This window comes from Geobacillus sp. FSL W8-1251, from assembly GCF_038005945.1.
GTDB classification, from domain to species: domain Bacteria; phylum Bacillota; class Bacilli; order Bacillales; family Anoxybacillaceae; genus Geobacillus; species Geobacillus stearothermophilus.
In genome coordinates, this window is record NZ_JBBOUF010000001.1 from 1,573,636 (window position 1) to 1,631,306 (window position 57,671).

Consider the following 57,671-nt stretch of genomic DNA (forward strand, 5'->3'; position numbering starts at 1 on the left):
TCGATCCCCATGATTTCCGCAATTTCTTTCGCTAGCCTCATGTTCGAGTTAAGGGCGAACAACTTTAGTTGGTGCTGGCATTCAGACATGATAAACCTCCATTAAGATTTTTTCTTGCCTGGCAGGCGATCAACATAATGTTCTTTATTGACTTGCCGGGCGCGGGCGATGGCGAGGGCGCGGCCGGGAACGTCGTCGGTGATCGTCGATCCGGCGGCGACGTAAGCGCCCCGGCCGACCGTAACCGGGGCAATCAAGTTGACGTTGCAGCCGATGAACGCCCCGTCTTCAATTTTGGTCATATACTTATGCACGCCATCATAGTTGACGGTAATCGACCCGCAACCAAGGTTGACATCGGCGCCGACTTGCGCGTCGCCGATATAGCTTAAATGCGAGGCTTTGCTTCCTTTGCCGAACGTCGATTTTTTCACCTCGACAAAATTGCCGATCCGCACCTCGTCATCAATTTTCGACAGCGGGCGGATATGGGCGAACGGGCCGATCGTGACATCGTTGCCGATCTCGCTGTCATGGGCGACCGAATGGCGGATGGACGTGCGGTGGCCGATATGACAGTTTTTAATTTCCGCATGCGGTCCAATCGTGCAATCCTCGCCGATCACTGTTTCGCCTTCGATGACTGTGCCGGGATAAATGACCGTATCGCGGCCAATCGTCGCGTCGGCGGAAATATACGTGCAGCCCGGGTCGATGATCGTAACCCCGTTTTCCATATGCCGGCGGCAAATGCGCTCGCGCATGATCCGCTCCGCCTCGGCAAGGGCGATGCGGTCATTGACCCCGATCGTTTCCTCAAATGACGGCGCCTGATAAGCGGATACTGTGCCGCCGCCCGCTTTGATAATTTCAATCACGTCGGTTAAATAATATTCCCCTTGGGCGTTGTTGTTTGTCACGTTTGTAAGCGCTTGAAACAATGTTTGGTTGTCAAAGCAATACGTTCCAGTGTTAATCTCGCGAATAGCCCGTTCCTCTTCATTCGCATCTTTATGTTCAACAATTTTTTCAACGCCGCCGGCACTGTTGCGGACGATGCGGCCATATCCAGCCGGGTCGTCAGCGATGGCTGTCAATACCGTCGCCTTCGCTTTGGCGGCCAAATGGTGCTCGACGAGCGCCTTCATCGTCTCAGCTGTGATGAGCGGCGTGTCTCCGCAGACGACGATCGTCACCCCTTCGAGGCCTTGCAAATATGGGGCTGCCTGCATCACCGCATGCGCCGTCCCAAGCTGTTCCTCTTGCAATGCGTACTCGCATTGGGCGCCAAGCTGCTCTTTCACCTGCTCCGCCCCAAATCCAACGACCGTGACGGTTTTTTCCACCCCAAGTTTGGATACTTGGTCCATGACGTGCTGAACCATTGGCTTGCCGCAAACGGGATGAAGCACCTTATACTGCTTCGACTTCATCCGCGTTCCTTGTCCGGCCGCCAAAACGACCGCATATCGCTTCATGTGAAAAGCCTCCAATTATCCTTTTAATCATAGTCCCAAGAGAAGATCCCCCCGCTTCAAGCGCGTGAAAGACGAAGCCCCACGACCAGCGGGGGAATGCCGGTGGCATCAGCCAAAACACATAATCAAATCAATGTATATCATGTTCTTTGTAAACTTAGATATAGCGAGTTGCATGGAGAACATTCAATGCGAAAACAAGCGAAGCCTTCCATGCGTACCATATTCAAAGGCGCGAAAAAAACCCCAAATCGTCGAACCAGGGTTGGGACGACCCGAAGTGACGCTCAGGGAGACGAAAAAATGCCTTTCGTCATGGAACTGAGAAGCTCCCTCTTCAAGCAAAGCGAAGTGGGAGTAGTTCGCCCATAATTGAATATATATGAATCAACAGCACTTTTCAAGGAAACAATGCGGATGGCAAAAAATAAGGAGCTTGGTGAATTTCACCTAAGCCCCCTTTCATATGTTTACGAAGCGCCCGCTTCTTCAAGTTCTTCTTCCAGCTTCCCGAGGCGGTGGTACTCAGCTAAGATCGCCTCTTGAATTTTTCCGCGCGTAGCGGAGTTGATCGGATGCGCGATATCGCGGAACTCCCCGTCCGGTGTACGCTTGCTTGGCATCGCGACAAACAAGCCGTTATTCCCGTCAATGACGCGGATGTCATGGACAACGAACTCATTGTCCAACGTAATGGAGGCGATCGCTTTCATCCGTCCTTCGGTGTTGACGCGGCGTAATCTTACGTCTGTCACTTCCATTATGTTCACCACCTTTTCCCCTATATAAGACTCGATGTAATTAATTCCACGCCTTTCGGCAATTTCCTTCCTTTTTCAAAAAATTTTTTCTAAATTTCAGCAAGGGAAAAGATGGATGCGCCCCTCTTTATCGCACGAGGGCAACGACTTCGATTTCAACTAGGGCGTCTTTCGGCAGCCGAGCCACCTCAACGCATGAGCGCGCTGGTTTATGGTTCGGGAAATATTGACTGTACACTTCGTTCATGGCCGCAAAATCATCCATGCTTTTTAAAAAAACGGTTGTTTTCACGACTGTGTCGAGTGAGGCACCGGCGGCTTCCAGCACTGTTTTCAAATTTTGAAACACTTGATGCGTCTGCGCCTGAATGTCGCCTTTTACCATTTCCCCCTCTGGAGTGAGCGGAATTTGCCCAGAGCTGTAAACCATATTGTTGACGATGATCGCTTGCGAATACGGGCCGATCGCTTGCGGCGCATTGGTCGTTTCCACTTTTTTCATTGAAAGAAATCCCCTTTCTAAAGTTTTATAATCAGGCAGCAGGCTGCCTAAAAAAACGCTTTGTAATTGCCTTCCTTGACGGCGATCCGCTTTTCTTTCACGTCCACCGCCAACAGTTTGACGAGCGAGATGTACTCGTCGACAAGCCGCTCTTTTGCTTCCTCAGACTCAACGAGCACACCGATGCCGGAGACGTTACCGTTAAACTCTTGCAATAAGCTGACCATACCGTTGATCGTGCCGCCCGCTTTCATGAAGTCATCGACAATCAGCACGTTGGCTCCCTCCGCCAGGCTGCGCTTCGACAAAACCATTGTTTGGATGCGTTTGGACGAGCCGGATACGTAGTTGATGCTCACCATCGGCCCTTCCGTCACTTTATTGTCATGGCGGACAATCACAACCGGCACATACAAAAAATTGGCGATCGCATATGCGAGCGGAATTCCATTGGTGGCAATGGTCATAACGACATCCACCGGACGGTCGGCAAACATCGAGGCATAAAGGCGGCCGATTTTGTTCATAATACGGGGGTCGCCAAGAATGTCGGTCATATACAAATATCCGCCGGGAAGAAGCCGGTCCGGGCGCGACAATTGCTCGCACAAATAGGCGATCACTTCCTCCGCCTCCCCGGCAGCCATTTTCGGAATGTATTGCACGCCGCCGGCCGCGCCGGGCAGCGTCCGAACCGTCCCGATTCCTTGCCGCTCAAACGTTTGTTTAATAATCGTCAAGTCTTCGCTGATCGATGATTTGGCCGATTCGTACCGATCGGCAAAAAACGTCAGCGGAATGAGCTGATGTGGCCGTTCGAGAAGATAATGCGTCATATCGACTAAACGGCCGCTTCGCCTAAGCTTCATAGCCGACCTCCTAAAACCGAATATTATAAATTTATTTTAACAAAAATGTACGTGTTTAATCAAGCGAATGCCGCTCCCCCAACAGCCTGACCGCAAACACTTGATCGCAAAAGCCCCGCAGTCCGTTATACACCCGCTGCATTCTCGAATCATGCTCGATCAGCCCAAACACTGTCGGCCCGCTTCCGCTCATCAGCACCGCATCAGCTCCGAACCGTTTCATTTGCTCTTTAATATGCGCAACTTCCGGATATTTTTTTAAGGTCACTTCCTCCAACACGTTGCCGACCAACCGGCAAATGCCCTCATAATCTTGCCGTTCGATCGCTTTCACCATTGCATCGACATCCGGATGGCAGACATGCTCAAGCTGCAAATTTCGGTACACATCGGCCGTCGACACGCCAATTGGGGGCTTGGCCAACACCACCCAGCATGGCGGCGGCGACGGGATGGGGGTGATGATTTCGCCACGCCCGGTCGCCACAGCTGTTCCGCCGTAGACGCAAAACGCAACATCCGAGCCGATTTGCGCACCAAGCTCAGCCAATTCCCGGACGGTCAATCCGAGCTGCCAAAGCTTGTTGAGCCCGCGCAACGTTGCGGCCGCGTCGCTGCTTCCCCCTGCCAGGCCGGCCGCCACCGGAATATGCTTCGTAATCGAAATGGCCACCCCTTGGCGGATCGAAAACGTCTCCTTCATCAGTTTCGCCGCCTGGTACGCCAAATTGCGGCAATCATCCGGCACAAAGCGGTTTTGCGACACAATGCGGATCACATCCTCCTCAGGAAGCGGAATAAGCTCAATGCGGTCCGCCAAATCGATCGTCGTCATCACCATTTTCACTTCATGGTAACCATCGGGGCGTTTATAAAGAACATCAAGTGATAAATTAATTTTTGCCGGCGCTTTGATCGACAGCCTCACTCATCTTCACCTACTTCCACGCACATTGATGATAAACGGCTTCTGGCCAGCCGCCTATCCGCCCGTTGTTTCCTATTTTCAGCGTTTTCCCGCGTGACATTCGTGCTTTTTTCATCAATCCATTTTACCATATTAACATGTCCTGGTGCCGTCGCCAAACGATATATGTAAAAAGGGCGCCCCTGCTAGGGCACCCTTGCCGCAGCGCGCCATCGCCGCCGGCGCTATTCCGTTTTTCCGGCCAGCTGCCGTTCCGCCCGTTCAATCGCCAATCTTACCATGTTTCCTGCGTCTTTCGCGCGGATGGCTCCCCACCCTTCACGCTGCACGACATCGTAAAAGCCCAGCTCTTTTGCCAGCTCTTCTTTTAAGCGTTGCGACATAACCCCGCGGCGTCGACCCAATGTCAGCAACCCCTTTCCATGTTCGTTGGCGTTAAGGCGCGAAACGTTGTGCAACCCGCCGGCGCAACAGCCGGCTGACCCGCCTGGTCATGGGGCAGATGAAAGGCGGCTGCGGCAGTTTTAGTATGAAGTGGGGAAGGCGGCTTTATGTCCGCCTATTTATGACAAAACAAAAAGCAGCAAACAAATTTGTCTACTGCCCCCCTGCTTGCTCATCGTCCCAAAACGTCAGCTTTACGGTCTCTGTCAACACGTCGGCGTAGCTGAACGATACACGTTCAAACGAGTTTTCTTTTTGATCCAGTTCAATGACAAATACCGATGGGTAAGTCTCCGCCAAAATGCCGCAACGCTCGATCATTTTTCTGCGTCCGCCGTTGGCCCGCAACGTTAAACGTCTCCCGATATTAGAGTCCAGCGCTTTTTTAATATCGGATAAAGTTTTTGGCATTCGTCATCCACCTCACTATTTGCAATTATAACAAAGATGGTCTTCAAAGTCAAAAAAAATAAAAATTATATCAGCGTGTTTTTATTGCTGTCAATGAATATTTTTCTACAATATCCTTCTTTTTATGTACCTTGTGGAACTTTTTTGTAAAAAATATGGCGAAAGACATAAAAAAACCGCCCGTCAATTGCGGCGGTTTTCCCCCCGTTCTTCGATCAGGCGAAACGGCATCCCGGTGCGGAGCACACCTTTCGTCTCGACTCCACCCAGCCCTTTTTCCCCGGTCAGCGTGTTGCGAAGCACATCCCACACATCGACCGTTTCCGTAAACGGGGTAAAACTGAGACGAGAAACGATATAAACCGGATCTAAGGCGTGAATGTTGACCCGCGCCGGCGAACTGGCAAAATTCGCCCCCGCGCGGATGAGCGATTCAAAATGCGATTGGCAGGCGCCGGCGAAAATGATGAGCTGATCGAGATGCGGCACTTTTTTGCGCGCTTCTTTCACTGTTTGAACAAAATGGCGTGAATGGCGGTACGCTTTCAAATCATGAAGCTTCCCTTTTGACTTTGAATACGAGTCATGACCGGTAATGACTAAAATATCCGGACGAAACTGCTCAATCAAGGAGCCGACTTTTTCCGGCATCTCGCTTTCCTCACAGTAAACGCCGTGCACCGGCACCCCAATCCGTTCATACAAATCCATGCATTTGCGCAAATATAACGGGTCGCCGTCCAAATGAAGGACGCATCCCGGAATTTGAAAAAAATCTTTCTCCACCCGGTACCCGCCGGTTGCCCGATACTCGACTTTTTGCTTGATCATCTGATAATCTTGGCGAAACAGCCAGTATGACTGTTCAATCAGTTCGATTTCCCGCCTTTTTCGTTCTTGTTGCCCCCGCTCATCGATAATGACCAAGTCGCTGCACGGGGCGTCGGCCACAAGCCGCACGTCCTCGCCATATAAAATGGCTTCCCATTCCCCGTTCTTTTCTTTAAGGTCAATGACGCGGAACAATACGTCGCATTGGTAAGACTTGCGGGCGACAATATCGCCGATTTTGACGTCCATCACCGCTCACTCCATTGCATAATCGTTGTCATCCATACGATATGCAGACGCGGACAATAGGTGATAGACGCCTGTTTTCAACTGCTGCGGCCTCAACGGCGAAAAAGCGGCGCCAATGCGTTGCTTAACGAGGCAAACTCGGTTATATGAAGCGTTTCCCCGCGGCGGCGCGGATCGATGCCCACCGCAGCAAGCGCCTGTTCGATTTGTTCTTTGTTCTCTTTTCCGCCTGGCAAGCTGCTCACTAAATTATTGAGCAGCGTTTTGCGGCGCTGAGCAAAGCTCGCCCGCACCACTTGGAAAAACACATCCTCATCCTCAACAGCGACAGGCGGATGGGCCCGTTTCGTCAGCCGGATGACGGCGGAATCGACGTTTGGCTGCGGCATAAACACGGTGCGCGGCACCGCCATCACGACTTCCGCCTCTGTGTAATACTGCACAGCAATCGTCAGCGAGCCGTAATCTTTCGTTCCCGGCCTGGCAGCGAGGCGGTCGGCCACCTCTTTTTGCAGCATGACGACGATGCCGCGGATTGGGAGCCGGTCGGTAAGCAGCTTCATAATGATCGGTGTGGTCACATAATACGGCAAGTTAGCGACCACCATCCGGTCGTTCACATCGGCCAGCTCTTCCGCAATGACCGCATGCAAATCCGCCTTCAACACATCTTGGTGAATAATGCGCACATTGTCGTAGGGGGACAATGTATCCGCCAAAATCGGCAGCAGCCGGCCATCGATTTCAAAGGCGACGACCTTTTTTGCCCGCCGTGCGAGCTGTTCGGTCAACGCCCCGATGCCGGGTCCGATTTCAATCGCCCCCGTATCGCTGGAGACGCCGGCAGCATCAACAATTTTCCGCAAAATGTTCGCGTCAATCAAAAAGTTTTGTCCGAGGCTTTTTTTAAACGAAAAACCATACCGCTCCAAAATTTCTTTCGTCCGCCCCGGTGTTGCAATGTCTTTATGCATCGCCCGCCTCCTCCCGCATCACTTGCGCCAGCGCGGCGTAAAAGGCGTCTCGGGAAATGCGGAACACTTTCAGCCGCTTATGAAACTGTCGGCCGTTGGCATAACCGATTTTCAGCTCCTCCCCGAGCCGCTGCCGGCGCCGGCGCGCCATCTCCCCGCCAACCAGTCCGGCTTCAATCAATTCTGCAAACGTAATTTCTTCTTCCCAATCGGCTGTCTCTTCATACACGTTCGCAAGCGCCTGGCGAATGTCGTCGGGGGAAGCGTGCTCGACCCCAATGCCCTTCCCACTTCTCGCTTTCGCGGCTTCGCGCGGCAAAAAGGCGTGTTTGCATCCCGGCACTTGCTCGGCAATCGTGCGGCGGATTTTCTCGCCGGGGAAGTCGGGATCGGTGAAGATGATCACCCCGCGCCGCTCTTTCGCCAGCTTGATCCGTTCGATGACTTCCGCCCCCACCGCCGCCCCGTTTGTTTCGATCGTATCGGCATCAACGGCGCGCCGGATCGCCGCTGTATCATCTTTCCCTTCCACGACAATCACTTCTTTAATCTTCATCCCATCATTGCAGAAACAGCGGAATGAGCGATTTTTCCTATTTCTGCAATGCCTCCTTTCCGGTAAAATAAAGGGTAGAGCGAACCGCCGCCGCTCCATGCCCCTATTTTATTTTTTCAACTTTGTTGAAACTTTTTTCTGCATCAGAAGTCTAATTAGACAGATGGAGCAATACGCGCATTGTTGCGGCCCAATGCCATTATAGCGAAAAAAAGCAGAGGGGAAAAACCCCTCCGCTTGCATTCTCCAATCGCCTTTCTATGGCAGCACCCGTATTTTGACACGCTTTCTGCCCCAACCAAACGCATCCGACCGTTCCGGGAAAAACACGTCGATTTTATATCCGCGAATGCTTGAGCCGGTGTCAGCGGCAATAGCATATCCGTATCCTTCCACATACACCTTCGACCCGAGGGGGATGATGGACGGGTCGACGGCAATCACTTTGACGGAAGGATTTTGGCGCAAATTGATGCCTGTTCTCGTTATGCCTGAGCAACCCTCACAATAGGCGGTATAGGCGGTGGCGGTGACGTAAAACTCCTTCGCGGCTTGATCGGCGCCGCGCGAGGACGGCCGGCCGGATGATGCAACCGGGTGCACCGTTTTAGTGCCAATGGCGACAATGCGCGGTTTGCTCTCTTTTATCGTTCTTGTCGCCAGCAATTTGCGCGCCACTTCTTTGCCGTTTTCCAATGTCACTTCATACGTTTTTTCGATTTTTCCCTTTTCCCCGGGTGCAATGACGCGCCGCTCTCCTTTTGGCAGCGAATCGTCCCGCTTCGTCACCACGGCAAAGTCGACGGGCTCTTCCACTACATCGGTGACTTTTTTAATCCGAACGATGTAAACCGTCATCCCAGCTTTGACTGTTTCTTGCAAGGAAGGTTCAATTCGGTCCCATTGGCCCAACGGGATCCCTTGCTGTTTCAAAAAGTCAGCGACCGTAGTCGAAGTGGTCCATACCTGTTGCTGTTTGCCGCCGACATTTAGACGAACCGGAAACGCCCTTTCAATGCCGATGTTCATGCCTTTTTGAACTTTGGCGGAAAGCGACGGCGCCACTTTGTCATGCGGCCCGACTGCCACGTGTTGCGAACGGAGCAATTCCCCGACCGTATCGGCCGTCGTCCATATTTTTTTCTTTTTTCCATCGATCGTCAATGTCACTTCTTTGCTTGCTTCCCAAATGATGTGAAGATCGTCGGTGATCGGTGTATTTAGAGACGGATAGACGTAATCTTCCTTGCGAGGCTGAATGCCTTGTTCCTCAAGCAGTTCCTCCACATCCTTCGCATAAGTGCAGATTTCCTGCTTTTTTCCGTTGATCGTGAGTGTTACATCATCTTTGGCCATCTCGTAGCCGGCCACCCCTGTGGTTGCCGAGATGGCGAGAAATCCGCTCGCCGTAACGGTCGCATTTTTCCTCCATAAGTCCAGCCACTTTCTCCTGTTTGGCAACATCGGAAACGCCTCCTTTTCCTCTGAAATCCCCTCTCCCTCTAACATGTACGCGCGAGCATACTCTATTATGCGGAAAATTCAGTGAAAAAGGAAGGAAGACTTGTCGACACGCGGTTGGTTCATATCGGCTGAATTTGTAGAATTTTATCGTCTTCGCCGCACCTTCGACAAGCCTCCCCGCTATTCGACGCCTAATTTTAGCGGTCGATGGCGAACAATTTTTTGGCATTTTCCGCCGTTGTTTCCGCTACTTCGGCAAAAGAAACGTTTTTAATTTCCGCGATGGCCTCGGCAACGTATTTGACATAGCTCGGCTCATTTCGTTTTCCACGGAAAGGGTGAGGCGTTAAATACGGGCAATCCGTCTCGATTAACAAATGGCGGAGCGGAATTTCTTTCGCCACTTCTTTCGGCTTTTTCGCATTTTTAAACGTGACCGGGCCGCCAAGGGAAATGAAAAAGTTCATGTCAATGCATTGTTTGGCCACCTCAACGCTGCCGCTGAAACAATGCATAATCCCACCGACTTCAGCAGCGTTTTCCTCTTGCAAAATTTTTAAAATATCGGCTGTTGCCTCACGGTTATGGATGATGATCGGCAGCTTCACTTTTTTCGCCAGCGCGATTTGCCGGCGGAAAACGTCTTGCTGCACGTCTTTCGGCGATTTGTCCCAATGGTAATCGAGTCCCATCTCGCCGAGGGCCACCACTTTCGGATGGGCGGCGAGCTGTTCAATCATCTCCAAGTCGTCATCGGTCATATCAATCGCATCGACCGGATGCCAGCCGACCGCTGCATAAATAAACGGATATCGCTCAGCGAGCTCGATCGCCCGGTCAATCGTCGGCCGGTCAAACCCGACAACCACGATGTGCGAAACTCCTTCAGCGCGGGCGCGCTCGATCACTTGCTCCAAGTCTTCCTCATATTGGACGGCGTTCAAATGAGCATGAGTGTCAAAAAGCATACGAAGTCCCTCTTTTCCACCTTGATGTTAAGTGTAGCATAGAAATTAGTTACGTATGTCACAATTTAGTAACATTTCCATTACAAAATAGCAACAAGGAGGTGTCAACGACGACACCCCCTCATCCGTTCGTTGCATTATTTGATTTTTGTGCCGTTTGGCACGTGCTGGTCGACGGTTGCCAACGAAAAGCCGCCGCCGCTGCCTCCGGCCAAAATCATTCCTTCCGACCATTCGCCGCGCAGCTTGGCCGGTTTTAAGTTGGCGACGCAAATGACCTTTTTGCCGATGAGTTCCTCCGGCTTGTAAAACTCGGCGATGCCGGAAATCACTTGCCGCTTCTCGCCGCCGAGATCAAGCTGGAGCTTCAACAGCTTGTCGGCGTTTTTCATTCGCTCGGCGTGCACGACTTCGGCGACGCGCAAGTCGACTTTCGCAAAGTCGTCGATGGAGATTTCCTCCGCCCGAGCCGCTTGTTTTTCCTCTTTGGCCGCTTCCGCCGGTTTGCCGCCTTGCATATGCGCCTTAATGTACTCGACTTCAACGCCGATATCCAAGCGTGGGAAGAGCGGCTCCCCTTTCTGCACGTTCGTCCCTTCCGGAATAAGGCCGAAATCGTACAGGCTGTCCCACTCTTTCAATGAACGGTCGCTGATGCCGAGCTGGGTGAAGATGCGCTCCGGCGTGCGCGTCAAAAACGGCTGCAGCAACACCGCCGTATAGCGGAGCGATTCGGCTAGATGGGCCATGACAGAGGCAAGTTCCTCCCGTTTGCTTTCCTCTTTCGCCAACACCCATGGCTGCGTTTCGTCGATATATTTGTTCGTTCGGCCAATCAGCTGCCAAACGGCGGAGAGGGCAACGGAAAACTCCATCCGCTCCATTGCCTCTTCATATTGACGGACAACCTCGCGCGCCGTTTCGGAAAGATCTCGGTCAAACGGCGTTTTCGGGCCGCGGTACGGCGGAATCGCGCCGCCAAAATATTTCTCAATCATCGCGACGGTCCGGTGCAACAAATTGCCTAAATCGTTGGCCAAATCGTAATTGATGCGCTCGATAAACCCTTCCGGCGTAAACACCCCGTCAGAGCCAAACGGCACTTCCCGCAGCAAATAGTAGCGGAGTGCATCAAGCCCGTAACGATCAATGATCATCACCGGATCCACGACATTGCCTTTCGATTTCGACATTTTCCCATCTTTCATCAGCAGCCAGCCATGTCCGAACACTTTTTTCGGCAGCGGCAGGCCGAGCGCCATCAGCATGATCGGCCAGTAAATCGTATGGAAGCGGACGATCTCCTTGCCGACGAGATGGACATCCGCCGGCCAATATTTGCGAAACTTTTCATCGTTGTCCGTACCGTAGCCGAGCGCTGTGATGTAGTTGGCCAGCGCATCGATCCAGACGTAAATGACGTGCTTCGGGTCACCTGGCACTTTAATGCCCCAGTCAAACGTCGTCCGCGATACAGCCAAGTCCTCGAGCCCCGGCTTGATGAAGTTGTTGATCATCTCGTTTTTCCGCGATTCCGGCTGGATGAAATCTGGATTTTCTTCGTAATATTGCAGCAGGCGGTCGACGTATTTGCTCATCCGGAAAAAGTACGACTCTTCTTTCACTTTTTCAACAGGCCGGCCGCAGTCTGGGCAGTTGCCGTCAACAAGCTGCCGTTCGGTGTAAAACGATTCGCACGGCGTGCAGTACCAGCCTTCATACTCGCCTAAATAAATATCACCTTGTTCGACAAGACGGGCGAAAATCTTTTCGACAATTTTTTTATGCCGCTCCTGTGTCGTCCGGATAAAATCGTCGTATGAAATGTCCAATTTTCTCCACAACTCTTGGATGCCGGCGACAATGTCGTCGACATATTGCTGCGGCGTGACCCCTTTTTCTTGCGCCTTGCGCTGAATTTTTTGCCCATGTTCGTCCGTTCCGGTCAAATACATGACATCATAGCCGCGCAGCCGCTTATAGCGAGCCATCGCATCCCCCGCCACGGTCGTATAAGCATGGCCAATGTGCAATTTGTCGCTTGGGTAATAAATCGGCGTCGTCAAATAAAACGTCTTTTTCTCCATCGGTTAGGCCCTCCCTCGTACTGTTGCGCACAAAAGCCCCTGTCCTGAGGACGAGAGCGGCGTTACTTCTATTTTACATAATTTTTTCATTGTACAAAAACATCTATTTCTCCATGACGAAAAAAATATACGCAAATGGGCAAAAATACCTCCTTATTTTGGGCAATCGCCGCGAATTTATTATAGAGGGATAGAGTTTTGGCAAATAAAATGGTTCATGTTCCTTTATACCCAACCACAAACTTTTTTCCACAATAACAATATACATTTTTTTAAAATTTTACATATTAAAGGATTGACGCATAATGGAAACACTGATATGATTAGGGTGTAGGAAATTTGTCGAATATTGACGAATAAACGATAAAAATCATTGCGGAGAGGAGAGCAGACGATGAAATCGACGGGGATCGTACGTAAAGTCGATGAGTTGGGCCGTGTCGTCATCCCGATTGAGTTGCGCCGTACACTGGACATTAACGAAAAGGATGCATTGGAAATTTACGTCGATGACGATCGCATCATTTTGAAAAAATATAAGCCGAATATGACATGCGTCGTCACGGGGGAAGTATCGGACGACAACTTTAAATTAGCGGGCGGCAAAATCATTTTAAGCCGCGAAGGCGCGGAAATTTTGCTGCAGGAAATCCGCCAGCATTTGCAAGAAGCGGCGGACAACGAGTAAAAAAAGAGTTTCTCTGGTTTCAGAGAAACTCTTTTTTTTCTTGCTGCTGATGGTACTGTTGATAGACGTCGCGTTTGGACATATGCCGATCAGCCGCTGCCTGCTTTGCGGCTTCTTTTACGGAAAGGCCCTGCTCTTGAACATAATAGTCGACATGTTCGACAATCGACAGCGGCTGCCACCATGCCCCCTCCTCTTGCATGGCTTCATGTCCACCGCCGCGCGCCCCTTCGACAATGAGGCAAAATTCGCCGCGGATGTCCGCCGTCTCGGCCCAAGCAACCGCCTCGCTCAAATCGCCGCGGATGAATTCCTCAAACCGTTTCGTCAGCTCACGGCAAAGAGCAATGCGCCGTTCACCGAACACGTCGTACATGACAGAAAGCGTTTCTTTCAAGCGATGGGGCGCCTCATAAAAAATCAACGTTTCCCGCGCTGTTTTCAACGACAGCAGCTGCTCTCGTTTTTCTTTTTTCGACCGGTCCAAAAAACCGACGAACAAAAAACGCTCCGTTGGCAGCCCGGAGGCGACGAGCGCCGTCACTGCCGCGTTGGCTCCGGGAAGCGGCACGACGCGGCACCGTTCATCCAGTGCAGCAGCAACAAGCTCATAGCCAGGGTCGGAAATGCCGGGCATGCCGGCGTCGCTCACCAGCGCCACCGTTTTCCCTTCTTTCAGCCATTCGACAAGCTGCCGGCCGCTCGCATATTTATTGTGTTCATGGTAGCTGACGAGCGGCGTATGAATGTCGAAATGCGACAACAGCTTTTTCGTCTGCCTTGTGTCTTCCGCAGCGATCACGTCCGCCTCCCGCAGGATCCGCACAGCGCGAAACGTCATATCGTCCAAATTGCCGATCGGCGTCGGCACGATGTACAGCGTTCCTTGTTTATCTCGGTCAGCAAAGCTTTTTTGGTGCCAAAGCATCCGTCTCCCGCCCCTTTACGATGAAATGATGCCGTATAGAATGCGCTTCGTTTCTTCGGTATATTCATCATCCTCGCCATACACGATGAGCGGGGGCAACACTTTTAAGTCCGGGTTCGCATCTTTCATCCCCTCGATTAAAATCATGTTCGCTTCTTTGCCCGCTTTTGGATATACAAACCGAATCCGTTTCGGCTCGAGCCGGTATCGGCGCATAAACGTCACAAGGTCGGACAGCCGTCCAGGCCGATGGACGAACGCCGCCTTTCCGCCTTGTTTCAGCAGCTGGCTGCTGACACGAACGACATCCTCCAGCGTGCAGTAAATTTCATGGCGGGCGATGGCAAAATGTTCATTTTTGCTTAGCTCCTCTCGGCCAACAGTCGGAAAATACGGAGGGTTGCATGTGACAACATCATACTGGCTGTAGCCGATGCGCTGCGGCGCCTCTTTAATGTCACCGTGTATGATTTCAATTTGTCCTTCAAGTCCGTTGTATGCGACGCTCCGCCTCGCCATGTCGCAAAGCCGCTCCTGAATTTCGATGCCGATAATCTTCCCCTTTGTCCGCCGGCTTAACAGCAGCGGGATGACCCCATTGCCTGTGCATAAATCGACAATCTTCCCCTTTTGAATCGGCATGTAGGCAAAATGGGCAAGCAGCACGGCATCAAGGGAAAAGGAAAACACAGACGGACTTTGGATAATGCGAAGCTCCTCATTGAGCAAATAATCGAGTCGTTCATCTGCGTACAATTCCACCATTTTGCGCACAATCCTCCATAGAAAAAAATAACCTTTCCGAAATGGAAAGGGGAGCACTGCCTTTATTTTTTGTTCAAAAACGACAAGCAAAACAAACAATCGCCTTCCGTGCGAACGCTTCCGTAGTGGACGTGGCAAATATGGAATCCTTCTTGGTAAAGGCGTGCCAAATTGTCATACCCTTCGCCAATGTCAAGCAGCTTTTTGCCCTGTTTCGTTTCTTTTTTCTTCTCCTCATCCCATGCTTCCGACATCTGCTCGAGCCGCCGGCGCAAATGGGCGTTTTCAATCTGCAGCTGATGGTTCTCCTCGAGAAGTTCTGATACGCGTTGCTTCAGCTGCACAAGCTCACGGTAAAAATGGCTCAGCTGCTCCTCCATATTGGCCACCAATTGAAACACTTCTTTTTTGTCTACCTTTTCCACATGGCCCCACCCCAAATTAATCTGCGACACGAATGGACAGCGTCCCGTTCTTCATCAGCTCATCGAGCGTATATTCAACGACCCGCCCGTGCTCCGGCAATTCGATCTGCAACACCCGCTCCAAAATGTTTAACCCGACGACTTTGCCAAAGCCATACGGCGTTTCGACATATTCCCCTAAATCAGGAAGTTGTTCTTTCGCTGTTTCGTACTCCTCGCTCTCATATTTTAAGCAGCACATGAGACGTCCGCACAACCCGGAAATTTTCGTCGGGTTGAGCGATAAGTTTTGATCCTTCGCCATCTTGATCGACACCGGCTCAAAATCGCCAAGAAAGGTCGAACAGCAAAGCATGCGGCCGCACGGTCCAATGCCGCCAAGCATTTTCGCCTCATCGCGCACCCCGATTTGCCGCAGCTCGATGCGCGTCCGGAAAATCGAGGCCAAGTCTTTGACAAGCTCACGGAAATCGACGCGGCCATCGGCGGTGAAATAAAAGATGACTTTGTTGCGGTCAAACGTATATTCAACATCAACAAGCTTCATTTCCAGCCCGTGCTCTTCCACTTTGCGCAAACAAATGTCGTACGCCTCGCGCGCCGCTTTTTTATTTTCTTCAACGACCCATTTGTCTTTTTCGTTCGCGACGCGGATCACTTTTTTCAGCGGCAGCACCACATCGTTTTCATCGACTTGTTTATTGGCGATGACGACTTTTCCGTATTCAATGCCGCGTGCCGTTTCGACGATGACAAATTCGCCGACGGGAATGATGAAATCACCTGGATCAAAATAATAAATTTTCCCCGCTTTTTTAAAGCGGACACCGACGACAGTATACAACGCTCTCCCTCCTTTACCGCTTTAATTGAAGAACGAGCTGCTCCATCAACAGCGCCTGGCTCATGTTCGTTGTATTTAAACGCGCTTTCGCTTGCAAAATCGCTTCCATGCTGTCCAAAATCCGCCGCTGCGGGCAAGAAAGCGCCCACTGCTGCAGGCGGTCAAGATGGTCGCGATAGAGGGCGCCCTCGCTCCGTCCCACCTGAATATGCAATAAATCGCGGTATATATATAAAAGCAAATCGAGGCCAAGGTCAAGCTGGTGTTTTTCCGAAAAGTGCGGAACCACACGATCGTGGATGAAAAACAGCAACTGCAGCTCCGGTTTGCCGAGCATCTCATACAATTGTAGCACTAACGTTCGCGCATCAGCAAACCAACGGTCTTGACTGATCGCCAACGCCTCATCGTAGCTGTTCGTCACGTGGGCCGCCAGCAACGCCAACGAAGGCGGCACGCGCTCCTCCATGAGCCGGGCCGCGAGTTCCGCCGGCGGCAGCGGTCGGAAAGAAAGAACTTGACAGCGGGAAATAATCGTTCCTAACATTCGGTGATATTGCTCGGTCAACAGCACGGCCACCGTTCCCGGATGCGGCTCCTCCAGAAACTTCAGCAGGCTGTTGGCTGCGCTGGCTGTCATTTGATCGGCGTGCTCGACGATATACATCTTCTTATCCGACTCAACGGCTGTTTTTGTAAACTCTTGTTGCAGCCATTCGATTTGCTCTTTCTTGATCGACCCTCCATCCGGGCTGATCATCCGAACGTCCGGATGGTTGCCGGAATCGATGCGCCGGCAGTTGCGGCATTCCAAACACGGGGCGATTCCTGACGGGGACAAGCAAAACAAGCTTTTTGCCAACAACAAGCTAGCGGCTTTTTTTCCCGTCCCCCTCTGCCCTTCAAACAAGTACGCATGGGAAATCCGCCCTTTTTCAAGGCCGCTTTGCAGCATTTTCGCCGCCACCGGCTGATGCTTGGCCAGCTGCTCCCATCGCATCGCCATCACTCTCTCTCATTTCTTACCTTCTATTCTATCATGTTTATGGCAAATCATCACGGCCGGATTCATGGAAATCGCGCTTTGATCTTCCTTCCAGGCAGGCGAGCACTGCCGCGGCCGTCTCGTCAAACACGACATCGAGCGGCCGGCTCGCATCGATCACCACGATTCGGTCGGCAAACCGCTTGGCGAGCTTCCAGTACCCCTCCCTGACTTTCGTATGGAAAGACAACGCCTCGAGATCGAGCCGGTTGACCTCCCGCCCCGTATGTTTCCGAATCCGTTCGAGCCCGATTTTTGGGTCAAGATCGAAATAAATGGTGAGCGATGGCATATATCCATCAATGGCAAACTCGTTAATTTTCCATACCTCCTCAATGCCAAGCCCACGGGCAAACCCTTGGTAAGCCAACGAACTGTCCACAAACCGGTCGCAAAGAACAATGCGCCCCGCCTCAAGCGCCGGCACGATCTTCTCGAGCAAGTGTTGGCGCCGGGCCGCCGCGTACAGCAATGCTTCCGTCCGTCCATCCATTTCCGTATAATCGCGATTCAAAATAATGGCGCGAATCGCCTCGGCGATGCGCACCCCGCCCGGCTCCCTCGTCGCCATCACGTCAAATCCACGCTTGCGCAACAACGATTCGAGCTTGCCGACCATCGTCGTTTTTCCAGCCCCCTCCGGCCCTTCAAACGAAAAAAAATACCCGTTCATCGTTCACGGCATCCTTTCTCTCATTCGAGTTCATAGACGACCAGCTGCCCGTGCCTAAGCCGGCTCCCTCCTTGTATATGCGCCCGATGGCCGAGAAGACGGCGAATCTGCTCAATATGGCGCCCGTCAATCCGCTCCCCAACCCAAACGAGCGGCACCCCGGGTGGATACGGAATAACCGTTTCCGCCGCTATGCACCCTTCCGCCTCCTCGATCGCGACGGCTTTTGTCCGCACATGGCGCAACTCATCGTATGGAACCACTGTCGACATCGGAGGATGTACGCAAGGGATGAAGTCAAACGGCGGCGTTTCCTCAACCGGCAGATCGCGCCACGCCCATTTGATTTTCTCCGCCGCCTCCATCAACCGTCCAGTGGCAGCAAGCGGGCAAATGAGCAAAACATTGGAAGGATCAGCCAGTTCGGCAAACACTCCTTCTTCCTCAAGACGCCGCTGCAGTTCATAGCCCGTCAGCGAGCTGCGCGTCTGCACCGTCACCTTCAGCGGATCGGTTTGAACACCGGGCTGACGGGAGGAAACGACCGCCACCCCGCTAATACGATCAAGCGCTGTCTTAAATCCGTCAATTTCAGCGACAATCGCCGCGACATCGTCCACCGTCAGCTGAGCGACGTAGCGCCGCGCCAAATCGAGCGAGGCCATAATCGGGTAAGACGGGCTGCTTGACTGAAACAACTGCAAAAAATATTTCAACCGTTCAAGATCAACCCGCTCGCTGTTTACATGCAAAAACGCTCCCATCGTCATCGCCGGCAGCGTTTTATGCGCCGACTGGATAACGACATCGGCGCCGCAGGCAAGCGCTGACTGAGGAAACGGCGGGCCAGCCGCAAAATGGGCGCCATGCGCTTCATCAACTAGAACGGGAACGCCGCGTTCATGGGCAAAGCGGACGATGTCCGTTACATCAATAGACATCCCGTAATAGTTTGGATTGGTCAACACAACAGCCGCCGCATCGCGATGAAGCTCAAGCGCTTCCTTGACAGCTTCGGCACGAACATGCGAGGCGACGCGTACATCGCTGTCAAATTCGGGGGAAAGGAGAATCGGAGCCGCCCCCGCGATTTGCAGCGCATGCATCACTGACTTATGGCAGTTGCGCTGTACGATGACTTTCTGTTTATTTTTATCGCATACAGCGGCAATCATCGCTAAATTGCCCGCTGTTGACCCGTTGACAAGGAAAAATGTCTTAGCAGCCCCATACAGTTCAGCCGCCAATGACTGTGCCTCAGCGATAACCGATTCCGGATGATGCAAATCGTCAAGCCCCCCGATCTCCGTCGCATCAAGAGCCAGCAACGGCGCAAAAAATTCCGTTGCCTGCGGCGGAAACAACGCCCCATACTTATGCCCCGGCACATGGAAAGACACGGGGCGGCGGGCCCAATGCCGTGCCAATGCATCATATAAAGGAGTTTTCGCTTGATCCATCATGATCCTCTTTCCTAATCATCATTTACGAAGTGCAACGGCCACATGCACCAAAAGTACACAGACACCCGATATGTATGAAGGCTGATGATTGGTTGAACCATCGGCCCCAAACGTGCTTTTTCCAAGATGAGAAACCTTTTCAAAACAGCTCTTCCCTTGCAGCCCAAAACACGGGTCGGCCGAAATCATTGTGTTTCGCCAGCCTGATGGGAAATGCTAAAAATAATATTAACATGAACCAGCCGGAAAGAAAATGAACAGACAACGGCCGCCATTTTTCCCGAAGAAAAATAAAAACAGGCCCTGTACAGGCCTTCATGAGTAAATTTTCGACGCAACCATTTTCCGAAGCTTCTGCACATAAAATGCGTAATTTGGGTCATCCGTATTCGTTTGTACAATCGCTTGGTTACAGTCAATACAAAGAAAACGGCCAAAAAGGAAAATGCCCTTCTCTTTTTCTTGCTCACAAACGAGACAAACTTTTTCACGTCGATTTTTCCCAATCACCGGCGCCCCCACGCTTTTCACCTCCCATTCTCTATGTTTCCCACACTGATAACATTCTATACTAGTAGACGATAAAGGGTAAAAAAAAGCACCCCATTGCGCGTTATGCACAATGGGGTGCTCTGTTTTCCGCCTAGCAGCGACCTACTCTTGCAGGGGCGCTGGCCCCAACTACCATCGGCGCTGGAGGGCTTAACTTCCGTGTTCGGGATGGGAACGGGTGTTTCCCCTCCGCTATCACCACTAGGCCATATGAGGTTGTCAGGAATTCGTTCCCTGAAAACTAGATAACCGTTTCAGGAAGAAGCCGCGGCGCCTCCACTTTTCTTGTTAGGTTAAGCCCTCGATCGATTAGTATCCGTCAGCTCCACGTGTCGCCACGCTTCCACCTCGGACCTATCGACCTCGTCATCTTCGAGGGATCTTACCCGCCTGACGCGGTGGGAAATCTCATCTTGAGGGGGGCTTCACGCTTAGATGCTTTCAGCGCTTATCCCGTCCGCACATAGCTACCCAGCGGTGCCCCTGGCGGGACAACTGGTACACCAGCGGTGCGTCCATCCCGGTCCTCTCGTACTAAGGACAGCTCCTCTCAAATTTCCTGCGCCCGCGACGGATAGGGACCGAACTGTCTCACGACGTTCTGAACCCAGCTCGCGTACCGCTTTAATGGGCGAACAGCCCAACCCTTGGGACCGACTACAGCCCCAGGATGCGATGAGCCGACATCGAGGTGCCAAACCTCCCCGTCGATGTGGACTCTTGGGGGAGATCAGCCTGTTATCCCCGGGGTAGCTTTTATCCGTTGAGCGATGGCCCTTCCATGCGGAACCACCGGATCACTAAGCCCGACTTTCGTCCCTGCTCGACCTGTCCGTCTCGCAGTCAAGCTCCCTTGTGCCTTTGCACTCTCCGAATGATTTCCAACCATTCTGAGGGAACCTTTGGGCGCCTCCGTTACCTTTTGGGAGGCGACCGCCCCAGTCAAACTGCCCGCCTGACACTGTCTCCCACCCCGCTAAGGGGTGCGGGTTAGAATTTCAATATCGCCAGGGTGGTATCCCACCGCCGCCTCCACCGAAGCTGGCGCTCCGGCTTCCCAGGCTCCCACCTATCCTGTACAAGCGATACCAAAATTCCATATCAGGCTGCAGTAAAGCTCCACGGGGTCTTTCCGTCCTGTCGCGGGTAACCTGCATCTTCACAGGTAGTATAATTTCACCGGGTCTCTCGTTGAGACAGCGCCCAAGTCGTTACACCTTTCGTGCGGGTCGGAACTTACCCGACAAGGAATTTCGCTACCTTAGGACCGTTATAGTTACGGCCGCCGTTTACTGGGGCTTCGGTTCGCACCTTCGCTTCCGCTAAGCGCTCCCCTTAACCTTCCAGCACCGGGCAGGTGTCAGCCCCTATACGTCGCCTTTCGGCTTCGCAGAGACCTGTGTTTTTGATAAACAGTCGCTTGGGCCTTTTCACTGCGGCTCGTTCGGGCTCTTCACCCAAACGAGCACCCCTTCTCCCGAAGTTACGGGGTCATTTTGCCGAGTTCCTTAACGAGAGTTCTCCCGCGCGCCTTAGGATTCTCTCCTCGCCTACCTGTGTCGGTTTGCGGTACGGGCACCTCTTCCCTCGCTAGAGGCTTTTCTTGGCAGTGTGAAATCGGGGACTTCCGGATGACTCCGTCGCCATCACCGCTTGGCCTTACAATCCGCGGATTTGCCTACGGATCAGCCTTGCGGCTTGGACAGGCTCTTCCAGCCGCCTGCTCGCCCTATCCTCCTGCGTCCCCCCATCGCTCAAACGGGAAGGAGGTGGTACAGGAATCTCAACCTGTTGTCCATCACCTACGCCTTTCGGCCTCGGCTTAGGTCCCGACTAACCCTGAGCGGACGAACCTTCCTCAGGAACCCTTAGGCTTTCGGCGCAGAGGATTCTCACCTCTGTTTTCGCTACTCATACCGGCATTCTCACTTCTAAGCGCTCCACCAGTCCTTCCGGTCTGGCTTCAACGCCCTTAGAACGCTCCCCTACCGATGACCAACGGTCATCCCGCAGCTTCGGCGGCACGTTTAGCCCCGGTACATTTTCGGCGCAGAGTCACTCGACCAGTGAGCTATTACGCACTCTTTAAATGGTGGCTGCTTCTAAGCCAACATCCTGGTTGTCTTTGCAACTCCACATCCTTTTCCACTGAACGTGCACTTTGGGGCCTTAGCTGGCGATCTGGGCTGTTTCCCTCTCGACCACGGATCTTATCACTCGCAGTCTGACTCCCGGGCATAAGTCGTTGGCATTCGGAGTTTGACTGGGTTCGGTAACCCGATGAGGGCCCCTAGCCCAATCAGTGCTCTACCTCCAACACTCTCCATCCCGAGGCTAGCCCTAAAGCTATTTCGGGGAGAACCAGCTATCTCCAAGTTCGATTGGCATTTCACCCCTACCCACACCTCATCCCCGCACTTTTCAACGTGCGTGGGTTCGGGCCTCCAGCCGGTGTTACCCGGCCTTCACCCTGGACATGGGTAGATCACCTGGTTTCGGGTCGACGACGACGTACTTTTCGCCCTGTTCAGACTCGCTTTCGCTGCGGCTCCGCCTCTTCGGCTTAACCTCGCACGCCATCGTCACTCGCCGGTTCATTCTACAAAAGGCACGCCATCACGCATGAACGCGCTCTGACTACTTGTAGGCACACGGTTTCAGGTTCTCTTTCACTCCCCTTCCGGGGTGCTTTTCACCTTTCCCTCACGGTACTGGTGCACTATCGGTCACTAGGGAGTATTTAGCCTTGGGAGATGGTCCTCCCTGCTTCCGACGGGATTTCCCGTGTCCCGCCGTACTCAGGATCCGCTCGGGAGGGAACGAAGTTTCGACTACAGGGCTGTCACCTTCTCTGGCCGGCCGTTCCAGACCGGTTCGTCTACCCCGTTCCTTTCTCACTCCCACAATGAGCGGTCCTACAACCCCAAGAGGCACGCCTCTTGGTTTGGGCTGTTCCCGTTTCGCTCGCCGCTACTCAGGGAATCGCGTTTGCTTTCTTCTCCTCCGGGTACTAAGATGTTTCAGTTCCCCGGGTGTGCCCTCCATGCCCTATGGATTCAGGCATGGATACTGCCCCATTACGGACAGTGGGTTCCCCCATTCGGACATCTCCGGATCAACGCTTGCTTACAGCTCCCCGGAGCGTTTCGGCGTTTGCCCCGTCCTTCATCGGCTCCTAGTGCCAAGGCATCCACCGTGCGCCCTTTCTAGCTTAACCTACAGCGCTCTCGGCTTCTTCCTTATTGTCTAGCATCGGCTCGCCGCCGCTCGGGGTCAAATAACCTTCCCCCTCGGGGTGCCAGCACCCCTGCGGGCGAAGAACATTTGCCCATCGCGGCGAAACACTCGCCTCCGCTTTTCCGGTTATCTAGTTTTCAAGGAACGAATCAAGAAAAGTGGTGGAGCCTATCGGGATCGAACCGATGACCTCCTGCGTGCAAAGCAGGCGCTCTCCCAGCTGAGCTAAGGCCCCGCAACCGATGGGCCTAAGTGGACTTGAACCACCGACCTCACGCTTATCAGGCGTGCGCTCTGACCAGCTGAGCTATAGGCCCATGGAGGGAAAGTTCCCTCAAAACTAAACAAAACGACAAGCGTCATTATAATCAAACCGGAAAAGTTTGTCAATACATCCTTAGAAAGGAGGTGATCCAGCCGCACCTTCCGGTACGGCTACCTTGTTACGACTTCACCCCAATCACTTGCCCCACCTTCGGCGGCTGGCTCCCTTGCGGGTTACCTCACCGACTTCGGGTGTTGCAAGCTCTCGTGGTGTGACGGGCGGTGTGTACAAGGCCCGGGAACGTATTCACCGCGGCATGCTGATCCGCGATTACTAGCGATTCCGGCTTCATGCAGGCGAGTTGCAGCCTGCAATCCGAACTGAGAGCGGCTTTTTGGGATTCGCTCCCCCTCGCGGGTTCGCAGCCCTTTGTACCGCCCATTGTAGCACGTGTGTAGCCCAGGTCATAAGGGGCATGATGATTTGACGTCATCCCCACCTTCCTCCGACTTGTCGCCGGCAGTCCCTCTAGAGTGCCCAACCGAATGCTGGCAACTAGAGGCGAGGGTTGCGCTCGTTGCGGGACTTAACCCAACATCTCACGACACGAGCTGACGACAACCATGCACCACCTGTCACCCTGTCCCCCCGAAGGGGGAACGCCCAATCTCTTGGGTTGTCAGGGGATGTCAAGACCTGGTAAGGTTCTTCGCGTTGCTTCGAATTAAACCACATGCTCCACCGCTTGTGCGGGCCCCCGTCAATTCCTTTGAGTTTCAGCCTTGCGGCCGTACTCCCCAGGCGGAGTGCTTATCGCGTTAGCTGCAGCACTAAAGGGTGTGACCCCTCTAACACTTAGCACTCATCGTTTACGGCGTGGACTACCAGGGTATCTAATCCTGTTTGCTCCCCACGCTTTCGCGCCTCAGCGTCAGGTGCAGGCCAGAGAGCCGCCTTCGCCACTGGTGTTCCTCCACATCTCTACGCATTTCACCGCTACACGTGGAATTCCGCTCTCCTCTCCTGCCCTCAAGTCCCCCAGTTTCCAATGACCCTCCACGGTTGAGCCGTGGGCTTTCACATCAGACTTAAGAGACCGCCTGCGCGCGCTTTACGCCCAATAATTCCGGACAACGCTCGCCCCCTACGTATTACCGCGGCTGCTGGCACGTAGTTAGCCGGGGCTTTCTCGTGAGGTACCGTCACCGCGCCGCCCTCTTCGAACGGCGCTCCTTCGTCCCTCACAACAGAGCTTTACGACCCGAAGGCCTTCTTCGCTCACGCGGCGTCGCTCCGTCAGGCTTTCGCCCATTGCGGAAGATTCCCTACTGCTGCCTCCCGTAGGAGTCTGGGCCGTGTCTCAGTCCCAGTGTGGCCGGTCACCCTCTCAGGCCGGCTACGCATCGTCGCCTTGGTGAGCCGTTACCTCACCAACTAGCTAATGCGCCGCGGGCCCATCCGCAAGTGACAGCCCAAAGGCCGCCTTTCAACCGAAGACCATGCGGTCTTCGGTGTTATCCGGTATTAGCTCCGGTTTCCCGGAGTTATCCCGGTCTTGCGGGCAGGTTGCCCACGTGTTACTCACCCGTCCGCCGCTGACCGAATCAAGGCAAGCCCCAATCCGGTCCGCTCGACTTGCATGTATTAGGCACGCCGCCAGCGTTCGTCCTGAGCCAGGATCAAACTCTCCAAAGAAAGTTGATTGGCTTTTGCTTCGGCCAATGCGGCCGAAGTTTTTTTCATGACGCTTGCGTTTTGTTTAGTTTTCAAGGAGCTTTCGATTTAGTGTTGCGCACTTTTATTATTATAATTACTGTTCAATTCGCTGTCAACATGTTTTTTATGAACAGCGACGTTTATTAATATACTTTATATCTATACAAAAGTCAATAGTTTTTCATAAAAAAATGAAAAGGCATTTTGACTAGACGATGCCTTTTCATTATGAATCATGACAGAATATATTGGTCAATCACAATTAATGCCGCAGCCCCTGGAAGGCCAAGAAATCCGCAAACGAGCGAGGTGATAAGGTTAATCGGAATATGAATGCTGAACTGCCCGCCGATCGCGTTAATGGCAAACAGCGCCAGCGCCCCGACGATCAGGCGGATAGCGGCATGGCCGATAAAGCGAAGCGCCTTAAGGCGGGCGCCAACAACGAGCAACACGGCAATGAGCGCCGACAATACGGTAATCACCACTTTCGGCTCCAACGTTTCATGCCCCCTTCTATGCTTGTACTACAAGCATATGCGCCTTTGGGGAAAAAAGAACAAAAAAGGAAGTCAACGCACTTCCTTCAGTGTAACACGACGGTGCTTCGCTTCGCGGAGAAGAAAAAAATACTTGGCCTCCGCCAGTTGGAGCGCGCTCAGCACCTCTCGAGACGGGTCAACGCTTTTTTCAATGAGCTGTTTTTGTTCAAACCACTCCGCTCTTGCTTGTTGCAGTTCGGCCATCAACTTTTCGTCAAATTGTCTTTTTAATTTCCCCTTCCGCCGCCATAACAAACCGATCCCCACCTTCTTTCTCTCTACAGTTCGCGGCGTCCTTCCAACGCTTTTGACAACGTCACTTCGTCCGCATATTCCAAATCGCCGCCTACCGGCAAGCCGTGGGCGATGCGGGTTACCTTGATTCCTGTTGGTTTGAGCAGGCGTGAGATATACATCGCTGTCGCTTCCCCTTCAATGTTCGGGTCAGTCGCTAAAATCACTTCTTGGATCGTCTCATCCTGCAGCCGCGCCAGCAGCTCGGCGATCTTAATGTCCTCCGGACCGATGCCTTCCATCGGAGAAATGGCTCCATGCAGCACATGGTACAAGCCATTGTATTCTTTCATTCTCTCCATAGCGATGACATCTTTCGGGTCTTGGACGACACAAATGGTCGTCCGGTCGCGCCGTTCGTCTTTGCAAATGTAGCACGGGTCCGCATCTGTAATATGCCCGCAAATCGTGCAATAATGAATATGCCGCTTTACGTCGACGAGCGCTTTGGCGAATTCAAGCACAACGTCTTCTTTCATCGCCAGCACGTGAAACGCGAGGCGGGCGGCCGTTTTTGGACCGATTCCGGGCAATTTCATAAAACTGTCAATCAGTTTGGATAACGGTTCTGGATAATGCATAGCTTCCCCCTAGAACAGCCCTGGAATGTTGAGTCCTTTCGTAAACTGCCCCATCATATCGTTGGCCAGCTCATCAGCTTTTTTGAGTGCATCGTTTGTCGCTGCCAAAACTAAATCCTGGAGCATTTCAATATCGTCCGGGTCAACGACTTCTTCTTTAATTTTCACTTCTAAAATTTGTTTATGGCCGTTGGCGATGACCGTCACCATGCCGCCGCCTGCCGTGCCCTCCACTGTTTTTTCTGCCAGCTCTTCCTGTGCTTTTTGCATTTCTTTTTGCATCTTCTGCATTTGCTTCAGCATTTTTTGCATATTTCCCATTCCGCCACGCATCATGGTTGGCATCCTCCTTCAATTCGTTTATTCTTTGATTTCAATCAATTCCTCGCCAAACAGCCGTTTCGCTTCGGCGATCAACGGGTCTTCCTGGCTTTTTTCCGCTTTCGCTTCTTTGCTGCGGATAAATTCTTCCCTTATTTTCCCCCATTCCTCTTCCGGAATGGCGATCATTTCAAAACGGCGGTTCGTCAGGTCAAATAAAATTGCTTCGACATTTTCCTTGACCGAACTCGCCGGGTCGGTCGCCATCTTGCAGTGAATTTCATACTTAAACTTTAACACAAATGCTGAAGCGCTTGCTGCGACCGGTTCACTCTCCTGCAAGAGAGCGGCGTGCGACACTTTATGCTGCCGCTTCAGCGCATCAAGTACGTCGGCCCAGCGGCCTTTCACCAAGGCTAAGTCTTCATGCGTCGCCTGCTTCAACAATTCGTAAATGCGGCCGACCGGTGCTTTATATCCCCCGGTTTTCACCGCTTTCGCCGTTTTTTTCGCAGAAGGCGCCTCCGGCGGGACGGCAGGCGCCTGCTCTTTTAGGCGGCGCAGCTCGATTTCCAGCGTTTCAATCCTCTTGATCAATGGCCCAAGTTCAGAAGCGTTCGGCGATGGAGCAGCAGCCGCTGGCTGATGGCAAAGCTTGACGAGCGCCACTTCGAGGAGAAGACGCGGGTGGTTCGTCCACTTCATCTCCTGCTGGCTTTTGTTCAACAGCTCAATCGCTCCGTACAAATCGGAAAGAGGAATCGCTTCCGAAAGCGAGGTGAACGCTTCGTCAACGACCGCAATTTGGATGGCTCCTTCCACATGAGGGGCCGTTTTGTACAGCAACAAGTCGCGATAATACAAAATCAAATCTTCAACCAAACGATTCGGATCTTTTCCTTGCGCCATCATTGCTTCAAACTGTTGCAAAACAGCCGCTGTATCTTTCCGATGAATGGCGGCAATGAAATCAGCCAACGCGGCAAATGATGCCGCTCCGGTCATCGCCAACACGTCATCAAGCCGAAGCTTCCCATCGCTGAATGAAATCGCCTGGTCAAGCAAACTGAGCGCGTCGCGCATCCCTCCATCGGCAGCGCGGGCGATAGCCGACAGCGCCTCGTCGGATGCTTCTACGCCCTGGGCGTTCGCCACATATTTCAACCGCGAAACGATGGAGGCCAGCGGGATGCGGCGAAAATCGAACCGTTGGCAGCGGGAAATGATCGTCGCCGGGATTTTATGCGGCTCGGTGGTGGCCAAAATGAAAATGACGTGTTTGGGCGGTTCCTCAAGCGTCTTCAACAACGCGTTAAACGCGCCGATTGACAGCATGTGCACTTCGTCGATAATGTACACTTTATAACGAACCGAGGTCGGCGCAAATTTCACTTTTTCACGGATGTCGCGGATTTCGTCGACGCGGTTGTTGGAAGCAGCGTCAATTTCCAACACATCGGGAATCGTTCCGTTTGTAATGCCGAGGCAAGCGGGACATTCATTGCACGGCTCGGCCGCCGGGGCCTGTTCACAGTTGACCGCCTTGGCGAACACTTTCGCCGCGCTCGTTTTGCCTGTCCCACGCGGTCCGGAAAATAAGTAGGCATGCGATATTTTATGTTGAAGCAGGGCGCTTTGCAACGTTTTCGTCACGTGTTCTTGGCCGACCATGTCCGCGAAACGCTGCGGCCGAAAAACACGGTATAACGCTTGGTATGCCACGGAAAACGGCCCTCCTCTTCCTCTCATCTCCACTATTATATAACGTTCTGCCCTATTTTAAAATAAAAAGAGGCTGTCCCAAAAGATCGTCTCTCTATGTAAAAGAGATACAATATGATCGTGTTGCCGAAGCAAATTGCCTCTGCATCTTGTCAATGAAGAAAGGGTGTCCCATTGCTTTTGGGACACCCTCTTGCTGCTTATGTAAGGCCGTGCACCTTCTGTCGATTAGCTGCCCCGAGCGTTGCTCAAGCAGTTGGCTCAGCCCAGGCGCCCCCGCGGCACATGGGAGCATCCGCTTACTGCTGCTTCCTTCCGGACCTGACAGGGTTCACGGAATCCCATTGCGCGGGACCCAGACGTCAACACCACTTACTTGAGACAGGCCTCACAACAGACTAACCTCGAGAAGGGATTCAGCCTCGCTAGAGCGGATTGCGAGTACAGGGCACCGCTACCTCCCCGCTTAGCACGGCACTATCAGTATAGCGCGTTTATAGGGAAAATGCAATGTACACAGGCCGAATTTTAGTTGGAACTTCCGCCAACATTTCTCTTTTGTTCGCGCAATCGGCGGAAAAAGCCGCTCAGCAGCGCCCCACACTCCTCCGCCAACACGCCGCTTGCAACCTCAGCCTGGTGGTTGAACCGGTTTTCCTGCAATAAGTTCATTAACGTCCCGGCGCATCCCCCTTTTGGGTCGCTAGCTCCAAATACGACCCGCTCAATGCGGGAAAGAACGATGGCCCCCGCGCACATGGCGCACGGTTCAAGCGTCACGTATAACACCGCCCGTTCAAGCCTCCATGAGCCGGTCACCCGGCACGCTTCGTCAATGGCCAAAACCTCCGCATGGGCGATCGCGCGCTGTTCCGTTTCCCGTAAATTATGGGCGCGGGCGATGACGCGGCCGTCTTGAACGATGATGGCCCCGATCGGCACTTCGCCGATCCGTTCAGCTTTTTTTGCTTCTTCAATCGCCAACTTCATGTAATACTCATCGTTGCTCATCATATACCCCTTTGCACAAACGGTCATTTCTCTTTCTTTTCCATCATAAAATATGGAGAATGAAGACGCAACTAGGAGGTCAAGCGATGCAGATCCATGTCGTACAGAGAGGACAAACGTTAAGCGGGATCGCTAAAGCATATGAAACGACGGTCGAGGACATTGTTCGGGCGAACAAGCTGCCAAATCCCGACCGTCTTGTCGTCGGTCAGGCGCTCGTGATTCCGATCGTCGGTCGTTTTTATTGGGTGCAACCCGGAGACAGTTTATGGTCGATTGCCCGCCGGTTTTCCATTCCGATGCAGCGTCTCGCGGAAGTGAACCGCCTCTCGTTAAATGCGCCATTGCGGGTCGGCCAGCGTCTTTACATTCCGCCCGGAGCCAAGCGGAGAGCGGAGTTTAACGCCTATATTGAACCGCGCGGTGCGACCGTCAGTCCGGCGTTGGAAGCAAGCGCCCGCGAAGCCGCTCCACATTTAACGTATTTAAGTCCCTTTTATTTTGCCATTCGGCGCGACGCGACATTGCAAGAGCCGCCGCTTGACGACTTTCCGGATATCGCCCGCGCCAACCGCGTCACGCTCGTGATGGTTGTCGCCAACATTGAAAACGGGCAGTTCAGCGACGAGCTGGGCGCGCTTATTTTGACGAATGAAACGCTGCAAAATCGTCTACTCGACAACATTGTCGCCACCGCCAGACGGTATGGCTTCCGCGACATCCATTTTGATTTTGAATATTTGCGCCCGGAAGACCGTGAGGCGTATAATGCGTTTTTGCGCAAAGCGAAACGGCGATTTGAACGGGAAGGATGGATGATGTCGACCGCCCTGGCGCCAAAAACGAGCGCCACCCAGCGCGGACGTTGGTACGAAGCCCATGACTACCGCGCCCATGGACAAATTGCCGACTTTGTCGTCATAATGACGTATGAGTGGGGCTACAGCGGCGGTCCGCCGATGCCGGTCTCCCCCATCGGCCCTGTCCGCCGTGTCCTCAAGTACGCCGTCTCGGAAATGCCTCCCGGAAAGATTTTAATGGGGCAAAATTTGTATGGTTATGATTGGACACTGCCGTACGTACCGGGCGGACCGTACGCCCGCGCCATCAGCCCGCAGCAGGCCATCGCCCTCGCCGCGAGGTATAACGTCGCGATTGAATACGACACCGAGGCGCAGGCGCCGCATTTTCGCTACCGCGATGAAAACGGGCGCGAGCACGAAGTATGGTTTGAGGACGCCCGCTCCATTCAGGCAAAATTCAATCTCGTGAAAGAACTTGGCCTGCGCGGAGTCAGCTATTGGAAACTGGGCTTCGATTTCCCGCAAAACTGGCTGCTCCTTTCCGACCAGTTTGCAGTCGTCAAAAGATAAGGCCGCCCGCGCCAAAGAGATAAAAAAACCCGCCTTTCTCCCGGCGGGTTTTTTTATGGCTGGAAACGGCGATTCCGATCAGCCGTTCCAGATGACAATCTCCTCTTATGCGCGTCAGTACTGTTCTTTATCGCTTTGGCAGAGAAGCATTCGAGGCCGGCGTCCGCCGCCTCTTTTTCTCCGTCGCCAACGTCATTCACTATAACACGGCTGCCGGGAAAAGTCAACCAACGATTTTAACGGATGACGTCCCGGTTTCCCATGTATGGGCGGAGCGCCTCTGGGATGATGACCGATCCATCTTCTTGCTGGTAGTTTTCCAAAATGGCGGCGACCGTCCGCCCAATGGCTAGCCCCGAACCGTTTAATGTATGCACGTACTCCGGTTTCGCTTTTGGATCGCGACGGAAGCGGATGTTGGCACGGCGCGCTTGAAACGCCTCAAAGTTGCTGCACGACGAAATTTCCCGGTACGTTCCGTAACTTGGCAGCCAAACTTCAATATCGTACGTTTTCGCCGCCGAGAATCCAAGGTCTCCGGTGCACAAGGCGACAACGCGGTACGGAAGCCCGAGCCGCTGCAAAATCGTTTCCGCCTGCCGTGTCAATTTTTCCAGTTCCTCGTATGAATCTTCCGGTTTGACAAACTTAACAAGCTCCACTTTGTTGAACTGATGCTGACGGATGAGCCCTCTTGTGTCGCGGCCGGCCGAACCAGCTTCAGCGCGGAAACAGGCGCTGTACGCTGCATAGTAAAGCGGCAAATCATCTGCAGATAAAATTTCATCGCGATGCAAGTTCGTCACCGGCACTTCCGCTGTCGGAATGAGAAAATAGTCTTCGCTGTCCAAATGAAACGCATCCTCGGCAAATTTCGGCAATTGCCCGGTTCCAATCATGCTTGCCCGGTTCACCAAATAGGGGGGCAGCACTTCTTCATAGCCGAATTCATCGAGATGGATGTCAAGCATAAAGTTGATTAACGCCCGCTCAAGCCGGGCGCCCAACCCTTTATAAAACACAAACCGGCTTCCTGTCACTTTAGCCGCCCGCTCAAAATCAAGCAGACCAAGCTGGTCGGCGATATCCCAATGCGGTTTCGGTTCAAACGAAAACGAACGCGGCTCCCCCCATCTCCGCACTTCGACATTGTCCTCTTCCGACTGGCCGACCGGTACGGATTCATGCGGAATATTTGGAATCGATAACAACAGGGCGTTGAGTTCCTCTTCCAGTTGGCGAATGTGCTCATCCATTTGCTTAATGCGGTCGCCGACTTCGCGCATTTGGACGATCAGCGGCTCCGCATCCTTTTTCTCGCGCTTAAGGGCGGCAATTTGCTGCGACACATCATTGCGTTTGCTTTTTAGCTCTTCCACCTCAGCAATCAAACGGCGGCGTTCTTTGTCCAACTGTTCAAACCGGTCGATGTTCGCCAAATCTCCGCCGCGCTGCATTAGTTTTTCTTTCACTTCTTCAAACTGGGCGCGCAATATTTTCACATCCAGCATGGCTTTTACCTCCTTTTCCATTCAATATTATACATAAAAAAGCCCCCGTCCCCAAAAGGGACGGGAGCGACCCCGCGGTGCCACCCTTATTGAAGGCTTGCGATGCCTTCCCTTTTTGCCGTTCACGGCGGCTACCGAAAACGCCTACTGACCCGCTTTGGCGTTCAACGTTTTGCTCGAGGATGGATTCACAGGCGCTTCCTGCCGGTTTGCACCACCCACCGGCTCTCTGAAAGAAAGGGGGTCTGCTGCTTGTTCCTCTCATCGCTTTCGCTTGATCACTTTACTTAAGGCTTGACGTCATTTTCGCTTCTTTGACCATGTTGAGAAAGTATTGCATCAATCGATGATCGTCGGTCAACTCTGGATGGAACGAGCAACCAAGAAACTGGCCTTGCCGGGCCGCGACAATGCGGTCATTGTATGTCGCGAGGACATCGACCCCGTCGCCGACCTCGACAATGTGCGGAGCACGGATGAAGACGCCGACAAACCCGTCGCCAACCCCCTTGATCGACAGCTCCGCCTCAAAGCTTTCCCGCTGCCGCCCAAACGAGTTCCGCTCGACTGTAATATCCATCAGGCCTAAGTGAGGCTCATCATACCCGACGATTCGTTTCGCCAGCAAAATGAGCCCAGCGCATGTCCCAAACATCGGCTTGCCATCAGCGGCAAATTGCTTCAATGGCTCCATCAATCCGTACCGGTCCATGAGGCGCCGCATTGTTGTGCTTTCGCCGCCCGGGAGCACGAGTCCGTCGAGTCCCGAAAGCTGCTCCGGTTTCTTCACGACGACCGCCTCGGCGCCGCACGCCTCGATGGCGCGGACATGTTCCTGCACAGCTCCTTGCAGTCCAAGTACACCTATTTTCATTGTGATCTTGCTCCTTTGTCCGGCTTACCAGCCTCGTTCTTGCATCCGATGCTCCGGCAGCAGTGTCGCGACATCGATGCCGCGCATTGCGCCGCCCAGCCCTTTCGATAGATGAGCGATCAGCTCATAGTCTTCATAATGAGTCGTCGCTTCAACGATCGCACGAGCGTATTTTTCCGGATTTTCCGATTTAAAAATGCCCGAACCGACGAAGACACCGTCGGCGCCTAAGTGCATCATGAGCGCGGCGTCAGCTGGTGTCGCGACACCGCCAGCGGCGAAGTTGACGACCGGGAGGCGGCCAAGCCGTTTGATTTCACGCAGCACTTCAACCGGAGCCCCAAGCTGTTTCGCCTCGGCGACAAGTTCGTCTTCGCTCATGCTGACAACTTTGCGGATTTGCGCGTTGACTTTGCGCATATGGCGAACGGCCTCGACGATGTTTCCTGTCCCTGGCTCCCCTTTTGTCCGCAACATCGATGCCCCTTCAGCAATGCGGCGGGCGGCCTCTCCTAAGTCGCGGCAACCGCATACAAATGGGACCGTAAACTGCCGTTTGTCAATATGGAACTCTTCATCAGCCGGCGTCAATACTTCACTTTCGTCAATATAGTCGACGCCGAGCGCCTCAAGGACGCGCGCTTCCACATAGTGCCCGATGCGCACTTTTGCCATGACTGGGATTGATACAGCGTTCATCACTTCTTCAATGATCGTCGGATCAGCCATGCGCGCGACACCGCCAGCGGCGCGAATGTCTGCCGGGACGCGCTCGAGCGCCATGACTGCGACAGCCCCTGCCGCCTCAGCAATCTTCGCTTGCTCCGCATTGACGACGTCCATAATGACGCCGCCTTTTTGCATTTCCGCCATGCCGCGTTTGACGCGGTCTGTACCTGTCAATGCCAACGTTGATTCCCCCTGTTCCTATCCTTATGCTTTGCTATATACGCAAAAGGATGATTCCACCGTTTCATTTTACCTCAATTTTTACAAAAATCACAATGGAAAAAAGGGGCTGACCCAAAAGTCCGCCAAAAAGCGGACTTTTGGAGTCAGCCCTCTCTGGTTTTTGTATATTTTACCAAACGGAACAAAATTCCGACTCTGTTCTCCCCCTCATTTACGCCACCAAGGACAATTGCTTGTCCCTAGCGGCTTTTTTGAGAAGATTGTGGGCAGCACAAACCAGCCCCCATTCGATGGAAACTTTTTGGAGGCCTCGCAGGACAAAGCGACGAAACCCGCGATTTTGTTTGATTTGCCCAAATACACTCTCAATGTCGGTTTGGCGTTGGCGGTATCGGGCTTGCCCTTCTTCACTCTCCAACCGTTCGCGGGCTTTCTGTTTTTGTTCATGATAGACGGGGTTCCATTGCGTGGTTCGTCCATACTTGGAAGTCGTGCAGGCCGAACGGAACGGACATCCTTCGCATTCATGGCATTGGTAGTGTCGGGTGACCGAGGTGTATCCTGATTCCGTGGTCTGTTTCGAAGTTCCGGTGCGAACCAGCTTTTTCCCATTGGCGCAAATCCAAACGTCTTCTTCTTCCACATAGGTCCAATTCTGCTGATGATGCGGATTTTTCTTGACCTTGCGCGTGTTCTCCTTCTCATACGTATGGTACTTGATCAAGGCCGATATGTGCTTCTCTTCCAGCTTCACGTAGTTCTCTTCCGAGCCATAAGCCGCGTCAGCGATCAAACGTTCGGGTTCCACGCCGTACTTCTCTCGAACGGTCTCCAAATGCGGGAGAAGACAACGAGTGTCGCCCGGCCTCTGATGAAGGGAATACCCCAAAATAAATTGGCCGGAAGAACCCACCTGTACGTTATAGGCCGGCTTGAGCTGGCCGTTTCGCATGTGATCCTCCTTCAACCGCATGAAGGTGGCATCCACATCGGTCTTGGAATAGCTGTTGCGATCCCCGCATACATGGAGTTGGTGTTCATACTTTTCACTGCGGGGCAAGTAGTCCTCCTTCATCTTCTTGATGGCCTTCTTCAACGGTTGGTTGTCCGGCTCGGCCTCCAACCGTTTTTCCCACTCCTCGGTTTTCTTTCGGATTTCTTCTGACGTAAAGGCCGGCGAAGGGTCGATGTCTTCCGCCTTTTCTTCTTCCACGATCACCTCGATCTGGGCAATCAGCCGATCGACATTGGCTTGGAGTTTCTCCTGGTACTTCTCAGCCGATTTGCGCCAAACGAAGGTGTACCGGTTGGCATTCGCTTCAATTTTCGTTCCATCCACAAAATAATCTTCCATCTTGACATAGCCGTCGGCCACGAGCAGCGTGATCATTTCCCGGAACAGGTCGTCAATCAGGTCTTTCATCCGCTCCGAACGAAACCGATTGATGGAACGGAAGTCCGGCTTTTGAAATCCACTTAGCCACATGAGGGGAAGGTGGACTTCGAGCTGCCGTGCAATCTCACGGCCATGATACATTTTTTGGGTGTAAGCGTAAAGGAGAATTTTGGTCATCATTTTCGGATGATAGGCGGAGGCGCCCCCTCCTTTGTAGTAAGCAAGAAACGTCTCCATCGGGATGCGTTCAACCATCTCATGAACCACGTGGGCCATGTTATCCCGTGGAATGAGATCGGCGATGTTGCTTGGCAAAGAGAGGTTGTCCATGGTATACTCTTTAAAGGAAATATGATCATGTTTCATAAAAGAATCGCCCTTCTTTCGGTGGTAGTGGTTTTGGTGACTCTATTCTACCAGAAAAAAGGGCGATTCTTCTATATTTGAGGCAAAAAAGTGGGGGCTGATCCCAAAACGCATTCGCGTTTTGGGTCAGCCCCAGCGTTACAACCAACCTTTCACCGTTTTGGCAACGCTTGTCCATAAATCAGCAAACAGTCCGCCAATCGCACGCATCGAGAGAACGAACCAGTTGGCTTTCTCCACCTCGGTTGTCGTAACGAGCGGCACCCGGATGTTTTTTTGCATGTCCGGGCTTAAGAACGCGAGCGAGTCATCGCCTTTGTATTCAAGCGTCATATATCCGACCGTCTCTCCTTTTTTCAACGGAGCGATCAATTTTCCTTCTTTCGTCATTTTTTTCTGATCCAATACATAAACCGGCTTGTACTGTTTTTCCTCGCCATTTTTGATGAGCAGAGACAGCTTTTTCGCCGTTGCGACGCGAACTTCTTTTTCCTTCCCTTTCACGACTGGAATCGTCTCTTTCCCCTTCAGCTGATACCCTTTCGGATAGAGAGTTTGGAGCGAGTATTGATGAAATCCATAGTTAAATAGTTTTTCTGTCTCCTTAAAACGCGCCTCTTTCGTCGTTTTTCCGCTTGCATCCTTGGCATTCATCACGACGGAAATTAGACGGACGCCGTTCCGCTTCGCCGTCCCGGTGAAACAGTTGCCGGCAAATTCCGTATAGCCGGTTTTCAACCCGTCTACCCCTTCGTATCCGTACACAAGCCCTGGTAGCATCCAGTTCCAGTTGTCCATTTTAATTTCGTCCTCTGTTCCTCCTCGGAACATTTTATGGGGAATGCTAGCCGTTTCCAGCACCTCTGGATGGTCTTTCAGCAGCCGGTAGGCAAGGGTGGCCATGGCCCGCGCAGACATGACATTTTCCTCATCCGAGTTTGTCCCTTCCGGGTAGATTCTTTTTAAGTCTTCGTTGCTTAACCCTGTCGCATTCACGAATTTATAATCTTTCAACCCGAGCTGTTTCGCTTTTTCATTCATCATTTTCACGAAATTTTTCTCTGACCCAGCAATGATTTCCGCAATCGCGACCGTAGCCCCATTGGCCGAATAAATGGCCATTGCCTCGTACAGTTCGCGCACTGTATACTTGCCATCTTTGCGCAGCGGAACGTTGGACAGCGCCCGGTCTTGCGACAACCGGTACACATACTCACTCGGCGTATACGTCTGATCCCACTTGACACGTTTCGCCTTAACGGCGTCAAGAAGCAAATACTCGGTCATCATTTTTGTCATGCTGGCAATGCCAAGCACCGTATCAATGTTTTTCTCATATAAAATTCTTCCCGTCTTCGCGTCCACTAAAATCGCGGCGTCCGCCCGGATGTCAAGCGGAGCGCTTTCCGCCTTCGCCGTCTGTTGAAACGGCCATAGTGTTAAGCAAAGACAAACAGACAGCAGCCAAAACAACCACTTTCGTTTCCTATTCACATCGAAACCCTCCTCACACAACCGTTATTGTAACATACAGGCGGCCAAAAAAATAGACGGAGAATCTGTCTCCGTCAAAGTTAGGCTGATGGACGCAGCCTTGATCAAAACGCGGAGTAGTTCGGCGCTTCTTTCGTAATTTGCACGTCATGCGGATGGCTTTCGCGAAGCCCTGCGCCCGTCATGCGGACAAATTGCGTTTTCTCCCGCAGCTCATCCAAGTTCCGCGTTCCACAATAGCCCATACCGGCGCGCAAGCCACCGACAAGCTGATAAATCGTATCGGCGAGCGGCCCTTTGTACGGCACACGCCCTTCGATGCCTTCCGGGACAAACTTTTTCGCGTCTTCTTGGAAATAACGATCTTTGCTGCCGCGCTCCATCGCCGCGACCGACCCCATGCCCCGGTATACTTTAAAGCGGCGGCCTTGGTAAATTTCCGTCTCGCCTGGGCTTTCCGAGACGCCGGCGAGCAAACTGCCGAGCATGACCGCATGAGCTCCGGCGGCAATCGCCTTCACGATGTCGCCAGAGTATTTAATGCCGCCGTCAGCGATGATCGGGACGCCATGTTTGCGCGCCTCAGTCGCACAGTCATAGATCGCCGTAATTTGCGGCACACCAACCCCGGCGACAACCCGGGTCGTGCAGATGGACCCCGGACCGATTCCGACTTTAATAATGTTCGCCCCAGCCTCAATCAAGTCGCGCGTCCCTTCAGCTGTCGCGACATTGCCGGCGATGATGTTCAAGTCCGGGTATTGGCGGCGGATGTTGGCCACCGTCTCTAGGACGCCTTTCGAATGGCCGTGCGCCGTGTCAACGACAATGACATCAACCCCTGCCTCAACAAGCTTTTTGACGCGAATCATCGTGTCCGCCGTCACCCCGACGGCCGCCCCGACAATCAGCCTCCCTTTCGCATCTTTCGCCGAATTCGGGAACTCGATCACCTTTTCGATGTCCTTAATCGTAATAAGCCCTTTTAAAACTCCATTTTCATCGACGAGAGGCAATTTTTCCACTTTGTGCTTTTGCAAAATTTTTTCCGCTTCTTCTAACGTAGTCCCTACCGGGGCTGTAACCAAGTTCTCCTTCGTCATTACCTCGGAAATTTTAATCGAGTAATCCTGAATAAAGCGCAAATCGCGGTTCGTGATAATGCCGACAAACTTTTGTTCCTCGGCATTGTTGACGATCGGCACGCCGGAGATGCGATACTTGCTCATTAAATGTTCCGCATCATACACTTGATGATCAGGCGTTAAGAAAAACGGATCCGTAATAACACCGCGCTCTGACCGCTTTACTTTGTCGACTTGTTCCGCCTGTTGCTCAATCGACATGTTTTTGTGAATGACGCCAAGACCGCCTTGACGCGCCATCGCAATAGCCATTTCCGCTTCGGTTACTGTATCCATGCCGGCGCTAATGATTGGGATGTTCAACTGGAGCGTATCGCTTAATTTCGTCGTGACATCAACATCACGCGGTAGCACGTCCGATTTTGCTGGAATGAGAAGAACATCATCAAACGTCAAGCCTTCCTTTGCGAATTTCGCTTCCCACATGTTTTCTCCCCCTTGTCCGGAAATATTATTAGTAGCTTAACAACTGGTTAAACTACTGTCAAGGAATCAAAAAAATGTCCAACTTTTCAGTTATCTTCTTACAATTCCATGGCAAGGGGGGTAAAAATGTTCGGAAATCCCGGTAAAGCTGTCAACTTTTCTATTTTCCGCTCCGCTGACGTCGCCCAGCGCTTTTTGCTGCAATGCTACAAACAGCAACAACGGGAAGACGCTGTTCAGCGCAGTTATACAAACTGTTATCCATTTTTATATTATTTGGAGCATGGGCAAAACTTTTATGCCGCCGCCAGGCAGTCGCCATTGTCCATTAAACCGGTTCTTTTGTTTTATGGCATGGTGCAGCTGATAAAGGCGTGCCTGCTCACCGTCGATCCGGACTATCCTGAATCGACATCCGTTTTAGCCCATGGAGTGTCAACGAGAAAGCGCAAAAAACAAGGCTATGAATTTTTAGATGACGAAGTCAAAATCCAAAAAAACGGTTTGTTCACTCATTTTTCTGAAAAAATGTTTCATGTGAAACAAGAGGCGGGGGAAAAATTTCGCATGGGCATGCTGTTGCAACGAATCTGCGAACTGCACGAAACATTTTTTTGTTTAAGCGACCGAAAAAAGCCATTGTCGTTGCCGGTCGTACATACGGTTTCACCGCCCATGCTGGCCATTCCGAAGGCGATTTTGGACCATTACCATATGTCGCAGCTCCGCTTCATCCAGTACATGAGCGAGGAAGGGCACGAAAAACAGCTGACATTCGCCAAGGAGGAAGGGGAATTTCTTTATTTCAAAATGGAATCGCCGCTATCGCCGATTAAGGAAGGGCCGTTTTTATTCCATTCGAACGGAACATACCATATCCCAACGAAGAAGGAAAAAATCTTTGCGCTCCCGGAAATCCATGCCCATTATTTGCTGCTGTACAATTTGAGCATGATCTCCCGCTACGAAACAGAGTGGTGGAGCGAACTTCTTCACTCTTACTCAAGCAAGGCGTACATTTTTATTCTTCAATTTCTTTCCATATCGGCGGACAAAGTGCCCCTGCTGCTAAACGAATATTTAATGCATAAGTTTTGGGCCAAGCCAAATGATTGAATGCTCTCCCACCTGCACGAACACGCGGGAGTAAAGGCTTCCCAGCGCGGGTTGATAAAAAGCACCCCATTGCGCGTCATGCACAATGGGGTGCTCTGTTTTCCGCCTAGCAGCGACCTACTCTTGCAGGGGCGCTGGCCCCAACTACCATCGGCGCTGGAGGGCTTAACTTCCGTGTTCGGGATGGGAACGGGTGTTTCCCCTCCGCTATCACCACTAGGCCATATGAGGTTGTCAGGAATTCGTTCCCTGAAAACTAGATAACCGTTTCAGGAAGAAGCCGGGGCGCTTTCACTTTTCATTGTCTAGCTCCGGCTCGCCGCCGCTCGGGGTCAAATAACCTTCCCCCTCGGGGTGCTAGCACCCCTGCGGGTGAAGAACATTTGCCCGTCGCGGCGAACCGCTCGCCTGCGCTTTTCTAGGTTAAGCCCTCGATCGATTAGTATCCGTCAGCTCCACGTGTCGCCACGCTTCCACCTCGGACCTATCGACCTCGTCATCTTCGAGGGATCTTACCCGCCTGACGCGGTGGGAAATCTCATCTTGAGGGGGGCTTCACGCTTAGATGCTTTCAGCGCTTATCCCGTCCGCACATAGCTACCCAGCGGTGCCCCTGGCGGGACAACTGGTACACCAGCGGTGCGTCCATCCCGGTCCTCTCGTACTAAGGACAGCTCCTCTCAAATTTCCTGCGCCCGCGACGGATAGGGACCGAACTGTCTCACGACGTTCTGAACCCAGCTCGCGTACCGCTTTAATGGGCGAACAGCCCAACCCTTGGGACCGACTACAGCCCCAGGATGCGATGAGCCGACATCGAGGTGCCAAACCTCCCCGTCGATGTGGACTCTTGGGGGAGATCAGCCTGTTATCCCCGGGGTAGCTTTTATCCGTTGAGCGATGGCCCTTCCATGCGGAACCACCGGATCACTAAGCCCGACTTTCGTCCCTGCTCGACCTGTCCGTCTCGCAGTCAAGCTCCCTTGTGCCTTTGCACTCTCCGAATGATTTCCAACCATTCTGAGGGAACCTTTGGGCGCCTCCGTTACCTTTTGGGAGGCGACCGCCCCAGTCAAACTGCCCGCCTGACACTGTCTCCCACCCCGCTAAGGGGTGCGGGTTAGAATTTCAATATCGCCAGGGTGGTATCCCACCGGCGCCTCCACCGAAGCTGGCGCTCCGGCTTCCCAGGCTCCCACCTATCCTGTACAAGCGATACCAAAATTCCATATCAGGCTGCAGTAAAGCTCCACGGGGTCTTTCCGTCCTGTCGCGGGTAACCTGCATCTTCACAGGTAGTATAATTTCACCGGGTCTCTCGTTGAGACAGCGCCCAAGTCGTTACACCTTTCGTGCGGGTCGGAACTTACCCGACAAGGAATTTCGCTACCTTAGGACCGTTATAGTTACGGCCGCCGTTTACTGGGGCTTCGGTTCGCACCTTCGCTTCCGCTAAGCGCTCCCCTTAACCTTCCAGCACCGGGCAGGTGTCAGCCCCTATACGTCGCCTTTCGGCTTCGCAGAGACCTGTGTTTTTGATAAACAGTCGCTTGGGCCTTTTCACTGCGGCTCGTTCGGGCTCTTCACCCAAACGAGCACCCCTTCTCCCGAAGTTACGGGGTCATTTTGCCGAGTTCCTTAACGAGAGTTCTCCCGCGCGCCTTAGGATTCTCTCCTCGCCTACCTGTGTCGGTTTGCGGTACGGGCACCTCTTCCCTCGCTAGAGGCTTTTCTTGGCAGTGTGAAATCGGGGACTTCCGGATGACTCCGTCGCCATCACCGCTTGGCCTTACAATCCGCGGATTTGCCTACGGATCAGCCTTGCGGCTTGGACAGGCTCTTCCAGCCGCCTGCTCGCCCTATCCTCCTGCGTCCCCCCATCGCTCAAACGGGAAGGAGGTGGTACAGGAATCTCAACCTGTTGTCCATCACCTACGCCTTTCGGCCTCGGCTTAGGTCCCGACTAACCCTGAGCGGACGAACCTTCCTCAGGAACCCTTAGGCTTTCGGCGCAGAGGATTCTCACCTCTGTTTTCGCTACTCATACCGGCATTCTCACTTCTAAGCGCTCCACCAGTCCTTCCGGTCTGGCTTCAACGCCCTTAGAACGCTCCCCTACCGATGACCAACGGTCATCCCGCAGCTTCGGCGGCACGTTTAGCCCCGGTACATTTTCGGCGCAGAGTCACTCGACCAGTGAGCTATTACGCACTCTTTAAATGGTGGCTGCTTCTAAGCCAACATCCTGGTTGTCTTTGCAACTCCACATCCTTTTCCACTGAACGTGCACTTTGGGGCCTTAGCTGGCGATCTGGGCTGTTTCCCTCTCGACCACGGATCTTATCACTCGCAGTCTGACTCCCGGGCATAAGTCGTTGGCATTCGGAGTTTGACTGGGTTCGGTAACCCGATGAGGGCCCCTAGCCCAATCAGTGCTCTACCTCCAACACTCTCCATCCCGAGGCTAGCCCTAAAGCTATTTCGGGGAGAACCAGCTATCTCCAAGTTCGATTGGCATTTCACCCCTACCCACACCTCATCCCCGCACTTTTCAACGTGCGTGGGTTCGGGCCTCCAGCCGGTGTTACCCGGCCTTCACCCTGGACATGGGTAGATCACCTGGTTTCGGGTCGACGACGACGTACTTTTCGCCCTGTTCAGACTCGCTTTCGCTGCGGCTCCGCCTCTTCGGCTTAACCTCGCACGCCATCGTCACTCGCCGGTTCATTCTACAAAAGGCACGCCATCACGCATGAACGCGCTCTGACTACTTGTAGGCACACGGTTTCAGGTTCTCTTTCACTCCCCTTCCGGGGTGCTTTTCACCTTTCCCTCACGGTACTGGTGCACTATCGGTCACTAGGGAGTATTTAGCCTTGGGAGATGGTCCTCCCTGCTTCCGACGGGATTTCCCGTGTCCCGCCGTACTCAGGATCCGCTCGGGAGGGAACGAAGTTTCGACTACAGGGCTGTCACCTTCTCTGGCCGGCCGTTCCAGACCGGTTCGTCTACCCCGTTCCTTTCTCACTCCCACAATGAGCGGTCCTACAACCCCAAGAGGCACGCCTCTTGGTTTGGGCTGTTCCCGTTTCGCTCGCCGCTACTCAGGGAATCGCGTTTGCTTTCTTCTCCTCCGGGTACTAAGATGTTTCAGTTCCCCGGGTGTGCCCTCCATGCCCTATGGATTCAGGCATGGATACTGCCCCATTACGGACAGTGGGTTCCCCCATTCGGACATCTCCGGATCAACGCTTGCTTACAGCTCCCCGGAGCGTTTCGGCGTTTGCCCCGTCCTTCATCGGCTCCTAGTGCCAAGGCATCCACCGTGCGCCCTTTCTAGCTTAACCTACAGCGCTCTCGGCTTCTTCCTTATTGTCTAGCGTCGGCTCGCCGCCGCTCGGGGTCAAATAACCTTCGCCTTCCGGGTGCAAGCACCCTTGCAGGCGAAGAACATTTGCCCATCGCGGCGAAACGCTCGCCTCCGCTTTTCCGGTTATCTAGTTTTCAAGGAACGAATCAAGAAAAGTGGTGGAGCCTATCGGGATCGAACCGATGACCTCCTGCGTGCAAAGCAGGCGCTCTCCCAGCTGAGCTAAGGCCCCGCAACCGATGGGCCTAAGTGGACTTGAACCACCGACCTCACGCTTATCAGGCGTGCGCTCTGACCAGCTGAGCTATAGGCCCATGGAGGGAAAGTTCCCTCAAAACTAAACAAAACGACAAGCGTCATTATAATCAAACCGATAGGTTTTGTCAAGAAATTCTGTCTAGCTCCGGCTCGCCGCCGCTCGGGGTCAAATAACCTTCGCCTTCCGGGTGCAAGCACCCTTGCAGGCGAAGAACATTTGCCCATCGCGGCGAAACGCTCGCCTCCGCTTTTCGTACTGTCTAGCTCCGGCCGCCATCGGCTCGCGACGCTTCGGTCCTGCTGCGGCGGCAACAGCCTCCTCGCAGGCCCTCCAGCGCGTTTCGCCGATAGGCGGGCGACCTTCGCTTTTCCCCTTAGAAAGGAGGTGATCCAGCCGCACCTTCCGGTACGGCTACCTTGTTACGACTTCACCCCAATCACTTGCCCCACCTTCGGCGGCTGGCTCCCTTGCGGGTTACCTCACCGACTTCGGGTGTTGCAAGCTCTCGTGGTGTGACGGGCGGTGTGTACAAGGCCCGGGAACGTATTCACCGCGGCATGCTGATCCGCGATTACTAGCGATTCCGGCTTCATGCAGGCGAGTTGCAGCCTGCAATCCGAACTGAGAGCGGCTTTTTGGGATTCGCTCCCCCTCGCGGGTTCGCAGCCCTTTGTACCGCCCATTGTAGCACGTGTGTAGCCCAGGTCATAAGGGGCATGATGATTTGACGTCATCCCCACCTTCCTCCGACTTGTCGCCGGCAGTCCCTCTAGAGTGCCCAACCGAATGCTGGCAACTAGAGGCGAGGGTTGCGCTCGTTGCGGGACTTAACCCAACATCTCACGACACGAGCTGACGACAACCATGCACCACCTGTCACCCTGTCCCCCCGAAGGGGGAACGCCCAATCTCTTGGGTTGTCAGGGGATGTCAAGACCTGGTAAGGTTCTTCGCGTTGCTTCGAATTAAACCACATGCTCCACCGCTTGTGCGGGCCCCCGTCAATTCCTTTGAGTTTCAGCCTTGCGGCCGTACTCCCCAGGCGGAGTGCTTATCGCGTTAGCTGCAGCACTAAAGGGTGTGACCCCTCTAACACTTAGCACTCATCGTTTACGGCGTGGACTACCAGGGTATCTAATCCTGTTTGCTCCCCACGCTTTCGCGCCTCAGCGTCAGGTGCAGGCCAGAGAGCCGCCTTCGCCACTGGTGTTCCTCCACATCTCTACGCATTTCACCGCTACACGTGGAATTCCGCTCTCCTCTCCTGCCCTCAAGTCCCCCAGTTTCCAATGACCCTCCACGGTTGAGCCGTGGGCTTTCACATCAGACTTAAGAGACCGCCTGCGCGCGCTTTACGCCCAATAATTCCGGACAACGCTCGCCCCCTACGTATTACCGCGGCTGCTGGCACGTAGTTAGCCGGGGCTTTCTCGTGAGGTACCGTCACCGCGCCGCCCTCTTCGAACGGCGCTCCTTCGTCCCTCACAACAGAGCTTTACGACCCGAAGGCCTTCTTCGCTCACGCGGCGTCGCTCCGTCAGGCTTTCGCCCATTGCGGAAGATTCCCTACTGCTGCCTCCCGTAGGAGTCTGGGCCGTGTCTCAGTCCCAGTGTGGCCGGTCACCCTCTCAGGCCGGCTACGCATCGTCGCCTTGGTGAGCCGTTACCTCACCAACTAGCTAATGCGCCGCGGGCCCATCCGCAAGTGACAGCCCAAAGGCCGCCTTTCAACCGAAGACCATGCGGTCTTCGGTGTTATCCGGTATTAGCTCCGGTTTCCCGGAGTTATCCCGGTCTTGCGGGCAGGTTGCCCACGTGTTACTCACCCGTCCGCCGCTGACCGAATCAAGGCAAGCCCCAATCCGGTCCGCTCGACTTGCATGTATTAGGCACGCCGCCAGCGTTCGTCCTGAGCCAGGATCAAACTCTCCAAAGAAAGTTGATTGGCTTTTGCTTCGGCCAATGCAGCCGAAGTTTTTTTCATGACGCTTGCGTTTTGTTTAGTTTTCAAGGAGCTTGATCTTTACTTTAATGATGACAGCTATTACATAATAACTGATGGACGATGAAAAGTCAATAGTTTTTTATTTCGTTGTTGCCGTCGCAAGCAAAGTTTATTGTATCATGTTGATGTTGTTTATGCAACGGTATTTTTTTGGACGGTTGGCAATTTATTTCAAAAAACAATGCGAAATGCGTTATTCTCAAGCTGAGAAACCTGCTGAAATCTGCTTCCTCTTTCGGCGATGAACAACAGCAGCAAGAGAAAATGATTGTTTTTCACCGGCCTTTTCGGTCGACTATTCATCCATTGGTGCACGCAAAACCTCCTCAATATATATATCATGTTGAGTGCTTAACAGAAGCAATCGTCCCGTCCTCGCTGCTTTGACAACCGGCCGGGTTGGCTCGTCTGGCTGAATCGACATGACTTCGGCTGTCTCACCGTTGGATAGTTTGACGACGGCTCCTGTTTGCAGGCCGACGAGACGGTTCAACAGTACAGCGACGGCGTCTGCGCTCAATCTGCCGGCTTGCTGCCGCAACATCGTTTCAATAGCCCGAAGCGGCGGTTGTTTGCGCCGATACAAGCGCTCTGACGTCATGGCGTGGTACACATCCGCTGTTGCGACGAGTTGGCTGTAGGGGTGAATTTTTTTCGCTTTTAACTTGAGCGGATAGCCGCTGCCGTCGTTTCGCTCATGATGTTGCAAAACGGCTAGCTTCGCTCCATGGCTTAACGCTGTGATCTTCTGCACCATGCGGTAGCCGAGAATCGGATGTTGCTTCACTTCGTGGAACTCCACTTCAGTGAGCGCCGACGGCTTCGTTAAAATTTGTTTGCTCATTTTTGCCATGCCGCAGTCGGACAAGACGCCGGCTAAAACGACTTGGTGGCATTCCCCGCGGCTATACCCGAGCTCCATGGCTAAAAAGCCGGCGAGCAATCCTACACTGACGGCGTGATGATATAAATATTCCTCTTTTGTCGCATAATGGTGCAACGCAAGCAATTCCCGCTTGCAGCCTGTCATGTGTTCAAAAAGGGGAATGACAGCTTCCCTTATTTCATTGATGTCGACCGGCAAGCCGGACCGCCAAGATTGAAACCATGTCTTGTATTGGCGGACGGTCTCTAAATATAAAGAGAGCGACCGTTGATCCTCCGCCGCGGCCGAATCCCCCGGCGAAAATGGTTCGCCGTTTGCGAGAAACGGCTCAATCTCCACTTCCTCTACAAGAAATTTTTCAAGCACTTGCAACAACGGTGTTGTAATAATAGTGCTTTTTGTCATAATCGGCCGTTTCGTTTTGCCGATTACATCTTCAGCAAGCACACAGCCTTCGCGAAGCTGGGAGCGCTTCACGCGAACCATATCCATGTAGCCTCCCCCCCGTCTTTTTGTGGTATTGTCAAAAGTGTATCCTCCACACTCACGGTTTTCCCTTGAGTTTCAACGGTTGAACGAAAAAAAGCTTGCCACCCCCGTTGTTTTCGGCCATCATTGAGGTAACGACACCCAACAGCCAAAACAAAGGAGTGACAAGCTTTGTTACCTCAATTATTAGCCTATTTGCTCGAAATAATCAAGACCCAATATCAAATCATTGTGTATTTGATGGGTGTGATCGTGGGAAAATCCTTGAATCTCGAGGACTTGGACGAACCCATCCAAAAGCCGTACCGGAAACTTCAGGTCGATGACCTTCCGATCATCGATGTGCCGGAAACCCTTGATTACCGGAAGCTGTTGGCAGACTATGAAGCCCAGCACGGACGTCCTTTACGGCCCATCCAGCGCCGCGCGAATGCGAAACACCGTGTTCCGGATTCGTTGACCTGCCCTCGCTGCCAGGCTCCCTCTTCTTACCTGTACGCCAATAACGGCGGAAACGGGCAATACCAATGCAAAGTGTGCCAGTGCCGGTTCAACCACCGAAATCGGTTCACCAAGCAAGCGGTCTTTCGCTGCCCGCACTGCAAAAAGACGCTGGAAAAGATCAAGGAACGCAAAGAATACCACATCTATAAGTGCAAGAACAACGATTGCCCGTTTTACCAGGCCAACCTTCGCCGGATGACCAAGAAGGAGCGCCAACAGTTTCAACAGGATCCTCAAGCCTTCAAGGTGCGGTATTTGTTTCGAGAGTTCTTGTTTGACTTTCTCCCGTTGGCTTCCTCGTCGCCCATCCAACCGAAGGTCGATTTGTCCCGGCTGGCTGCGTCGCCGCACGTGTTGGGGCTCGTGTTGACGTACTACGTCAACTTTGGGATGTCCTCGAGGGAGACCGCCGCCGCCATGAAGGACATCCATGGCGTCTCGATCTCCCATCAGACGGTGCTCAACTACGCCAACAGCGTCGCGCTTTGGATCAAGCCCTTTGTCGACCGGTTCCCGTATGAGCTGTCCGGTTCGTTTTGCGGGGACGAGACGTATATTCGCGTCAAAGGGCGCTGGCATTACCTGTTCTTTATGTTTGATGCCGTCAAAAAGATCGTGCTGTCGTATCGCGTCTCGCCCAAGCGGGACACGCTCTCGGCCATCCAGGCCATCGATGATGTCCTGCGAAAGCTGCCGTCCCTCCCAGACGACTTGTCGTTTGTCGTGGATGGCAACCCGATTTACCGGCTGGCGCAACACTTCTTCGCCCAGCACGGGATTTCGTTTGACGTCCGCCAGGTGATCGGCCTAACCAACGAAGATCCGGTCTCGGAAGAGTTTCGCCCTCTCAAACAGATCATCGAGCGATTCAACCGGACCTTTAAAGGCAACTACCGCCCGACCCATGGGTTTGGTGCGGAAGAAGGCTCGGTGTCCTTTGTGACGCTGTTTGTGGCGTATTTCAACTTCCTGCGCCCGCATAGCGCACTCGAAGGCCGGGTCCCGGTCGTCATCCCGGAACTGGCGGATCTTCCGCATATGCCGGCCCGGTGGACGAAGCTCATCGCCATGGCACAAGCGTTTCTCCAACAAGAGGCGGCCTGACTTTTTTGTCCGCCGGAGCCCGTTGAACAGAACTCCTGCCGGATTCGGCGAAGCGAACCCTTGACCAACCGAACACCGCCAAAGGTAAAATTCGGTCATGGCAAGGGCGGCTTTCCTATTGCCTTCTTTTTGTCCCCGTCGCCCTTGACGACTCTTTCCCACCTTTGGCGGGTGTTGGTCAAGGGCGAATCCGGCCCTCCGCATGCCCCACGATGCTCAATGGTATGATCTGTGTGGAGTTTTCATAGAACTTTTGACGCTACCCTTTTTGTTTTTATCGTAGCACGATTTATCGTGACGGAGGCAAGCCTACGGCTTGCCTTCGACAATCAAAAATGGATGAGCCACTTTTCCTTCAAGGATATGTTAAACGATTTCGTTGCATCTATATAGGCTGCAATAACAGCACTTTCGCAATCGGAAAGCCCAATAAGCGCGTTTCGCTTTCCGATTCGCCGTAAAAACAGACGCACGCATTTTCAAACGAAAGGGCGCCCCGCACCTGCAGGCGGAACGCCATTCAATTAAGCGGGGGTCCCTTCTTCCTCTTTCTCTTCTTTTTCTTCCTCTGGCACTTTGGCAACTGTCGCTACACACTCATGTTCGTCTTCGTCCGAGAGGCGAATGAGCTTGACGCCTTGGGCAATTCTCCCTGTCCTGGAAATATCGTTGACAGCGATGCGGATCAGCACGCCGCCTGTCGTAATGACCATTAAATCTTCATTGCCGACGACTGTTGTCACTGCAACAACAGGACCGTTCCGTTCCGTGACATTGCATGTTTTCAACCCTTTTCCGCCCCGGCTTTGCACGCGATACTCCGAAGCTGGGGTGCGTTTGCCGAACCCCTTTTTCGTCACAACAAGAACATCATGATGGTCTTCCAAGATTTCCATGCCAACGACTTCATCGCCGTCATCGAGTGAGATGGCCTTGACTCCCGTCGCACTGCGGCCCATTGTCCGCACATCCGTTTCTGGAAAACGGATGAGCATTCCTCTTTTCGTGCCGATAATCAAATGTTTTTTACCGTCCGTCAACTTGACGGAAATCAGCTCATCCCCCTCGCGCAAGTGAATGGCGATGAGCCCATTGTTGCGGATGTGGGCGAAAGCTGAGAGCGGAGAGCGCTTGGCGATCCCTTGCTTTGTCGCAAACACGAGATAAAGCTCATTATCAAACTCATTTTCAATGGGAATCATGGCGTTGATCCATTCATCCTTGTCGAGCTCAAGCAAGTTGATGATCGGCAGCCCTTTGGCGGTGCGTCCGAATTCCGGAATTTCATAGCCTTTCGCCCGGTATACTTTCCCTTTATTTGTAAAAAACAGCACGTTGTCATGAGTAGAAGTGACGAGCAAATGTTCGACAAAATCATCCTCGGCTGTATGCATGCCTTGCACGCCCCGGCCGCCGCGTTTCTGGCTTCGATACGTCGATAACGGCAGGCGCTTAATATATCCTTTATGAGTGAGCGTAATGACGACATGTTCGTGCGGGATTAAGTCTTCGTCGTCAAACTGTTCGACAGCCCCCGCAATGATCTCTGTGCGCCGCTCGTCGTTAAACCGCTCTTTGATTTCGGCCAGCTCATCGCGAATGATCTGCAATACTTTCTCTTCGTCAGCCAACACCGCTTTCAACTCAGCGATGAGGCGGAGAAGCTCTTGATACTCCTGTTCAATTTTTTCCCGCTCGAGGCCGGTCAGCCGTTGCAGGCGCATATCTAGGATCGCCTGCGCCTGCCGTTCGCTGAGCGAAAACCGCTCCATCAACCCTTCGCGCGCTATTTCTGTCGTTCGCGAACGACGGATGAGGTCGATCACTTCATCCAAATGGTCAAGGGCAATGCGCAAGCCTTCAAGAATATGGGCGCGCGCTTCAGCCTTTTTCAGCTCAAAGGCAGTTCGCCGGCGGATGACCGTTTTCTGGTGGTTCAAATAGTGCTCCAAACATTCTTTTAAGTTCAACACTTTCGGCTCGCCATCCACCAAGGCGAGCATGTTGATTCCGAAACTCGTCTGCAAGGCGGTATGTTTGTATAAGTTGTTTAACACGACCTTCGCGTTCGCATCGCGCCGCACTTCAATAACGATGCGCATTCCGCTCCGGTCCGATTCATCGCGCAAATCGGTGATGCCGTCGATTTTTCTCTCGCGCACCAATTCGGCGATCCGTTCAATCAGCTTTGCTTTGTTCACTTGATAGGGGAGTTCGCTTACAATAATCGTTTCCTTGCCATTGGCATGCTGCTCAATTTCAGCCTTGGCGCGCAACGTAATGGATCCCCGTCCCGTTTCGTACGCCTTGCGGATGCCGCTGCGGCCGATGATTTGCCCGGCCGTCGGGAAATCCGGACCAGGAATGTATTCCATCAAGTCGGCAACGGTCATCTCCGGGTTTCGGCTTAACGCCAACAGCGCATCGATGACCTCGCCAAGCTGATGCGGAGGGATGTTCGTCGCCATCCCAACGGCAATGCCTGACGAACCATTGACAAGCAAGTTTGGAAACCGTGACGGCAGCACAACCGGTTCTTTTTCTGAACCGTCGTAGTTATCTTGGTAATCGATCGTGTCTTTATTGATGTCGCGCAACAGCTCCATGGCGATTTTCGACATGCGGGCTTCCGTGTAACGCATGGCCGCTGCTGCATCGCCGTCGATCGACCCGAAGTTGCCGTGCCCGTCAACGAGCATGTACCGGTAGTTGAAGTCTTGCGCCATGCGCACCATCGTATCATACACGGCGGCGTCGCCGTGCGGGTGGTATTTCCCGATCACTTCGCCGACGATGCGGGCTGACTTTTTATACGGTTTATCAGCGGTCATGCCGAGGTCATGCATGGCATATAAAATGCGGCGGTGCACCGGTTTCAGCCCATCGCGCACATCCGGCAAGGCGCGGGAAACGATGACGCTCATGGCGTAGTCAAGGAACGACGAGCGCATTTCCTGGCTGATATTGACTTCGCGAATGCGCGATTGTTCATGTTCTGCCATTCATATAAACCTCCCTTTTGAGCCTTCTTCGGCCCGGTCTGCCTTTACAGGGAGCAGACATAGGCGGACGGCGGGCGCCGCTTCGTTTGCGCCCCGGTTGGCCCCGTCGGCAAAAAGAAGCGAGGAGGGCGGCCCCATCCCTCTCTTTTCATCCTAAATGTCCAAGTTTTTCACATAACGGGCGTTTTCTTCGATAAATTGGCGGCGTGGCTCGACTTTGTCGCCCATTAAAATTTCAAACGTTTCATCTGCGTCAATGGCATCTTGCAAACTGACTTGAAGCAATGTTCGCTTTTCCGGGTTCATCGTCGTCTCCCAAAGTTGCTCTGGGTTCATCTCGCCCAACCCTTTGTAGCGTTGGATTGTCGGCTTCGGTTGTTCCGGCAGCTCAGCAAGAATTTTTTCGAGCTGGCGGTCGTTGTAAGCGTAGCGCACTTGTTTTCCTTGTTCGATTTTATAAAGGGGCGGTTGGGCGATGTACACATAGCCGTGCTCGATAAATTGACGCATGTAGCGATAAAAGAATGTCAAAAGAAGCGTGCGGATATGAGCGCCGTCGACGTCCGCATCGGTCATAATGATGACTTTATGATAACGCGCCTTTGAGATGTCGAACTCTTCGCCAATGCCGGTGCCAAGAGCGGTGATGATCGCCCGCACTTCGTTGTTGGACAAGATTTTGTCGATTCTTGCCTTCTCAACGTTGAGAATTTTCCCACGCAACGGCAAAATTGCCTGGAAATGGCGGTCGCGCCCTTGTTTCGCTGAACCGCCCGCCGAATCCCCCTCCACGATATACAGCTCGCTGATCGACGGATCTCTTGACGAGCAGTCGGCAAGTTTGCCCGGCAAATTGGAGACTTCAAGCGCGCTTTTGCGCCGCGTCAGTTCGCGCGCCTTTTTGGCCGCTAGGCGGGCGCGGGCGGCCATCATCCCTTTTTCGACAATTTTTCGGGCAATGGTCGGGTGTTCGAGCAAAAACGTTTCAAATTGTTCAGAAAAGACAGCGTCCGTCACCGTGCGCGCATCGCTGTTGCCGAGCTTTGTTTTCGTCTGCCCCTCAAATTGCGGGGAGGGGTGTTTGATTGACACAATGGCCGTCAGCCCTTCCCGCACATCTTCCCCCGTCAAATTGGCATCATTGTCCTTGAAAATTTGCTGTTTGCGGGCGTAGTCATTGATGATGCGCGTCAACGCCATTTTAAAGCCGGATTCATGCGTGCCGCCTTCGTGCGTATGGATATTATTCACGAATGAATAAATGTTGCTCGTATAGCCGTCGTTGTACTGCAAGGCGATTTCGACAGCGATGCCGTCGCGCTCGCCGGCAATGTAAATCGGCTCTTCGTGCAACACTTCCCGCGTCCGATTCAAATGGCGGACGTAAGAGCGGATGCCGCCTTCATAAAAGTATTCACTTTTCCGGTTGTCAACCCGTTCATCCGTCAAGGTGATTTTCAAGCCGCGGTTCAAAAAGGCGAGCTCGCGCAGCCGGGCGGCCAACGTTTCGTAATCAAACTCGGTCGTTTCTGTAAAAATTTCCGGATCCGGCTTAAAGCGGGTCGTCGTCCCGGTTCGGTCCGTCTCGCCGATGACTTGCAGATCGGTGCACGGCTTGCCCCGCTCGTATTTTTGATAATGGATTTTCCCATCTCGGTATACGTAAACTTCCAGCCATTCCGACAAGGCGTTGACGACCGAGGCGCCGACGCCGTGCAAGCCGCCGGATACTTTATAACCGCCGCCGCCGAACTTCCCGCCGGCGTGCAGAACGGTCATGATGACCTCAACAGCCGGCCGTCCGGTTGCCTCATGCACATCGACTGGAATGCCGCGCCCGTTGTCAGCGACCGTGATGCTGTTATCCTTTCCGATCGTCACATGAATTTCCGTGCAATAGCCGGCTAATGCTTCGTCAATGCTGTTGTCGACGATTTCCCAAACGAGGTGGTGCAGCCCTTTAGGCCCCGTCGAGCCGATGTACATCCCCGGGCGCTTTCGAACTGCTTCAAGGCCTTCGAGCACTTGGATTTGGCTCGCGTCGTACGCTCGCTCAACCCGTTGTTCCATTGTCATGCCAGATCACCTACGCTTTCTTTGAAAACGTTCAACGTTTTGCGGTCAAGAAGGAGCAGCTACCGAACCGGAGTGGACTCGATAAATAGCCGCTTCTTGAATGATATCGTGCTTAATGCCGTCAATGCTCGTTGTGGTCACGAAAGTTTGCACTTTTTTTCGGATCGCATCTAAGAGGTGGGTTTGCCGAAAGTCATCAAGTTCGGACAGCACATCATCGAGCAACAAAATGGGGTAATCACCTAACTCGGAAAAGATGAGCTCAATTTCCGCCAGTTTCACCGCCAGCGCGGTTGTGCGCTGTTGCCCTTGGGAACCGAACGTTTGGACGTTTTTTCCGTTGACGATAAACGCGATGTCATCGCGATGCGGGCCGGCAAGCGTCGTTCCCCGCTCGATTTCCCGTTTTCGCAAGGAAGCGAACGTTTCGCAGTATGCTTCTACTATTCTCGACAATTCTGCCTTTTCTGATACGTCGACCGACGGTTCATACCGAATGCCGAGTTGTTCAGCTCCGCGGCTGATTTCACGGTGGATCGGCATCGCCCACTGCTCAAGCAGCGACAAAAACTGGCGGCGCCGCAACGTAATCTTCGCCGCCAGCACGGCGAGCTGTTCGGTTAATACGTCAAGCACCGCCTCGCCGCCCCTCTCGCGCGTCTGCATCATCTTCAAGCAGTGGTTGCGCTGCTGCAACAGTTTTTGGTATTGCCCCAAATCATGTATATAAACGGGGGATACTTGTCCGATTTCCATATCGATAAACCGCCGCCGCACTTGCGGACTTCCTTTGACCAGATTCAAGTCTTCCGGAGCGAACATGACGACATTTAACTGCCCGACATATTGGCTGAGCCGTCGCTGCTCAATATGGTTGCATCTCGCTTTTTTCCCTTTTTTTGAGATAAGCAGTTCAAGGGCAAGAGAACCGCTTCGTTTTTCCGCTCTTCCTTCTATTTTAGCATACTCTTCATTCCAACGGATAAGGTCTTTATCGTTCGATGTGCGGTGCGATTTCGCCATGGCCAATACATAAATGGCCTCCATCATGTTTGTCTTCCCTTGGGCATTTTCCCCGAGAATGACGTTGACCCCTTGGCTGAAATTCACCATTTCATGTTCGTAGTTGCGGTAGTTCGTTAACACTAAGTCGGTTAAAAACACCCGATCTTCACCTACTCTGCCCGTACAACGACAAACGTGCCGATTTGCTCCACATCCACCCGGTCGCCGTCTTTTAACTTCCGCCCGCGCCGGGTCTCTCTTTCGCCATTGACGAGCACGTTGTATTCCTGCAAAAACCATTTCGCAGCGCCGCCTGTATCAATTAACTGCACAAGCTTCAACAGCTGTCCTAACGTGATCGTTTCCGTTTTAATCGTCACCGTTTGTTCCATCCGTTCATCGCTCGCTTTCCTCTAAGTCGCCTATTTCTTTATTTTATCGAAAACATCGCCCGCCCGCAAAGAAAGCCGATGAAGAGAGTCAGTCAAGACTTTGTGGAGAACATTTTTTCGGTTCACTACGGGTGTTGTCAATCACTAGTTAGCGAACCATTTTCAGGAATTGATATCGTAAGCGCTTTCGGACTCTCATCCCTCATCTTGAAGTGATGATATTGTATTCCATTTTTTTACACCCAACCAAAATCCCGAAGCGCCGACAACGCTTGATGGATCGGCGTCCCGGATGACCGCTGCAGACACGGTAGATTCTGACGCACCACATCTGCCCACAACCGTCCTGCCTTCCGTTTGGCCTGTTCAACCCGCTTGGACTTCGTCGAGGCCGAGGCTGCCGTTCGGGTCTCTTCTTCCTCCACCAACTGCCCATTTCTCCGCCAAATCCCGTCGATTCGGGCTGCCATCGCCCTCAGAAACGCCCGAAGCCCTTGGTCTTTCCAGCTGCGGCGGGATTTCACCCGATGCGCAAACCGGCTCATCACGCTCTCGGCGTGGCCCATCGGACGCATGCCGGTCGTCTCCACCCCTTGCTCCGACAGCCACTCCCGATAGTCCCGGATGCATCCCGGCATCGACTCGATCCGGCGGATCATGGCAGCCATCTGCTTCTCTTTCGCTTCGTCCTCCAACGTGCCGACCGCGCTGTTCAGCTCCACGAGAAGCCCCTCTTCGTCTTGTTTCGCCAGCTTCTTCCGCACCTCCCGCCAACGCGGATGGCCGGACAGACACTGACGCAGCTCCCGCGCCACATGAAATCGATCCAGCTGAAAGCAGGCTCGCTTTCCAAAATACTCCCGGCAGGCTGTGATCCACGACGCCGCGTCGCCGTTGATGATCAAAAGGTCCCGGCACGGGTCATAGGCATATTCGTTCATCAACCACTCTTCAAACCGTTCCCACACGTCTCCCTCCCCTTCATGGAGGTAGTGGCGCCGGTTCACGAGCTCGAGCTGCGAACCGTTTCGTTTCCATCCCTCGTGAACCGCCAGGATTTTCTCTTCTTTCGCCCGTTTCCCTTTCCCCTGGCGGGAAATGAACAGCCCATCCGCCTCCACAAATAGCACTCGGCCGTGCCGTTGGGAAACAGGGCGGTGCAGCGAGACAGGGGCCTCCAGCACCAGTTGGCGAATCGCCTCGTGGCTTAGGACCGCATACCCCACGATCGACTCCAACGTACGGGCCGCTTTGCGGTAGGAAGAGCACTCTACGGCCAACTCGACCGCCGTTTCCTCGAGGCAAGGGCTGATCGACTGCGCTCCATCAAAGCCCAGTTCGGCATCCAGCAAGAAGGTATAGTTCCCCGTTTGCCGGTCATAGTAGTAGTTCCGTCGAAACGTCACTTCTCCAAACAGCGTTTGGATCGTAGTCGGCCGTTTGTCTTTCAGCTGATACCGGCGCTTGTCCCGCGCTTCCGCCAGTTGTTGATCAATCTCCTCCAAAAGGGCCGCCAACAAGACAGCGAACACCTTTTGAAGAGTTCTGACTAATTGTTCCTCCAGCTCTTTTAATAAAGGCCATTCTGTGGTAAGATGTTTCATGGACTCTCTCCCTCCTGTTTTATGGATGTTGGTCATCACCATCATAGCAGGGAGAGAGTCCTTTTTGCATGACATTTGCTTTTTTCTACCGCGCTTCGCTTGGTGGCCCCGACGAGCGTCGCGAACAAAAGTTCGCAACCCTCGTCGGGGAATCATTCCTGAATGTCACCCACAAATATTTTACTCACACCGATGAAGAGAATGGGACGCAATTGTCCCCATCCTCTCCATCGGAGGCATTGCGAAAAGGACGGCGTCCATGACTAGATCGCCTTTTATGCGTTTCCGACATACATCAATATGTTCTTACCGGCAAAATGAGCTGCAGCATCGAGTCGGTGTAAAGCGGACGCAGCACGAACGGGCGCATTGCCCCGGTGAAACTGATTTGAATATCGGTGCCATCAAGGGCCCGGAGTGCATCCATCATATATTTTGCGCTGAACGAGATGTTTAACTCTTCCCCTTCAAGTGATTCGGCCTGCAACTGTTCCGTCACTTTCCCGATTTCTGGAGAAACCGAGGAAATTTCCAACAGCCCTCCCGGGAGCGTCGTCAGTTTCACGACATTGTTTCTCCCTTCCCTTGCAAGCAGTGATGCCCGGTCAATCGCTTGCAAAAACTCTTTCGCATTGACGGTCATCGTTGTTTTGCTTTCTGTCGGAATCAGGCGGGCTGTTTCCGGATAGTTTCCGTCAAGCAGCCGGGAAAAGAAAAGAAGATGTTCCGCTTTAAACAACACTTGGTTGGCCGTTATGACAATATCGA

45 protein-coding genes, 4 tRNA genes, 6 rRNA genes, 1 other RNA gene and 1 other annotated feature (2 of these 57 only partly in view) are annotated in these 57,671 nt (G+C 53.1%); of the genes, 4 read left to right on the plus strand and 52 right to left on the minus strand.

Annotated features, from left to right (window positions below):
• From NSS88_RS08300 to metG, 14 genes are all read right to left on the minus strand, one after another.
• Positions 1 to 89, minus strand: the 5' end (the start) of a protein-coding gene (locus tag NSS88_RS08300; RefSeq protein WP_055358743.1) for a ribose-phosphate diphosphokinase. 859 nt of this gene lie to the left of the window's left edge; only the first 89 of its 948 coding nucleotides appear in the window; the start codon lies at positions 87 to 89; its stop codon lies beyond the left edge, outside the window.
• Between the two features lie 12 nt (positions 90 to 101).
• Positions 102 to 1,478 (minus strand): bifunctional UDP-N-acetylglucosamine diphosphorylase/glucosamine-1-phosphate N-acetyltransferase GlmU, encoded by a 1,377-nt coding sequence (glmU, locus tag NSS88_RS08305; protein ID WP_033008990.1) that lies wholly within the window; start codon positions 1,476 to 1,478, stop codon positions 102 to 104.
• Positions 1,479 to 1,948: 470 nt separating this feature from the next.
• Positions 1,949 to 2,239: a septation regulator SpoVG gene (gene spoVG / locus NSS88_RS08310; protein ID WP_003247437.1), complete on the minus strand. Its 291-nt coding sequence runs from the start codon at positions 2,237 to 2,239 to the stop codon at positions 1,949 to 1,951.
• A 127-nt stretch (positions 2,240 to 2,366) separates the two neighbouring features.
• The gene (locus NSS88_RS08315) at positions 2,367 to 2,741 is read right to left on the minus strand and encodes a RidA family protein (protein ID WP_055358745.1); all 375 of its coding nucleotides are present in this window, start codon (positions 2,739 to 2,741) and stop codon (positions 2,367 to 2,369) included.
• A gap of 47 nt (positions 2,742 to 2,788) precedes the next feature.
• Positions 2,789 to 3,610 (minus strand): pur operon repressor, encoded by an 822-nt coding sequence (purR, locus tag NSS88_RS08320; RefSeq protein ID WP_033014206.1) that lies wholly within the window; start codon positions 3,608 to 3,610, stop codon positions 2,789 to 2,791.
• Between the two features lie 55 nt (positions 3,611 to 3,665).
• Positions 3,666 to 4,538, minus strand: a complete 873-nt coding sequence (gene ispE / locus NSS88_RS08325; RefSeq protein ID WP_033008994.1) for a 4-(cytidine 5'-diphospho)-2-C-methyl-D-erythritol kinase — start codon at positions 4,536 to 4,538, stop codon at positions 3,666 to 3,668.
• Positions 4,539 to 4,762: 224 nt separating this feature from the next.
• Positions 4,763 to 4,942: a small, acid-soluble spore protein, alpha/beta type gene (locus tag NSS88_RS08330; protein WP_011886605.1), complete on the minus strand. Its 180-nt coding sequence runs from the start codon at positions 4,940 to 4,942 to the stop codon at positions 4,763 to 4,765.
• Positions 4,943 to 5,135: 193 nt separating this feature from the next.
• Entirely contained in the window at positions 5,136 to 5,393 is a 258-nt protein-coding gene (gene veg, locus NSS88_RS08335; protein ID WP_033008996.1) for a biofilm formation stimulator Veg, read from the minus strand.
• Between the two features lie 183 nt (positions 5,394 to 5,576).
• Positions 5,577 to 6,473: a sporulation peptidase YabG gene (gene yabG, locus NSS88_RS08340; RefSeq protein WP_033014209.1), complete on the minus strand. Its 897-nt coding sequence runs from the start codon at positions 6,471 to 6,473 to the stop codon at positions 5,577 to 5,579.
• 92 nt (positions 6,474 to 6,565) lie between these two features.
• On the minus strand, positions 6,566 to 7,447 hold the full coding sequence (rsmA, locus tag NSS88_RS08345) for a 16S rRNA (adenine(1518)-N(6)/adenine(1519)-N(6))-dimethyltransferase RsmA (protein WP_033008999.1): 882 nt from the start codon (positions 7,445 to 7,447) through the stop codon (positions 6,566 to 6,568).
• On the minus strand, positions 7,440 to 8,003 hold the full coding sequence (rnmV, locus tag NSS88_RS08350; protein WP_033009000.1) for a ribonuclease M5: 564 nt from the start codon (positions 8,001 to 8,003) through the stop codon (positions 7,440 to 7,442). Before rnmV ends, rsmA begins: the two co-directional genes overlap by 8 nt.
• A 258-nt stretch (positions 8,004 to 8,261) precedes the next feature.
• The gene (locus tag NSS88_RS08355; protein WP_049624436.1) at positions 8,262 to 9,467 is read right to left on the minus strand and encodes a G5 and 3D domain-containing protein; all 1,206 of its coding nucleotides are present in this window, start codon (positions 9,465 to 9,467) and stop codon (positions 8,262 to 8,264) included.
• A 197-nt stretch (positions 9,468 to 9,664) separates the two neighbouring features.
• On the minus strand, positions 9,665 to 10,435 hold the full coding sequence (locus NSS88_RS08360; RefSeq protein ID WP_033009004.1) for a TatD family hydrolase: 771 nt from the start codon (positions 10,433 to 10,435) through the stop codon (positions 9,665 to 9,667).
• Between the two features lie 137 nt (positions 10,436 to 10,572).
• Positions 10,573 to 12,522 (minus strand): methionine--tRNA ligase, encoded by a 1,950-nt coding sequence (metG, locus tag NSS88_RS08365; protein WP_033014212.1) that lies wholly within the window; start codon positions 12,520 to 12,522, stop codon positions 10,573 to 10,575.
• A gap of 394 nt (positions 12,523 to 12,916) precedes the next feature.
• On the opposite strand from metG, the gene NSS88_RS08370 reads away from it, so the two are divergent.
• Complete coding sequence (locus tag NSS88_RS08370; protein ID WP_033009007.1) at positions 12,917 to 13,210, plus strand: AbrB/MazE/SpoVT family DNA-binding domain-containing protein; 294 nt, start codon at positions 12,917 to 12,919, stop codon at positions 13,208 to 13,210.
• Positions 13,211 to 13,229: 19 nt separating this feature from the next.
• On the opposite strand, the gene rsmI is transcribed toward NSS88_RS08370, so the two are convergent.
• From rsmI to tadA, 20 genes are all read right to left on the minus strand, one after another.
• Positions 13,230 to 14,138, minus strand: coding sequence for a 16S rRNA (cytidine(1402)-2'-O)-methyltransferase (gene rsmI, locus NSS88_RS08375; protein WP_033014213.1), 909 nt, complete (start codon positions 14,136 to 14,138; stop codon positions 13,230 to 13,232).
• A gap of 15 nt (positions 14,139 to 14,153) precedes the next feature.
• On the minus strand, positions 14,154 to 14,903 hold the full coding sequence (locus NSS88_RS08380; protein ID WP_033014217.1) for a tRNA1(Val) (adenine(37)-N6)-methyltransferase: 750 nt from the start codon (positions 14,901 to 14,903) through the stop codon (positions 14,154 to 14,156).
• A 62-nt stretch (positions 14,904 to 14,965) separates the two neighbouring features.
• Positions 14,966 to 15,328: a DNA replication initiation control protein YabA gene (yabA, locus tag NSS88_RS08385; protein ID WP_033009009.1), complete on the minus strand. Its 363-nt coding sequence runs from the start codon at positions 15,326 to 15,328 to the stop codon at positions 14,966 to 14,968.
• A 16-nt stretch (positions 15,329 to 15,344) separates the two neighbouring features.
• Positions 15,345 to 16,172, minus strand: coding sequence for a PSP1 domain-containing protein (locus tag NSS88_RS08390; RefSeq protein ID WP_049624435.1), 828 nt, complete (start codon positions 16,170 to 16,172; stop codon positions 15,345 to 15,347).
• A gap of 13 nt (positions 16,173 to 16,185) precedes the next feature.
• Complete coding sequence (gene holB, locus NSS88_RS08395; protein ID WP_033009012.1) at positions 16,186 to 17,178, minus strand: DNA polymerase III subunit delta'; 993 nt, start codon at positions 17,176 to 17,178, stop codon at positions 16,186 to 16,188.
• 37 nt (positions 17,179 to 17,215) lie between these two features.
• Complete coding sequence (gene tmk / locus NSS88_RS08400; protein WP_033009015.1) at positions 17,216 to 17,890, minus strand: dTMP kinase; 675 nt, start codon at positions 17,888 to 17,890, stop codon at positions 17,216 to 17,218.
• Between the two features lie 20 nt (positions 17,891 to 17,910).
• Positions 17,911 to 19,350 carry an aminotransferase class I/II-fold pyridoxal phosphate-dependent enzyme gene (locus tag NSS88_RS08405; protein ID WP_033014214.1) on the minus strand — a complete coding sequence of 480 codons (1,440 nt, stop codon included), beginning with the start codon at positions 19,348 to 19,350 and terminating at the stop codon, positions 17,911 to 17,913.
• Positions 19,351 to 19,668: 318 nt separating this feature from the next.
• A complete protein-coding gene (locus tag NSS88_RS08410; protein ID WP_055358755.1) occupies positions 19,669 to 19,875 on the minus strand; it encodes a sigma factor G inhibitor Gin in 207 nt (68 codons plus the stop codon).
• 119 nt (positions 19,876 to 19,994) lie between these two features.
• A 5S ribosomal RNA gene (rrf, locus tag NSS88_RS08415) occupies positions 19,995 to 20,111 on the minus strand.
• Between the two features lie 83 nt (positions 20,112 to 20,194).
• Positions 20,195 to 23,122 (minus strand): 23S ribosomal RNA (locus NSS88_RS08420).
• 179 nt (positions 23,123 to 23,301) lie between these two features.
• Positions 23,302 to 23,377 (minus strand) — tRNA-Ala (locus NSS88_RS08425).
• 8 nt (positions 23,378 to 23,385) lie between these two features.
• Positions 23,386 to 23,459 (minus strand) — tRNA-Ile (locus tag NSS88_RS08430).
• An 84-nt stretch (positions 23,460 to 23,543) separates the two neighbouring features.
• Positions 23,544 to 25,102 (minus strand): 16S ribosomal RNA (locus NSS88_RS08435).
• Together the 16S, 23S and 5S rRNA genes with 2 tRNA genes alongside form the textbook arrangement of a ribosomal RNA operon.
• A 254-nt stretch (positions 25,103 to 25,356) precedes the next feature.
• On the minus strand, positions 25,357 to 25,623 hold the full coding sequence (locus tag NSS88_RS08440) for a pro-sigmaK processing inhibitor BofA family protein (protein ID WP_049625376.1): 267 nt from the start codon (positions 25,621 to 25,623) through the stop codon (positions 25,357 to 25,359).
• Between the two features lie 72 nt (positions 25,624 to 25,695).
• A complete protein-coding gene (locus tag NSS88_RS08445; RefSeq protein WP_033008840.1) occupies positions 25,696 to 25,920 on the minus strand; it encodes a YaaL family protein in 225 nt (74 codons plus the stop codon).
• A 23-nt stretch (positions 25,921 to 25,943) separates the two neighbouring features.
• Positions 25,944 to 26,540, minus strand: a complete 597-nt coding sequence (recR, locus tag NSS88_RS08450; protein ID WP_033008839.1) for a recombination mediator RecR — start codon at positions 26,538 to 26,540, stop codon at positions 25,944 to 25,946.
• Positions 26,541 to 26,549: 9 nt separating this feature from the next.
• Positions 26,550 to 26,873: a YbaB/EbfC family nucleoid-associated protein gene (locus tag NSS88_RS08455; protein ID WP_375153696.1), complete on the minus strand. Its 324-nt coding sequence runs from the start codon at positions 26,871 to 26,873 to the stop codon at positions 26,550 to 26,552.
• A gap of 27 nt (positions 26,874 to 26,900) precedes the next feature.
• Positions 26,901 to 28,583, minus strand: a complete 1,683-nt coding sequence (gene dnaX / locus NSS88_RS08460) for a DNA polymerase III subunit gamma/tau (protein ID WP_049625375.1) — start codon at positions 28,581 to 28,583, stop codon at positions 26,901 to 26,903.
• 210 nt (positions 28,584 to 28,793) lie between these two features.
• An RNA gene (gene ffs, locus NSS88_RS08465) (signal recognition particle sRNA large type) lies at positions 28,794 to 29,058 on the minus strand.
• Positions 29,059 to 29,111: 53 nt separating this feature from the next.
• Positions 29,112 to 29,594 carry a tRNA adenosine(34) deaminase TadA gene (gene tadA, locus NSS88_RS08470; RefSeq protein WP_033014223.1) on the minus strand — a complete coding sequence of 161 codons (483 nt, stop codon included), beginning with the start codon at positions 29,592 to 29,594 and terminating at the stop codon, positions 29,112 to 29,114.
• An 86-nt stretch (positions 29,595 to 29,680) separates the two neighbouring features.
• Here tadA and NSS88_RS08475 point away from each other — a divergent pair, with 86 nt between their 5' ends.
• Positions 29,681 to 30,967 carry a glycoside hydrolase family 18 protein gene (locus NSS88_RS08475; RefSeq protein ID WP_033014224.1) on the plus strand — a complete coding sequence of 429 codons (1,287 nt, stop codon included), beginning with the start codon at positions 29,681 to 29,683 and terminating at the stop codon, positions 30,965 to 30,967.
• 236 nt (positions 30,968 to 31,203) lie between these two features.
• Here the strand turns inward: NSS88_RS08475 and serS are convergent, their stop codons facing one another.
• The 6 genes from serS to guaB form a co-directional block, all read right to left on the minus strand.
• Positions 31,204 to 32,478, minus strand: a complete 1,275-nt coding sequence (serS, locus tag NSS88_RS08480) for a serine--tRNA ligase (protein ID WP_033014225.1) — start codon at positions 32,476 to 32,478, stop codon at positions 31,204 to 31,206.
• A 53-nt stretch (positions 32,479 to 32,531) separates the two neighbouring features.
• Positions 32,532 to 32,752: a binding site (T-box leader), on the minus strand.
• 9 nt (positions 32,753 to 32,761) lie between these two features.
• On the minus strand, positions 32,762 to 33,352 hold the full coding sequence (gene pdxT / locus NSS88_RS08485; protein ID WP_033008825.1) for a pyridoxal 5'-phosphate synthase glutaminase subunit PdxT: 591 nt from the start codon (positions 33,350 to 33,352) through the stop codon (positions 32,762 to 32,764).
• Between the two features lie 24 nt (positions 33,353 to 33,376).
• Positions 33,377 to 34,261 (minus strand): pyridoxal 5'-phosphate synthase lyase subunit PdxS, encoded by an 885-nt coding sequence (gene pdxS / locus NSS88_RS08490; RefSeq protein WP_033008824.1) that lies wholly within the window; start codon positions 34,259 to 34,261, stop codon positions 33,377 to 33,379.
• A gap of 214 nt (positions 34,262 to 34,475) precedes the next feature.
• The gene (locus NSS88_RS08495) at positions 34,476 to 36,026 is read right to left on the minus strand and encodes an IS1182 family transposase (protein WP_201027872.1); all 1,551 of its coding nucleotides are present in this window, start codon (positions 36,024 to 36,026) and stop codon (positions 34,476 to 34,478) included.
• Between the two features lie 138 nt (positions 36,027 to 36,164).
• Positions 36,165 to 37,520, minus strand: coding sequence for a D-alanyl-D-alanine carboxypeptidase family protein (locus NSS88_RS08500; RefSeq protein ID WP_061580979.1), 1,356 nt, complete (start codon positions 37,518 to 37,520; stop codon positions 36,165 to 36,167).
• A gap of 104 nt (positions 37,521 to 37,624) precedes the next feature.
• A complete protein-coding gene (gene guaB, locus NSS88_RS08505; RefSeq protein WP_339239875.1) occupies positions 37,625 to 39,091 on the minus strand; it encodes an IMP dehydrogenase in 1,467 nt (488 codons plus the stop codon).
• A gap of 126 nt (positions 39,092 to 39,217) precedes the next feature.
• Here guaB and NSS88_RS08510 point away from each other — a divergent pair, with 126 nt between their 5' ends.
• Positions 39,218 to 40,207, plus strand: a complete 990-nt coding sequence (locus NSS88_RS08510; protein ID WP_049625370.1) for a YaaC family protein — start codon at positions 39,218 to 39,220, stop codon at positions 40,205 to 40,207.
• A gap of 104 nt (positions 40,208 to 40,311) precedes the next feature.
• Here NSS88_RS08510 and rrf (NSS88_RS08515) read toward each other — a convergent pair.
• The 6 genes from rrf (NSS88_RS08515) to NSS88_RS08540 all read right to left on the minus strand — a co-directional run bounded on the left by rrf (NSS88_RS08515) (position 40,312) and on the right by NSS88_RS08540 (position 47,213).
• A 5S ribosomal RNA gene (rrf, locus tag NSS88_RS08515) occupies positions 40,312 to 40,428 on the minus strand.
• Between the two features lie 198 nt (positions 40,429 to 40,626).
• Positions 40,627 to 43,554 (minus strand): 23S ribosomal RNA (locus NSS88_RS08520).
• Positions 43,555 to 43,733: 179 nt separating this feature from the next.
• Positions 43,734 to 43,809 (minus strand) — tRNA-Ala (locus tag NSS88_RS08525).
• An 8-nt stretch (positions 43,810 to 43,817) separates the two neighbouring features.
• Positions 43,818 to 43,891 (minus strand) — tRNA-Ile (locus NSS88_RS08530).
• Between the two features lie 322 nt (positions 43,892 to 44,213).
• Positions 44,214 to 45,772 (minus strand): 16S ribosomal RNA (locus tag NSS88_RS08535).
• A 364-nt stretch (positions 45,773 to 46,136) separates the two neighbouring features.
• Entirely contained in the window at positions 46,137 to 47,213 is a 1,077-nt protein-coding gene (locus tag NSS88_RS08540; RefSeq protein WP_055358890.1) for an HD-GYP domain-containing protein, read from the minus strand.
• Between the two features lie 174 nt (positions 47,214 to 47,387).
• Here NSS88_RS08540 and NSS88_RS08545 point away from each other — a divergent pair, with 174 nt between their 5' ends.
• On the plus strand, positions 47,388 to 48,824 hold the full coding sequence (locus tag NSS88_RS08545; protein ID WP_289667381.1) for a DDE-type integrase/transposase/recombinase: 1,437 nt from the start codon (positions 47,388 to 47,390) through the stop codon (positions 48,822 to 48,824).
• A gap of 524 nt (positions 48,825 to 49,348) precedes the next feature.
• Here the strand turns inward: NSS88_RS08545 and gyrA are convergent.
• The 6 genes from gyrA to dnaN all read right to left on the minus strand — a co-directional run.
• On the minus strand, positions 49,349 to 51,826 hold the full coding sequence (gyrA, locus tag NSS88_RS08550; RefSeq protein WP_055358887.1) for a DNA gyrase subunit A: 2,478 nt from the start codon (positions 51,824 to 51,826) through the stop codon (positions 49,349 to 49,351).
• 153 nt (positions 51,827 to 51,979) lie between these two features.
• Positions 51,980 to 53,902, minus strand: coding sequence for a DNA topoisomerase (ATP-hydrolyzing) subunit B (gyrB, locus tag NSS88_RS08555; protein ID WP_055358886.1), 1,923 nt, complete (start codon positions 53,900 to 53,902; stop codon positions 51,980 to 51,982).
• Positions 53,903 to 53,947: 45 nt separating this feature from the next.
• The gene (gene recF, locus NSS88_RS08560; RefSeq protein WP_033014239.1) at positions 53,948 to 55,066 is read right to left on the minus strand and encodes a DNA replication/repair protein RecF; all 1,119 of its coding nucleotides are present in this window, start codon (positions 55,064 to 55,066) and stop codon (positions 53,948 to 53,950) included.
• Between the two features lie 11 nt (positions 55,067 to 55,077).
• Entirely contained in the window at positions 55,078 to 55,299 is a 222-nt protein-coding gene (gene yaaA / locus NSS88_RS08565; protein WP_033011987.1) for a S4 domain-containing protein YaaA, read from the minus strand.
• A gap of 236 nt (positions 55,300 to 55,535) precedes the next feature.
• Positions 55,536 to 56,903 (minus strand): ISLre2-like element ISGsp3 family transposase, encoded by a 1,368-nt coding sequence (locus NSS88_RS08570; RefSeq protein ID WP_341083998.1) that lies wholly within the window; start codon positions 56,901 to 56,903, stop codon positions 55,536 to 55,538.
• Between the two features lie 295 nt (positions 56,904 to 57,198).
• Positions 57,199 to 57,671, minus strand: the end of a protein-coding gene (dnaN, locus tag NSS88_RS08575; RefSeq protein ID WP_033014240.1) for a DNA polymerase III subunit beta. The gene runs 664 nt beyond the window's last position; only the last 473 of its 1,137 coding nucleotides appear in the window; the start codon falls outside the window, past its right edge; the stop codon is at positions 57,199 to 57,201.

Bases quoted from the DNA above. Each gene is read 5' to 3' on its own strand.
- glmU (WP_033008990.1), bottom strand. From the start codon at position 1,478: ATGAAGCGATATGCGGTCGTTTTGGCGGCCGGACAAGGAACGCGGATG.
- spoVG (WP_003247437.1), bottom strand. From the start codon at position 2,239: ATGGAAGTGACAGACGTAAGATTACGCCGCGTCAACACCGAAGGACGG.
- NSS88_RS08315 (WP_055358745.1), bottom strand. From the start codon at position 2,741: ATGAAAAAAGTGGAAACGACCAATGCGCCGCAAGCGATCGGCCCGTAT.
- purR (WP_033014206.1), bottom strand. From the start codon at position 3,610: ATGAAGCTTAGGCGAAGCGGCCGTTTAGTCGATATGACGCATTATCTT.
- veg (WP_033008996.1), bottom strand. From the start codon at position 5,393: ATGCCAAAAACTTTATCCGATATTAAAAAAGCGCTGGACTCTAATATC.
- yabG (WP_033014209.1), bottom strand. From the start codon at position 6,473: ATGGACGTCAAAATCGGCGATATTGTCGCCCGCAAGTCTTACCAATGC.
- rsmA (WP_033008999.1), bottom strand. From the start codon at position 7,447: ATGCATAAAGACATTGCAACACCGGGGCGGACGAAAGAAATTTTGGAG.
- rnmV (WP_033009000.1), bottom strand. From the start codon at position 8,003: ATGAAGATTAAAGAAGTGATTGTCGTGGAAGGGAAAGATGATACAGCG.
- NSS88_RS08355 (WP_049624436.1), bottom strand. From the start codon at position 9,467: ATGTTGCCAAACAGGAGAAAGTGGCTGGACTTATGGAGGAAAAATGCG.
- NSS88_RS08360 (WP_033009004.1), bottom strand. From the start codon at position 10,435: ATGCTTTTTGACACTCATGCTCATTTGAACGCCGTCCAATATGAGGAA.
- metG (WP_033014212.1), bottom strand. From the start codon at position 12,522: ATGGAGAAAAAGACGTTTTATTTGACGACGCCGATTTATTACCCAAGC.
- NSS88_RS08370 (WP_033009007.1), top strand. From the start codon at position 12,917: ATGAAATCGACGGGGATCGTACGTAAAGTCGATGAGTTGGGCCGTGTC.
- rsmI (WP_033014213.1), bottom strand. From the start codon at position 14,138: ATGCTTTGGCACCAAAAAAGCTTTGCTGACCGAGATAAACAAGGAACG.
- NSS88_RS08380 (WP_033014217.1), bottom strand. From the start codon at position 14,903: ATGGTGGAATTGTACGCAGATGAACGACTCGATTATTTGCTCAATGAG.
- holB (WP_033009012.1), bottom strand. From the start codon at position 17,178: ATGGCGATGCGATGGGAGCAGCTGGCCAAGCATCAGCCGGTGGCGGCG.
- tmk (WP_033009015.1), bottom strand. From the start codon at position 17,890: ATGAACGGGTATTTTTTTTCGTTTGAAGGGCCGGAGGGGGCTGGAAAA.
- NSS88_RS08405 (WP_033014214.1), bottom strand. From the start codon at position 19,350: ATGGATCAAGCGAAAACTCCTTTATATGATGCATTGGCACGGCATTGG.
- recR (WP_033008839.1), bottom strand. From the start codon at position 26,540: ATGCATTATCCAGAACCGTTATCCAAACTGATTGACAGTTTTATGAAA.
- NSS88_RS08455 (WP_375153696.1), bottom strand. From the start codon at position 26,873: ATGCGTGGCGGAATGGGAAATATGCAAAAAATGCTGAAGCAAATGCAG.
- tadA (WP_033014223.1), bottom strand. From the start codon at position 29,594: ATGAGCAACGATGAGTATTACATGAAGTTGGCGATTGAAGAAGCAAAA.
- NSS88_RS08475 (WP_033014224.1), top strand. From the start codon at position 29,681: ATGCAGATCCATGTCGTACAGAGAGGACAAACGTTAAGCGGGATCGCT.
- serS (WP_033014225.1), bottom strand. From the start codon at position 32,478: ATGCTGGATGTGAAAATATTGCGCGCCCAGTTTGAAGAAGTGAAAGAA.
- pdxT (WP_033008825.1), bottom strand. From the start codon at position 33,352: ATGAAAATAGGTGTACTTGGACTGCAAGGAGCTGTGCAGGAACATGTC.
- NSS88_RS08495 (WP_201027872.1), bottom strand. From the start codon at position 36,026: ATGAAACATGATCATATTTCCTTTAAAGAGTATACCATGGACAACCTC.
- guaB (WP_339239875.1), bottom strand. From the start codon at position 39,091: ATGTGGGAAGCGAAATTCGCAAAGGAAGGCTTGACGTTTGATGATGTT.
- NSS88_RS08510 (WP_049625370.1), top strand. From the start codon at position 39,218: ATGTTCGGAAATCCCGGTAAAGCTGTCAACTTTTCTATTTTCCGCTCC.
- NSS88_RS08540 (WP_055358890.1), bottom strand. From the start codon at position 47,213: ATGGTTCGCGTGAAGCGCTCCCAGCTTCGCGAAGGCTGTGTGCTTGCT.
- gyrA (WP_055358887.1), bottom strand. From the start codon at position 51,826: ATGGCAGAACATGAACAATCGCGCATTCGCGAAGTCAATATCAGCCAG.
- gyrB (WP_055358886.1), bottom strand. From the start codon at position 53,902: ATGACAATGGAACAACGGGTTGAGCGAGCGTACGACGCGAGCCAAATC.
- yaaA (WP_033011987.1), bottom strand. From the start codon at position 55,299: ATGGAACAAACGGTGACGATTAAAACGGAAACGATCACGTTAGGACAG.
- NSS88_RS08570 (WP_341083998.1), bottom strand. From the start codon at position 56,903: ATGAAACATCTTACCACAGAATGGCCTTTATTAAAAGAGCTGGAGGAA.